This is a genomic window from Cupriavidus sp. SK-4 (genome assembly GCF_000611125.1).
Classification (GTDB): Bacteria; Pseudomonadota; Gammaproteobacteria; order Burkholderiales; family Burkholderiaceae; genus Cupriavidus; species Cupriavidus necator.
Genome location: NZ_JFJW01000107.1, coordinates 1 through 41,858, shown reverse-complemented (window position 1 = coordinate 41,858; position 41,858 = coordinate 1). Strand labels below are relative to the sequence as shown.

Annotated in this window: 35 protein-coding genes and 1 other RNA gene; 13 read left to right on the top strand and 23 right to left on the bottom strand. The window is 69.0% G+C overall.

Going from position 1 to position 41,858, the window contains the following annotated elements; all coding sequences use genetic code 11:
* Positions 1 to 50 precede the first annotated feature (50 nt).
* The 6 genes from CF68_RS23695 to CF68_RS23675 form a co-directional block, all read right to left on the bottom strand.
* Positions 51 to 749 (bottom strand): SIMPL domain-containing protein, encoded by a 699-nt coding sequence (locus tag CF68_RS23695; RefSeq protein ID WP_035823525.1) that lies wholly within the window; start codon positions 747 to 749, stop codon positions 51 to 53.
* Between the two features lie 114 nt (positions 750 to 863).
* Positions 864 to 1,688: a sulfite exporter TauE/SafE family protein gene (locus CF68_RS23690; RefSeq protein ID WP_013957810.1), complete on the bottom strand. Its 825-nt coding sequence runs from the start codon at positions 1,686 to 1,688 to the stop codon at positions 864 to 866.
* Between the two features lie 50 nt (positions 1,689 to 1,738).
* Complete coding sequence (locus CF68_RS23685; protein WP_035823523.1) at positions 1,739 to 2,221, bottom strand: EVE domain-containing protein; 483 nt, start codon at positions 2,219 to 2,221, stop codon at positions 1,739 to 1,741.
* Between the two features lie 110 nt (positions 2,222 to 2,331).
* A non-coding RNA gene (gene ssrS / locus CF68_RS35740) (6S RNA) lies at positions 2,332 to 2,549 on the bottom strand.
* A gap of 266 nt (positions 2,550 to 2,815) precedes the next feature.
* Positions 2,816 to 3,148, bottom strand: coding sequence for a cell division protein ZapA (locus CF68_RS23680; RefSeq protein ID WP_035823521.1), 333 nt, complete (start codon positions 3,146 to 3,148; stop codon positions 2,816 to 2,818).
* Positions 3,145 to 3,465, bottom strand: a complete 321-nt coding sequence (locus CF68_RS23675; protein ID WP_035823519.1) for a hypothetical protein — start codon at positions 3,463 to 3,465, stop codon at positions 3,145 to 3,147. The genes CF68_RS23680 and CF68_RS23675 overlap by 4 nt, the downstream gene beginning before the upstream one ends.
* A gap of 582 nt (positions 3,466 to 4,047) precedes the next feature.
* On the opposite strand from CF68_RS23675, the gene CF68_RS23670 reads away from it, so the two are divergent.
* From CF68_RS23670 to CF68_RS23640, 7 genes are read left to right on the top strand one after another with little or no spacing between them, the layout of a single operon-like run.
* Positions 4,048 to 5,952 (top strand): TonB-dependent receptor domain-containing protein, encoded by a 1,905-nt coding sequence (locus CF68_RS23670; RefSeq protein WP_035823517.1) that lies wholly within the window; start codon positions 4,048 to 4,050, stop codon positions 5,950 to 5,952.
* A gap of 15 nt (positions 5,953 to 5,967) precedes the next feature.
* The gene (locus CF68_RS23665; RefSeq protein WP_035823515.1) at positions 5,968 to 6,975 is read left to right on the top strand and encodes an iron ABC transporter permease; all 1,008 of its coding nucleotides are present in this window, start codon (positions 5,968 to 5,970) and stop codon (positions 6,973 to 6,975) included.
* A complete protein-coding gene (locus tag CF68_RS23660; RefSeq protein WP_035823513.1) occupies positions 6,972 to 7,814 on the top strand; it encodes an ABC transporter ATP-binding protein in 843 nt (280 codons plus the stop codon). The genes CF68_RS23665 and CF68_RS23660 overlap by 4 nt, the downstream gene beginning before the upstream one ends.
* On the top strand, positions 7,807 to 8,439 hold the full coding sequence (gene cobO, locus CF68_RS23655; RefSeq protein WP_035823511.1) for a cob(I)yrinic acid a,c-diamide adenosyltransferase: 633 nt from the start codon (positions 7,807 to 7,809) through the stop codon (positions 8,437 to 8,439). Before CF68_RS23660 ends, cobO begins: the two co-directional genes overlap by 8 nt.
* A gap of 33 nt (positions 8,440 to 8,472) precedes the next feature.
* Positions 8,473 to 9,513 carry a nicotinate-nucleotide--dimethylbenzimidazole phosphoribosyltransferase gene (gene cobT / locus CF68_RS23650; RefSeq protein WP_035823509.1) on the top strand — a complete coding sequence of 347 codons (1,041 nt, stop codon included), beginning with the start codon at positions 8,473 to 8,475 and terminating at the stop codon, positions 9,511 to 9,513.
* Complete coding sequence (locus tag CF68_RS23645) at positions 9,510 to 10,334, top strand: adenosylcobinamide-GDP ribazoletransferase (protein ID WP_051591649.1); 825 nt, start codon at positions 9,510 to 9,512, stop codon at positions 10,332 to 10,334. Before cobT ends, CF68_RS23645 begins: the two co-directional genes overlap by 4 nt.
* Complete coding sequence (locus CF68_RS23640; RefSeq protein WP_035823507.1) at positions 10,319 to 10,900, top strand: histidine phosphatase family protein; 582 nt, start codon at positions 10,319 to 10,321, stop codon at positions 10,898 to 10,900. The genes CF68_RS23645 and CF68_RS23640 overlap by 16 nt, the downstream gene beginning before the upstream one ends.
* Here the strand turns inward: CF68_RS23640 and CF68_RS23635 are convergent, their stop codons facing one another.
* The 4 genes from CF68_RS23635 to cobU are packed head-to-tail and all read right to left on the bottom strand — an operon-like array spanning position 10,901 to position 14,504.
* Complete coding sequence (locus CF68_RS23635) at positions 10,901 to 11,806, bottom strand: cobalamin-binding protein (RefSeq protein ID WP_035823505.1); 906 nt, start codon at positions 11,804 to 11,806, stop codon at positions 10,901 to 10,903. It abuts the gene before it with no gap.
* Between the two features lie 18 nt (positions 11,807 to 11,824).
* On the bottom strand, positions 11,825 to 12,844 hold the full coding sequence (gene cobD, locus CF68_RS23630; RefSeq protein ID WP_035823503.1) for a threonine-phosphate decarboxylase CobD: 1,020 nt from the start codon (positions 12,842 to 12,844) through the stop codon (positions 11,825 to 11,827).
* Positions 12,841 to 13,815: an adenosylcobinamide-phosphate synthase CbiB gene (gene cbiB / locus CF68_RS23625; RefSeq protein WP_035823501.1), complete on the bottom strand. Its 975-nt coding sequence runs from the start codon at positions 13,813 to 13,815 to the stop codon at positions 12,841 to 12,843. The genes cobD and cbiB overlap by 4 nt, the downstream gene beginning before the upstream one ends.
* Positions 13,809 to 14,504 carry a bifunctional adenosylcobinamide kinase/adenosylcobinamide-phosphate guanylyltransferase gene (gene cobU, locus CF68_RS23620; protein WP_035823499.1) on the bottom strand — a complete coding sequence of 232 codons (696 nt, stop codon included), beginning with the start codon at positions 14,502 to 14,504 and terminating at the stop codon, positions 13,809 to 13,811. The genes cbiB and cobU overlap by 7 nt, the downstream gene beginning before the upstream one ends.
* Positions 14,505 to 14,546: 42 nt before the next feature.
* On the opposite strand from cobU, the gene CF68_RS23615 reads away from it, so the two are divergent.
* The gene (locus CF68_RS23615; RefSeq protein ID WP_035823497.1) at positions 14,547 to 16,076 is read left to right on the top strand and encodes a cobyric acid synthase; all 1,530 of its coding nucleotides are present in this window, start codon (positions 14,547 to 14,549) and stop codon (positions 16,074 to 16,076) included.
* 133 nt (positions 16,077 to 16,209) lie between these two features.
* A complete protein-coding gene (locus CF68_RS23610; RefSeq protein ID WP_035823495.1) occupies positions 16,210 to 17,403 on the top strand; it encodes a PepSY domain-containing protein in 1,194 nt (397 codons plus the stop codon).
* Between the two features lie 49 nt (positions 17,404 to 17,452).
* On the opposite strand, the gene panC is transcribed toward CF68_RS23610, so the two are convergent.
* The 3 genes from panC to CF68_RS23595 all read right to left on the bottom strand — a co-directional run bounded on the left by panC (position 17,453) and on the right by CF68_RS23595 (position 19,613).
* The gene (gene panC / locus CF68_RS23605; protein ID WP_035823493.1) at positions 17,453 to 18,301 is read right to left on the bottom strand and encodes a pantoate--beta-alanine ligase; all 849 of its coding nucleotides are present in this window, start codon (positions 18,299 to 18,301) and stop codon (positions 17,453 to 17,455) included.
* Positions 18,302 to 18,505: 204 nt separating this feature from the next.
* Entirely contained in the window at positions 18,506 to 19,390 is an 885-nt protein-coding gene (locus tag CF68_RS23600; RefSeq protein WP_035823491.1) for a ScpA family protein, read from the bottom strand.
* Between the two features lie 31 nt (positions 19,391 to 19,421).
* Positions 19,422 to 19,613: a DUF3460 family protein gene (locus tag CF68_RS23595; RefSeq protein WP_035823490.1), complete on the bottom strand. Its 192-nt coding sequence runs from the start codon at positions 19,611 to 19,613 to the stop codon at positions 19,422 to 19,424.
* A gap of 167 nt (positions 19,614 to 19,780) precedes the next feature.
* Between CF68_RS23595 and CF68_RS23590 the strand changes: the two genes are divergently transcribed.
* From CF68_RS23590 to bamE, 3 genes are read left to right on the top strand one after another with little or no spacing between them, the layout of a single operon-like run.
* A complete protein-coding gene (locus CF68_RS23590) occupies positions 19,781 to 21,583 on the top strand; it encodes an autotransporter assembly complex family protein (protein ID WP_035823489.1) in 1,803 nt (600 codons plus the stop codon).
* A 40-nt stretch (positions 21,584 to 21,623) separates the two neighbouring features.
* Entirely contained in the window at positions 21,624 to 25,772 is a 4,149-nt protein-coding gene (locus tag CF68_RS23585) for a translocation/assembly module TamB domain-containing protein (protein WP_035823488.1), read from the top strand.
* A 43-nt stretch (positions 25,773 to 25,815) separates the two neighbouring features.
* Positions 25,816 to 26,364: an outer membrane protein assembly factor BamE gene (gene bamE / locus CF68_RS23580; protein WP_035823487.1), complete on the top strand. Its 549-nt coding sequence runs from the start codon at positions 25,816 to 25,818 to the stop codon at positions 26,362 to 26,364.
* A 15-nt stretch (positions 26,365 to 26,379) separates the two neighbouring features.
* On the opposite strand, the gene CF68_RS23575 is transcribed toward bamE, so the two are convergent.
* The 10 genes from CF68_RS23575 to CF68_RS23530 form a co-directional block, all read right to left on the bottom strand.
* On the bottom strand, positions 26,380 to 27,345 hold the full coding sequence (locus tag CF68_RS23575; RefSeq protein ID WP_035823485.1) for an ABC transporter ATP-binding protein: 966 nt from the start codon (positions 27,343 to 27,345) through the stop codon (positions 26,380 to 26,382).
* A 17-nt stretch (positions 27,346 to 27,362) separates the two neighbouring features.
* Complete coding sequence (locus tag CF68_RS23570; RefSeq protein ID WP_013957788.1) at positions 27,363 to 28,409, bottom strand: ABC transporter ATP-binding protein; 1,047 nt, start codon at positions 28,407 to 28,409, stop codon at positions 27,363 to 27,365.
* Entirely contained in the window at positions 28,406 to 29,299 is an 894-nt protein-coding gene (locus CF68_RS23565) for an ABC transporter permease (RefSeq protein ID WP_035823481.1), read from the bottom strand. Before CF68_RS23565 ends, CF68_RS23570 begins: the two co-directional genes overlap by 4 nt.
* Complete coding sequence (locus CF68_RS23560; RefSeq protein ID WP_013957786.1) at positions 29,292 to 30,203, bottom strand: ABC transporter permease; 912 nt, start codon at positions 30,201 to 30,203, stop codon at positions 29,292 to 29,294. Before CF68_RS23560 ends, CF68_RS23565 begins: the two co-directional genes overlap by 8 nt.
* 69 nt (positions 30,204 to 30,272) lie before the next feature.
* Positions 30,273 to 31,877, bottom strand: coding sequence for an ABC transporter substrate-binding protein (locus CF68_RS23555; protein WP_035823479.1), 1,605 nt, complete (start codon positions 31,875 to 31,877; stop codon positions 30,273 to 30,275).
* Positions 31,878 to 31,936: 59 nt separating this feature from the next.
* Complete coding sequence (locus tag CF68_RS23550) at positions 31,937 to 32,728, bottom strand: IclR family transcriptional regulator (RefSeq protein WP_013957784.1); 792 nt, start codon at positions 32,726 to 32,728, stop codon at positions 31,937 to 31,939.
* A 90-nt stretch (positions 32,729 to 32,818) separates the two neighbouring features.
* Complete coding sequence (locus CF68_RS23545; protein ID WP_035823477.1) at positions 32,819 to 34,552, bottom strand: AMP-binding protein; 1,734 nt, start codon at positions 34,550 to 34,552, stop codon at positions 32,819 to 32,821.
* A 46-nt stretch (positions 34,553 to 34,598) separates the two neighbouring features.
* Positions 34,599 to 37,925, bottom strand: coding sequence for a carboxyl transferase domain-containing protein (locus CF68_RS23540; protein ID WP_035823475.1), 3,327 nt, complete (start codon positions 37,923 to 37,925; stop codon positions 34,599 to 34,601).
* A 355-nt stretch (positions 37,926 to 38,280) separates the two neighbouring features.
* Positions 38,281 to 40,341 carry a methionine--tRNA ligase gene (gene metG / locus CF68_RS23535; RefSeq protein ID WP_035823473.1) on the bottom strand — a complete coding sequence of 687 codons (2,061 nt, stop codon included), beginning with the start codon at positions 40,339 to 40,341 and terminating at the stop codon, positions 38,281 to 38,283.
* Between the two features lie 289 nt (positions 40,342 to 40,630).
* On the bottom strand, positions 40,631 to 41,269 hold the full coding sequence (locus CF68_RS23530; RefSeq protein ID WP_035823471.1) for an OmpA family protein: 639 nt from the start codon (positions 41,267 to 41,269) through the stop codon (positions 40,631 to 40,633).
* A gap of 339 nt (positions 41,270 to 41,608) precedes the next feature.
* Between CF68_RS23530 and CF68_RS23525 the strand changes: the two genes are divergently transcribed.
* Positions 41,609 to 41,858, top strand: a 250-nt coding sequence (locus CF68_RS23525; RefSeq protein ID WP_035823469.1) for an iron-sulfur cluster assembly protein, incomplete at its 3' end; no start/stop codon positions are given.

The following is a 41,858-nucleotide window of genomic DNA, read 5'->3' as shown; positions in this document are numbered from 1 at the left end:
GGGGGGGGGGGGGGAGAGGGAGCGCGCCGTCTGGCGGTCAAGCTCCCTTCTTACTTCAGCATCTGCACGGAGCCGTTGACCGACACCGTCACCTGCGTCTTGCCGCCCTCAACCGGCACCGCCACCGCGGCGTCGGCCATCATGGCCTTGGCAGCGCCGTACATGCGCGGCATCGGCGGCACCACGCCGGTTTCATTCAGGCTGACTTCGCGGATGGTGTAGCTGTTGTAGCCGAACAGCTTGGTGGTCGACTGCGCCTTGCTGCGGAACGAGGCGATGGCCTGCTCGGCCAGCTTGGCTTCGGCGGCCTCGCGCGCTTCGCGCGACAGCGAGAAGGCGATGTTCTGCACCTGCATCTGGCTGGCCAGCTCGCCAGCAAGCTTGGACACGGCCGAGAAATCGCGCGACTTCAGGATGACTTCGGAGCGCCCGCGCCAGGTGCTGATGCGGCCGTTGCGGTCGGTGTTGGGGTGGATGGTGAAGCCGCCCGACTCGGCGGTCACGCCCTGGACGCGGCGCGCCTGCGTGATGACGGCCTGCGTCCGGGTCGACAGGCCCGAGGAAATCGCGGCCGGTTCAGCGCCTTCCTGCTCCGCGGTAAGCGTCAGGTGCACGATATCGGTCGGCACTTCGGTGACGGCCTGCGCGCTCAGCGACAGCACGCCCGACGGCGTTTCAGTAGGGCCACCGTGCGCCGAGGCGACGATGGCGGTGGTGCCCAGCAGGGTGGCGGCAAGCCATTGTTTCATGTTGTTCTTCCGTTCAAACGTGATGGGTATCAGACGTGCCCGGGTGCCCGATCGTTCCGCGACATTGCAAACGATTGTTGCGAAGCCGGCGCGGGCGCGCCTGCCCCGTCCGGGTCAGAATGCCTGCCAGGCCTTCCACAACATATAGCTTGCCAGGCACAGCAGCAGCACGGCAAAGACCTTGCGCAACTGGCCCACATCCATCCGGTGCGCGGTGCGCGCGCCCAGCGGCGCGGTCATCACGCTGGCCGCGGCGATCACCAGCAGGGCCGGCAGGTAGAGATAGCCGAGCGATCCCGCCGGCAGCCCCGGCATCTGCCAGCCGCTCCAGACATAGCCGGCCACGCTGGCCGCGGCGATCGGGAAGCCGAGCGCGGCCGAGGTGGCCACCGCGTTGTGGATCGGCACGTTGCACCAGGTCATGAACGGCACCGAGACAAAGGCGCCGCCCGCGCCCACCAGGCTGGACAGGAAGCCGATCACGCCGCCCGCGCCCGCCATGCCGGCAAAGCCCGGCAGCTGCCGGCCGGGCTTGGGACGACGGTTGCGCAGCATCTGCAGCGCGGAAAACCCGACGAAGCCGGCAAAGGCCAGCGACAGCCAGCTGGTCTTGAGCGCCGCGAACACCTTGCCGCCGCCGATCATGCCGCCGAGCACGATGCCCGGCGCCAGCGCCAGCACGATCGGCCAGCGCACCGCGCCGCGCTGGTGGTGCGCGCGCACGGACGACAATGAGGTGAACAGGATGGTGCCCATCGAGGTGGCGATCGCCATATGGACGATGGCCTCGTCGGCAAAGCCCAGGCTGGTGAACAGCAGCGTCAGGAAGGGCACCATCATCATGCCGCCGCCCACGCCGAGCAGCCCGGCGCAGAAGCCGGTGAAAGCGCCCAGGGCAAGCAGGGCAGGAACCAGCACCGGCAGGTTGTCGAACTGCATCGTGTCTTCAGGGTTGTTGTTATCAGCTTGCCCGGCCGGCCGGGCAGGGTTCAGCGCATCAGCTTGCCGGTGATGAAGCGCCATTCTGCCGGCGTCACCGGCGTGATCGACAGCCGGTTGCCGCGACGTAGCACCACCATGTCGGCCAGTTCCTCATGCTCGCGCAATGCGGCCAGCGGGATCAGCGCGCTCTTGCGCTCGAAGCGCACGTCGACCAGCAGCCAGCGCGGCGCCTCGGCCTTTGAGGCGGCATCGTAGTACGGGCTCTTGCGGTCGAACTGGGTGGGGTCGGGGTAGGGCACGGAGCAGACCTCGGCCAGGCCGGCAATGCCGGGCTCCGGGCACGACGAGTGGTAGAACAGCACGCCATCGCCGATCTGCATGGTGTCGCGCATGAAGTTGCGCGCCTGGTAGTTGCGCACGCCGGTCCAGGGCAGCGTGCCTTCCCGGGCCAGGTCGTCGATGCTGGCTTCATCCGGTTCTGATTTCATCAGCCAGTACTGGCGGGCGCGTTGGTTCTGGTTCGGGCTCACGGCGCAGCTCAGGAATGGAAGGCAGATCAGGGCGCCGCGTGCACAGGGTGTGCACGCGGACGCGCAGGCAAGAAAAAAGGCGATGGTTCAGAAAACCACCGCCTTTTTAAGGGGTCCCCGCCTTGGCCGCTGGGTCGGCATCCTGAACCCAAGTGAGGTTCAGAGTGGCTGCGGAAGTCGCATTTCGGGTACATCATCCACTCAGGGAGTCTAGGCCAGGCCCAGACTATGAATGCGACGACGCGCTCGCCCACGCGACATGATCCCGCACCATGCAATGCATATCGGTTCAAGGAGTTTATGACCCTCACGAACCAGGCAGGGAAACTGTCAAACGTCTGACTTTCCAGGCGCATCATCGTGCCCGGAAAACCGGATCCGCGTGCGGGATGTCAGACGTTTGCCGTTTCTGACTAGGATGGGATGAGAACGGCGGCCGGGCGCGATAACCTAGCCTGTAGCTGCACATCTATGGTGCCTCGTGCAGTCTGGCTACACTATACACCGCGTTGCAGGGCATACCAAGTCCACTCGCGCGTATCGTTACATTTTGCGCGGCAGCGCGGCATCCGCAGCACATCCCACTTTCATTGCTCAGCCGCGCGTACCGGTGCCCACGTGCGCGTATTGGCGCAGGGCCTCATCGGCGCGGTCGTTGAGTTCGCGGATGCGCGCGCGGATGGCATCGACCGGGATCGCGCCCTCGGCCTGCTGCTTGCGCTGCATCGACAGCAGGTCCGAGGCGATGCTGATGGCGGCCATGACCGCCACGCGCTCCACGCCCTTGGCCGCGGTGCCATTGCGCAGCTTGTTCATTTGCGTGTCGACCAGGGCCACGGCTTCGAGCAACGCGGCCTCGTTCTCGGGCGCGATGGCAAAGCGGTAGGGCTGGCCGGCGATATTGACTTCGACTTGCTTGTTGCTCATGCGTGTTCTCCGGGAGCCTTGTGCGGCTCGGCGTCCTGCGCCGCAGCCTCTCCGCCGAGCAGGTCGAGCTGGCGCGTGTCGCTGGCGGTCGGCAGCTTGTCAAGGATGGACTGGATGCGCAGTTGCGCTTCCTCGATCTTGATATTGAGCAGTTCGCGGTCGGCTGCCATGGCCTCGCGCTCGCCGCGCAACTGCGCGGCTTCGCCCTCCAGCCGGGCGATCTCGTCGCGCAGCCGCTGGTTCTCCGCCGCCAGGGTGTCCGCATGGTGCAGCACGCGCCCGATCTTGGCGGCCAGTTGTTCGAGTTCGGTGAGCATAGGGCCTGTCATGATGGGAGTAGTGTCAGGTATCGCGATTCTAGCCGATGCGCCGGCTTGCACAATGCGGAGGAAAGGGTTTGTGACCGGCGACCCGCGTGGAAGTTGCAGGCTTCTGCACCTAAAACACCACCAGAGTTGTGACAAAACACTACTGGCAGCCGCGTTGACGCGGGGGGCGAAACGCCCTAGACTCGCGCACGTTCCAGGTGCTCGCCCTTTTCGTCCCTGGCGAAAGGGCAGTTCAACGGGAAACAGGGAGCCGGGCCGGCTGCGCGCCGGACAGGCCAACCTGTGCTGCCCCCGCAACGGTAAGCGACCGCGGTGCGCATCTGCCAGACCCCGACATAGCCGACAGCCAGCCTGCCGGCAACGCCGCTGGCAAGGCCGGATCCCATTCCCGGCCACATGCACCGCAGGACCGGCCACACGCCACTGAACCGCAGGTTCGGGAAGGCGCCGGCCCAGTGTCGCCAGCCCGGATACCGGCCTGAACGCGGGCTGCCGCCCGTGCGCGGCACGCCTCATCGCCATATGGTCCGCGGGGGAACGGGCCCGGCCGTTCCTATCCAGTCCTGCATCATGCGTTCATCGCTCCACAGGTCGACCCGCCCGGCAACCCCGGCGGTGCGTCCGTCCGTGCCCGCCATCCTGGCGGCCATCGCCTCGTTCACCCTGGTTCCGGCCACTTCGTTCGCGCAAGCGGCCGACAGCGGCCCCGACAGCCGCACCACGCAGCTCGCGCCGGTGGTGGTCACCTCCACCCGTACCGCGCAAGCCATTACCGAGGCGCTGCCTCACACCACGGTGGTGACGCAGCAGGACATCGTCAACTCGCAGGCGCCCGACCTGCGCACGCTGCTGCGCAACCAGGCCGGCGTGGAGTTCTCGGCCAACGGCGGCATGGGCAGCAACACCACGCTGTTCATGCGCGGCGCCAACTCCAACCAGACCCTGATCCTGATCGACGGCGTGCGGGTATCGTCCGCGAGCAGCGGCACCGCGCAGCTGGCCAATATCCTGCCCGACCAGATCGAGCGCATCGAGGTGGTGCGCGGCAATGTGTCGGCGCTGTACGGCTCGGACGCCATCGGCGGCGTGGTGCAGATCTTCACCAAGAGCGGCGCGGGCCAGGCGCCGGCGGCGAATGCGCAGGTGGAATACGGCAGCAACAACACGCGCCAGGGCACGGTCGGCTATGGCGGCCAGGTCGGCGATACCTCGTTCAACCTGACCGGTTCGGCATTCAAGACCGACGGCTTCTCGTCGATCAACACGAAGCAGGCGCCGCGCGCCAATCCCAACGACAACCCGTACGAGAACCAGAGCGTGTCGGGCCAGGTAAAGCATCGCTTCACCCCGAACTGGGATGCGGGCGTTACTGGCTACTACTCGAAGAGCAAGCTGTCGTTCGACAGCGCCTTCGGCCGCCCGACCGACGACAACCGCACCAACAGCGAGCTGTACACGCTGTCGGCCTTCGTCAACGGCAAGGTGGGGGCGGACTGGGCCACCCATTTCAAGCTGTCGCAGAGCGAGGACCGCAGCGATACCTTCCTCAACGGCAGGCCCAACGGCACCTTCAATACCCGCAACCGCCAGTTCAACTGGCAGAACGAGTATGCACTGGCCGCCAACCACACGCTGCTGTTCGGCACCGACTACCTGCAGCAGGAGCTGGACTCCAGCGCCTACGGCGCGCCCGCGCGCAATGTGTTCTCGGTGTTCGGCGGCTATGACGGGCGCATCGGCAAGCACCAGCTGCAGCTCAACGCGCGCAACGACCATTATTCCGACTTTGGCAACCAGGGCAGCTTCCGCGCCGGCTACGGCTACTATGTGACCGATGCGCTCAAGCTGATCGCCAGCGTCAGCAATGCCTTCCGCGCGCCGACCTTCAACGAGCTGTACTTCCCCAACTTCGGCCAGCCGAACCTGCAGCCGGAGCGTGCCAAGTCGGTCGAGGCCGGCGTGCAGTACGCCACCGCCAGCGCCGGCCTGCTGCGCGTGACCGCGTTCGAGACGCGCTACGACGACCTGATCGTGTCGGCGCAGCAGCCCAACGGCATGTTCCTGGCGCAGAACGTCAACAAGGCCAAGGTGCAGGGCGTCGAGGCTTCGTGGCGCGCCAGCGTGTATGGCACCGACCTCGGTGCCAGCGTGACCTTCCAGAACCCGGTCGACGAGCAGACCAACACCCAGCTGCTGCGCCGCGCGCGCCGCCATGCCGCGCTCGATGTTGGCCGTGATTTCGGCAACTGGCGTTTCGGCGGCGAATGGCTGGTGTCGTCGTCGCGCATGGATGCCGGCTCGCGCCGGCTGGGCGGATACGGTATCGTCAACCTGAACGCCCGCTACAACATCGACAAGCAATGGTTCATCGCCGCCCGCGTCGAAAACCTGTTCGACAAGGATTACCAGCTCGCCTACCCCTACAACACGCAGGGGCGCGCGGGCTTCATCACGCTGGGCTGGCGCCAGCGATGAGCGCCCGGGCGCGCCATGTCTGAGTTCCGGCGCGCCCTGGCGCTCTGGCTGGTGCTGGCGCTCGCGGCGCTGCTGGCGTTCGCGTTGTCGCTGGCGCTGGGCAGCGTGCCGCTCGATGCGCGCGAGCTCTGGCTTGCGCTCAGCGGTACCGACACCGGCACCGCCGGTGCGATCGTGCGCGAACTGCGGCTGCCGCGCGCGGCAGCGGCGTTTGCCTGCGGCGGGCTGCTGGCCCTGTCCGGCGCGCTGATGCAGGTGCTGCTGCGCAACCCGCTGGCCGAGCCCTATGTGCTGGGCGTGTCGGGCGGCGCCTCCACCGCCGCGCTGCTGGCCATGCTGCTGCTGGCGCCGTGGTGGGGCGTGCAGGCCGCCGCCGCCGCCGGTGCACTGGGGGCGATGGTGCTGGTGGCGTCGCTGGCGCGGCGCGACCTGCTCCATCCGCAGGTGCAGGGCGGCCACCGCGAGGCGGGCGCCCGGCTGTTGCTGACCGGCGTGATCCTGGCCGCGGGCTGGGGCGCGGTCATTACCCTGATCCTTTCCATTGCGCCGGAGTCGCGCCTGCGCGGCATGCTGTTCTGGCTGACCGGCGACCTGAGCGGCACCGCCGCCTACGGCGGCGCGCTGGCCATGCTGGTGGTGGCGCTGCTGCTGGCCATGCCGATGGCGCGCGCGCTCAACGTGATGCTGCTGGGCGAGACCGTGGCGCAGTCGCTGGGCGTGCGCGTGGGCCGCGTGCGGCTGGCGACCTTCCTGCTGGCGTCGCTGTGCATTGCCGCTGCCATCACCACGGCCGGCTCGATCGGCTTTGTCGGGCTGGTGGTGCCGCACCTGGTGCGCCTCGCGTGGGGCAACGACCAGCGCCTGCTGCTGCCGGCCGCCACGCTGCTGGGCGGCGCCCTGCTGATGGCCGCCGACCTGATCGCACGCACCGTGGTCGCGCCCGCGCAGCTGCCGGTAGGCGTGATCACCGGGCTGCTGGGCGTGCCGACCTTCCTCTACCTGCTGCTGCGGAGGCCGCGATGAGCCAAGGCCCGCACTGGTCCCATCCGCTCACCGCCTGTCCGCAGCTTGCGCTGCGCGATGTGCGGCTGCGCACCGGCCAGCGCGTGCTGGTGGATCACCTGACAATGACCATCGGCCCGGGGCAGCTGTGGTGCATTGCCGGGCCCAACGGTGCCGGCAAGTCCACGCTGATGACGGTGCTGGCCGGCCTGCGCCACGCCGACGGCGGCAGCGCGGAAATCGACGGCACCGCGGCGGCGCAGATCGCGCCGGCGGTGCTGGCGCGCCAGCGCGCCTACCTGCCGCAGGCCGTGCATGACACCTTCTCGATGTCGGTGCAGGATGCCGTGCGCGTGGGGCGGCATCCGCACCTGTCCGGCTGGGGCTGGAGCGGGCGCGAGGACGACCGCATCGTGCACGAAGTGATTCGCGCGATGGATATTGAGGCGCTGGCCGCGCGCGATGTGCTGACCCTGTCCGGCGGCGAGCGCCAGCGCGCCTCGCTGGCCGCGGCGCTGGCGCAGCAGGCGCCGCTGCTGCTGCTGGACGAACCGGTCTCGCACCTGGACCTGCGCCACCAGATCCTGGTGCTGGAACAGCTGGCCGCGCTGGCCCGGGCCGGGCGCCACGCCATCGTGGTGATCCTGCACGACCTGACGCTGGCGCTGCGCTATGCCAGCCACGCCCTGCTGATGGCCGAAGACGGTACTACGCTGCATGGCACTGCCGCCCAGGTGCTGACCCCTGAACACTGCTCGCGCGCGCTGCGCACCGCCATCGTCAGCGTCACCGACGGCGCGCATACTGCGCTGATTCCCGACGGCGCCGCCCCACCCACACCCGACACACGCCATGACTGATACCCAGAACCCGCCTGCAGAAGACCCGGACCGCGATGCCCGCCACAAGGCGCGCATGGAGCGCAAGAAAGAAATCGTCGACGCCAAGATTGCCGCCGCGCAGGATGAGCGCGGCGTGATCGTCATCACCACCGGCAACGGCAAGGGCAAGTCCAGCTCGGGCTTCGGCATGGTGGTGCGCGCGCTTGGCCACGGCATGCGCACCGGCGTGGTCCAGTTCATCAAGGGCGCGCAGCCCACCGGCGAGGAGATGTTCCTGCGCCGCTTCCCGGACGAGTGCGCCTTCCACGTGATGGGCGAGGGCTATACCTGGGAAACGCAGGACCGCGCCCGCGACGTGGCCAAGGCCGAGGCTGCCTGGGAAGTGGCGCGCGGCATGCTGCGCGACCCCGGCATCGGCCTGGTGCTGTTCGACGAACTGAACATCGCGCTCAAGCTGCACTATCTTGATGTGGAGCAGGTCATTGCCGACCTGCGCGCGCGCCCGCCGATGCAGCACGTGGTCATCACCGGCCGCGGCGCGCCGCCGGCGCTGGTGGAGGCGGCCGACACAGTCACCGACATGACGCCGGTCAAGCATGCCTTCCAGCAGGGCATCAAGGCGCAGCGCGGCGTTGAAATGTAGCCGCATCCTTTTGGAATACAAGGTCAAAGCATCATGCAGTTTCCGGAAATCACTCCCCTGGACGATGCCCTGCGCCCCGTGCTGCAGGCCGCCATCGACGACAAGACCAAGCCGCTCGGCGCACTGGGCCGGCTGGAATCGCTGGCCCTGCAGCTGGGCCTGACCCTCGGCACGGCGCGGCCGGTGCTGCAGCGCCCGACCGTGATCGTGTTTGCCGCCGACCATGGCGTGGCCGATGCCGGCGTAAGCGCTTATCCGGCCGAGGTCACCGCGCAGATGGTGCAGAACTTCCTGGCCGGCGGCGCGGCGATCAATGTGTTCTCGCGCCAGCACGGCATTGCGCTGGAGATCGTCGACGCGGGCGTGCGCGTGCCGCTGCCGGCGGCACCGGGCCTGGTCAACTGCCGCATTGCCGACGGTACCCGCAACTTCACGGTCGAGCCGGCGATGACACCGGAGCAGGCCGCCGCGGCGATGACCGCCGGCATGGCGCGCGTGCTGCGCCATGCGCAGCAGGGCTGCAACGTGATCGGCTTCGGCGAGATGGGCATTGCCAATACCTCGGCGGCTGCCTGCCTGATGCAGCGGCTGACCGGCCTGCCGCTGGCAGACTGCATCGGGCGCGGCACCGGGCTGGACGATGCCGGCCTGGCGCGCAAGCGCGAGGTGCTGGAGCGCGCGCTGGCGCTGCATGCCGAGGTGCAGGCACCGCTGGACGTGCTGGCCACCTTCGGCGGCTTCGAGATCGCGATGATGGCAGGCGCCTTCCTGGCCGCCGCCGCGAGCCGCATGGTGATCCTGGTCGATGGCTTTATCGCCACGGCCGCGCTGCTGGTGGCGCAGCGCCTGGACCCCAACGTGCTGCAGTACTGCGTGTTCACGCACTGCTCGCATGAGCGCGGCCACCGTGCGCTGCTGGACCAGTTCGGCGCCGCGCCGCTGCTGGCGCTGGACCTGCGCCTGGGCGAGGGCACGGGCGCCGCGCTGGCGTGGCCGTTGCTGGCCTCGGCGGCGGCGTTCCTGAATGAAATGGCGACCTTCAGCGGCGCCGGCGTCAGCACCGCCTCGCCATGAGCGTGCCGTCCGACCCGGTGCCTGCACAAGGCAGCGCCGCCGGCGTGGCCGGCGAGCTGCGCTATTTCCTGACGGCGCTGGGTTACTTCACGCGCGTGCCGCTGCCGGGCTGGCTGGCGCGCTGGGCCGGATTCGAACCGCATTACCTGCACGCCGCCGCGCGCTACTTCCCGCTGGTCGGGCTGCTGGTGGGCGGCGTGGGCGCGCTGGTCACCTGGGGCGCGATGCTGTGGTGGCCGCCCGGCGTGGCCGTGCTGCTGGGCATGGCCGCCACGCTGCTGCTGACCGGCGCCTTCCATGAAGACGGCCTGGCCGATTGCGTCGATGCCTTCGGCGGCGCGTGGCAGCGCGAGGACGTGCTGCGCATCATGCATGACTCGCGCATCGGCGCATTCGGTGCGATCGCGCTGGTGGTGGCATTGCTGCTCAAGTGGCAGTTGCTGGTGGCGATCGCGGGGCGCGGCGGGTTGATGGTGCTGCTGGCGGTGATCGTCGCCGCGCACGCCGCCAGCCGCGCGATGGCGGTCAGCTATCTGGCCACGCTGACCTATGTGCGCGCGCAAGGCAAGGCCAAGCCGGTGGCGCAGAAGCTGGCCGGCGCGGGGTTGGCGTTCGCGCTGCTGTGCGGGCTGGTGCCGCTGTGGCTGGTGTCGCCGTGGTTCTGCGCCGCGGCAGTGGTCGCGCTGCTGGGTCTGCGCCTGCTGCTCGGCCGCTACTTCGTGCGCCGCATCGGCGGCTATACCGGCGACTGCCTCGGCATGGCCCAGCAGTGCGCCGAGATCCTGCTCTACCTGGTGGCCGCGGCATGGATGTGGTCCTGATCCGCCACGCGCAGCCGCAGGTGCCGGCGGGCACCTGCTATGGCTGCCTCGACCTGCCGCTGGCGGCACCACTGGCGCCTGCGGCGGCACGGATCGCCGCGGGCCTGCCCACGCCGGATCGCATTGTCGCCAGCCCGCTGGCGCGCGCGCTCGGCACCGCGCAGGCGCTGGTGCAGGCGCTGCCGGGCGGCGCGCCGGCCATCGACACCGAACCCCGGCTGCGCGAGATCGACTTCGGCAGCTGGGAGGGCGTGGCCTGGGATGCGATCGACCGCGCCGCGCTCGACCAGTGGGCGGCCGACCTGCTGCACGCGCGCCCGCATGGCGGCGAAGCGCCGGCGCAGGCGATGGCGCGGGTTGCCGGCTGGGCGGGAACGCTTGCCACGGATCGCGCCGAATGTCTCTGGGTGGTCGGCCATGCCGGCCCGATGCGCATGCTGGCCGCGCACTGGCTGGGCGTGCCGCTGGCGACGACGGTCAACTGGGCGCTGGGCTTCGGCGCCAGTTGTGGCTTCACGCTGGGGCCGGGCGGGGTCCGGCTCGGCTGGTGGAACCGCGCCGCCTGATCAGCGTGCGGGCCGGCGCTTGCGCGCCGTGTCGAGGTCCTTGCAGATCAGCTCGGCACCTTGCACCACGCGCGGACCGGCGCGGTTGACCAGGTCTCCGTCGATCACGAACAGGTTGTTGCGCGCCACCGCCGTGACCTGCTTCCAGCGCCGCCACATCTCGAAATCCGGCAGCGGCTGGTCCGAGCGCGTGGCGCCCATGCCTGCTGTCAGCATCGCTTCCGGGTTGCCCGCGATCACCGCTTCGACCGACACCGTCGGCACCAGCGGCGTCTCGGCCGCGAACAGGTTGCGCCCGCCGCACAGCGCCAGCATGTCGCTGACCAGGTGCTGGCCGTTGAGCGTCATCAGCGGCTGCTGCCAGACCTGGTAGAACACCGTCACCGGCGGGCGTGCCGCGTAGGTCTTGCGCAGCGTCTCCACCTGCTGGCGGAAGCCGTCGGCAGCGCGCCGCGCGGTGGCTTCGGTGCCTAGCAGCGTGCCGAGCTTCTCCATGTTCTCCGGGATCGCGGCCAGCCTGCGCGGCTCGCTGTAGAACAGCGGGATGCCGAGCGCGCGCAGGCGGTCGGTCTGCTTCTGCGCATTGCCGTGGCGCCAGACCACGATCAGGTCCGGCTTGAGCGCGGCGATGCGCTCCAGGTCCAGCGCCTTGTTGTCGCCCACGCGCGCGATCTCGCGCGCCTGCGGCGGGTAGTCGCTGTAGCTGACCGTGCCGACGATGCGGTCGCCGCCGCCGGCCGCGAAGATCATCTCGGTGACGTGCGGCGCCAGCGAGATCACGCGGCGCGCGGGCTGCGGCAGTGTCACCGTCTGGCCAGCGTCGTCGACGGCAGACACCGCGGCGGCGGCAGGCAGGGCTGCCAGCAGCAGCGTGGAAGCGATAACGGGCGTCAGGCGGTTCAGCATGGAATCGGGGAAAGGGGTTCAGCCAATGACTGCGGCCAGTGCCGCGTCCAGCCGCTGCCAGGCGTGCGGCTGGTCCGGCGGCAGGCCCAGGCGCAGGCTCGGCGGGCAGCCTCCGGCGGCGTCGAAGTAGCGGGTCCAGATACCTTGTTGCGCGAGCGCGTGCTGCAGCCGTGCGGCGTCGCCATGCGGCACCCAGCAGAACAGCGGATGCATCACCGGCGCCAGGCCATGGCGGTCCAGCAGCGCGGCCAGCTTTGCCCCGCATGCTTGCAGGCGTGCGCGGGTGGCATCGTGCCAGCCGTGGTCGGCCAGCGCATGCCGCGCGACTTCGCGTGCCGGGCCCGATACGGTCCAGTGGCCCAGGCGCTCGCGCAGCGCGTCCAGCAGTGCCGGCTGCGCCAGCACGAAGCCGCAGCGGATGCCGGCCAGGCCATAGAACTTGCCGATCGAGCGCAGCACCACCAGGCCGGCCTTGCCGCTGTGCGCGGCCACCGAGCCATCGGGCAGGCAGTCGATAAAGGCTTCATCGACCAGCAGCGTGCCGCCGCGCGCCGCCAGCTTCGCGTGCCAGCGCAGCAGCGTGGCGGCGGGCAGCACGCGGCCAGTCGGGTTGTTCGGGTTCACGACGACGAGATGGTCGAGGTCGTCGGCCAGCGCCGCCTGCGCGAAAGCCGCTTCATCCAGCGGCGCCACCGCATGGCCCGCGGCAGCGAAGGCCGGCGCGTATTCGCTGTAGCCGAGCGCGGCGATGCCCACGCGGCCCGGGCACAGCAGACCCGGCAGCGTGCGGATGGCGGCCTGTGAGCCGGCGACGGGCAAGGCCCGCGGCGCGGCGCAGGCCTGTGCGGCCAGTTCGGCCAGTCCGTCGTCATCCTGCGGCAGCCGTTGCCATGCTTGCGCAGGCAGCGCCGGCACCGGATAGCCGTCGGGATTGATGCCAGTGGACAGGTCGAGCCAGTCGCCGGCGGGGCGGCCGTAGCGGCGCACCGCGGCAAGCAGGTCGCCGCCATGGCGGATCGGGGGCAGGGCGGTGCTCATGTCGGCGTGGCAACAGCAAGGACGGCCAGGGCGCTGGCGCCTGCCAGCGCCAGCCACAGCCACAAGGTGCGCTCGACCAGCCGCAGGCAGGCCATCACGTGCGCGGCTTGCGGCGCGGGGCCGGCGCCCAGCGGCGGGCGTTGCTCGATCTCACCGTGATAGCGCGCCGGGCCGCCGAGTTGCACGCCTACCGCACCGGCGCCCGCGGCCATCACGGGACCGGCATTGGGACTCGACCATGCCGGGGCCTGCGTGCGCCAGCAATGCAGCGCCTGCGCGGTGGCGCCGAGCAGCGCATAGGACAGTGCGGTCAGGCGCGCGGGCACGAGGTTGAGCCCGTCGTCGATGCGCGCCGCGGCCCAGCCGAAATACAGCAGCCGCGGCGTGCGGTAGCCCCACATCGCATCGAGTGTATTGGCCAGCCGGAACACGATCACGGCGGGCGCGCCGCCGACCAGGAACCAGAACAGCGCCCCGAAGATCGCGTCGTTGCCGTTTTCCAGTGCCGACTCGCAGGCGGCACGGGCCAGGGCTTCAGCATCGGCATCGCTGGTGTCGCGCGAGACGATGCGCGCGGTCAGCGCGCGCGCGGCGGGCAGGTCTGCCGCGGCAAGGGCGGCGGCGATCGGGGCGATATGCTGGTGCAGGCTGCGCGCGCCGAGTGCCGCGTACAGCGCCACCGCATGCAGCGCCAGGGCGGCAACAGGGTGCAGGCTGGCCGCAGCGTCGACCAGCCACCATGCGAGCGTTGCCGGCACCAGCACCAGCACACACCAGCCGGCGAGACCGGCAAGGCGCTGACGCCAGGGCGCACCGCGGTGCTGCGCAGGGTTGAGCCGCCGCTCAAGTGCGGCAGCGATGCGGCCGAAGCCCACCAGCGGATGCCAGCGGCGCGGCTCGCCCAGCCAGCGGTCCAGCAGGACGCCCGTCAGTGCCGCTGCCACGCATGCCGGCCAGGCCAGCATCAGCATGTGGGATCGGCGCCCTTCACCGCAACCGGAATGCCTGCCACCATCAGCCGCACGCAGTCGGCGGCGGCGGCCAGCTTCTGGTTCAGGCGGCCCAGTTCATCGACATAGAAGCGGGTGATGGCGCCCATCGGGATCACGCCGAAGCCGATCTCGTTCGAGACCAGGATCACATGGCCCGGCAGCGTCGGCAACGCGGTGAGCAGCGCTTCGATTTCTTCGGTGAAGGCATCCGGTGGCGTAATCACGCCATGCTCAGGGTAGGTGCGACTGTCGGGGAAGATCAGGTTGTTCATCCACAGCGTCATGCAATCCACCAGGATGCAGCCGTCGTGGCGCGCGTTGGCGTAGAGCGCATCGGCCAGGTGCACCGGTTCTTCCACCAGGCGCCAGTCGGTGGGGCGGCGGGCGCGGTGCAGGGCGATGCGGACCTCCAGTTCCTGGTCGGCGTGCGCCGGGTCCTGGTGCGCGGTGGCGATGTAGGTGACCGGGCCGCCGGTGATGGTGGCATGGTCGGTGGCGAGCTGTTCGGCGTAATGGCTCTTGCCGGAACGCGCGCCGCCCAGCACCAGGGTCAGCTGGCGGTTACCGTGTCCGCCGGCGGCACGCGGCTGGGTGGCGGTGTCGGGGGCGGAGGCGGGTGCGATGGCCGGGGTTTCCATCCGCGTATTGTAGCCGCCGCATCCGGGCATCGCACGGGGGGTTGTTGCAGGCACCGGTGCGATAATCCGCCAATGCAGACCGACTCCTCGCAATCCCTGCCGCTGGGTGCCCTGCGCGGCACGCTGATGGTCCAGGGCACGACTTCCAATGCCGGCAAGAGCACCATCGTGGCCGGCCTGTGCCGGGTGCTGGCGCGTGCCGGCACGCACGTGGTGCCATTCAAGCCGCAGAACATGGCGCTGAACAGCGCGGTCACCGCCGACGGCGGCGAGATCGGCCGCGCGCAGGCGCTGCAGGCACAGGCCGCGCGGCTGGCACCGCATACCGACATGAACCCGGTGCTGCTCAAGCCCAGCAGCGACACCGGCGCGCAGGTGATCATCCACGGCCGCGCGCGGCTGGACCTGGATGCGCGCGCCTACCACGCCTACAAGCCCGAGGCGATGAAGGCCGTGCTGGCATCGCACACGCGCCTGGCGCAGGCCTATGAGGTGGTGCTGGTGGAGGGCGCCGGCAGCCCGGCCGAGATCAACCTGCGCGAGCGCGACATCGCCAACATGGGCTTTGCCGAGCGCGTCGACTGCCCGGTGGTGCTGGTGGCGGACATCGACCGCGGCGGCGTGTTTGCGCACCTGGTCGGCACGCTCGACTGCCTGTCCGACAGCGAACGCGCGCGCGTGACCGGCTTCATCATCAACCGCTTCCGCGGCGATATCGGCCTGCTGGAGCCGGGACTGGACTGGCTGGTGGCGCGCACCGGCAAGCCGGTGTTCGGCGTGCTGCCCTACCTGCATGGCCTGCATCTGGATGCCGAGGACGCCATCATCGGCACGCAAGCGGATAGCGGTGATGGGGCCGGCACGCCGGCGCAGCGCCTGCGCGTGATCGTGCCGGTGCTGCCGCGCATCGCCAACCATACCGATTTCGACGCGCTGCGCGCGCACCCGCAGGTGGACCTGCAGTTTGTCGGGCCCGGCATGCCGATCCCGCCCGCGGACCTGGTGGTGCTGCCCGGCAGCAAGAACGTGCGCGGCGACCTGGACTTCATCCGGGCCAATGGCTGGGACGCGGCGCTGGCCCGGCACCTGCGCTACGGCGGCAAGCTGATCGGGATCTGCGGCGGCATGCAGATGCTGGGGCGGCAGGTGCACGATCCCGATGGCCGCGAAGGCCCGGCCGGCAGCAGCGCGGGCCTGGGCTGGCTGGATTTCGAGACCACGCTGGCGGCAGAGAAGCAACTGCGCCAGGTCGGCGGCCGGCTGGCGCTGGATCAGGCCGATGCGCCGGTGCGCGGCTACGAGATCCACCTTGGCGTCACCACGGGTGCGGGGCTTGAGCAGCCGGCCCTGTGGCTCGACCGCGGCGACGGCACGGTGCGGCCCGACGGCGCGCGCTCGGCCGATGGCCAGGTGCTGGCCACCTATCTCCACGGCCTGTTCGACGAGCCCGCCGGCTGCCAGGCGCTGCTGCGCTGGGCGGGGCTGGACGGCGCCCAGGCGGTGGACCTCGATGCACTGCGCGAAGCATCGATCGAGCGGCTTGCCGACACCATGACCGTGCACCTGGACCTGGATGCGATGCTGGCGCCGCTGCGGCGCTGACGCAAGCGGCACGGCCGCCTGGCAAAGCCCCTGCTAGAATCGCGAATCTTTCGCATTTGCATTCTGCCTGGAGGTGGCCTGTGCGCCATATTCAACGCATGGCAGCGTCCGCTCAACGTACTTCAGCCCCCACATGGTCACCGGCCGCCTGCGCGTCGTCCTCGTCAAACTGCACCTGTATATCGGCCTGAGCCTTGGCCTGCTGTTCGTCCTTTTTGGGCTGACCGGCATGACCATTGCCTGGCGCGAAGAACTGGATGCCTGGCTCAACCCTGACCTGCTGGTGGCGTCCGCGCCGATGACGGAGCCGGTGTCGCCGGCCACGGTCCAGGCAGTGACCGAGCGGCTGGCTGCGCCCTCCTACGGCAAGCCCAACCTGCTGATGCTGCCGGTCCATGCCGACGGCGTCTTTATCGCCTGGTATCCGGTCAAGGGGCCCGACGGCGTGGTGCCGGGCCGCTCGCGCCAGGTGATGGTCGATCCGGTCACGCTTGCGGTGAAGGGCGAGCGCGTCTGGGGCGAGGCGGGCCTGTCGCGCCGGCTGTTGCTGCCGACGCTGTTCCACCTGCATCGCTACCTGCTGTCGGGCGATACCGGCAAGACCATCACCGGCATCGCCGGCATGCTGCTGTTGCTGACCACGCTGGTGGGCGTGGCGGTATGGTGGCCCAAGATGAAGCTGCGCTCGGTGGTGCAGGCGTTCCGCATCACCCATGGCGGCTCATGGTCGCGCTTCAACTATTCGCTGCATCGCGCAGGCGGCATCGTGGCCGCGCCGGTGCTGGCCACCATCGCCTTTTCGGGCTGGTACCTGAACCTGCCGAAGTGGGTGACACCGATGGTGGCCGGCGTGATGACCGTGACGCCGCCGGTGAAGCACGTCTCGGCACCGGCGCCGGCCGGGGCCCGGTCGCTGGGCGCGGGCGAGATCATGGCGGCGGCGCAGGCCCACTACCCGCAAGCGCAGGTGACCCGCATCAGCTTCCCGCGCAAGCCGGGCGACGCGTTCGAGATTCGGCTGCGCCAGCCCGGCGAGGTGCGCAAGGACACCGGTGCCACGCGGCTGTGGCTCGATGCGTGGAGCGGCAAGCCGCTGGGCGTGCGCGATCCGCAGCAGGCGCCGGCGGGCGACACACTGCTGAACTGGTTGTTCCCGCTGCATACCGGCGAGGCCTTCGGGCTGCCGGGGCGCGTCTTTATCACGCTGTTCGGGCTGGCACCGCTGGCGTTTGCCGTGACCGGCGTGCTGATCTGGTGGAAGCGGCGGCGGGGCCATCAGCGGCATATGGTGAAGGCCGCACAACGCTCCGGCATGCGCCGGGCATGAAAAAAGCAGGCCGCCGGCCTGCTTTTTTTGTCTGGCGCGGCGGCGCCGCTCAGATTTCCAGGTTGTCGATCAGCCGGGTCGCGCCCAGCTTGGCGGCGGTCAGGATCACCAGCGGCTCGCCGGCGAGGAATTCCTCGCGCGTCGGCGCCTGCAGGTCGACGCGCTTGCGGATCGACACGTAATCCGGCTTCCAGCCGCGCCTGGCCAGCGATTCCTTCGCATTCGCCTCGACCGCAAGCAGGTCGGCCGCGGCGCGGTCGCTGCCCAGCACAGTGTCGCGCACGTCATGCAGCGTGCGGTACAGCACCGGCGCCTCGGCGCGCTCGTCGGGGCCCAGGTAGCGGTTGCGCGACGACAGCGCCAGGCCGTCTTCGGCACGGATGGTCTCGGCGGGGATGATGTCGATCGGCAGGGCAAACTGCTGCACCATGCGGCGCACGATCATCAGCTGCTGGTAGTCCTTCTTGCCGAACACCGCCACGCGCGGCTGCGCGCACGAGAACAGCTTCATCACCACCGTGCACACGCCCTTGAAGAAGCCGGGGCGGAACTCGCCTTCCAGGATGTCGCCCAGGTCATGCGGCGGCTCGACGCGGTATTCCTGCGGTTCGGGGTACATGTCGCGCTCGGACGGCGCGAACAGCACGTAGACGCCTTCCCTCTGCAGTTTCTCGATATCGTCCTGCAGCGTGCGCGGGTACTTGTCGAAATCCTCGTTCGGGCCGAACTGCAGGCGGTTCACGAAGATCGATGCCACCACCGGGTCGCCGTGCTGGCGCGCCAGGCGCATCAGCGACAGGTGGCCTTCGTGCAGGTTGCCCATGGTGGGGACGAAGGCAGCGCGGTTCTGGCCGCGCAGTTGGTCGCGCAGCTCTTGGATGGAGGAAATGACTTTCATCTGCCTTGGTGTGCTGGTCGTGGTAGGTGTGACCCGGGCGCCGGTCCGTCGAGGGGCGGCACATGGACTACCGGTCTCGGCCTTCTGTCGGGCGCGGGGCCTTCGGGCACTTGCCTTCGGGGTCTGCACCGTGGGCCATTGGGCCGGCTGTCGGCGGATTGTAGAACATGTTGGGACGGGGCCGGACCCCGCAGCGCGGGTGGGTCAGGTCGGGCTGTACGCCAATCGCACATAAATTGGTGCGAACGGTTCGGCCTGGGTGATCTCCACCAGCGCTTCGCGCGACAGCTCCAGCATGGCGATAAAGTTCACTACCACCACCGGCACGCCCTTGCCGGAGCGCACCGCGTCCTCGAACAGCTCGGAGAATTCCATGAAGCGCGAGTGCTGCAAGCGGCGCAGGATCTGGCTCATGTGCTCGCGCACCGACAGTTCCTCGCGCGAGATCTTGTGGTGCTGGTTGAGCTTGGCGCGCTTGAGCACATCGGCCCAGGCGGCCTGCAGGTCGATCGTCTCCACTTCGGGGAAGCGCGGCGCCAGGCTCTGCTCGATATAGACCTGCGAGCGCAGGAAGTCGCGGCCCAGCTGCGGCACCGTATCCAGGCGCTGCGCGGCCAGCTTCATCTGCTCGTATTCCAGCAGGCGGCGCACCAGCTCGGCGCGCGGGTCTTCGGCCTCATCGTCGCTGTCGGCCTTCTTGACCGGCAGCAGCATGCGCGACTTGATCTCGATCAGCATGGCCGCCATCAGCAGGTATTCGGCGGCCAGCTCAAGATTGGTCTTGCGGATCTGCTCGATGTAGGACAGGTACTGCCGGGTGACCTGCGACATCGGGATGTCGAGGACATTGAAGTTCTGCTTGCGGATCAGGTACAGCAGCAGGTCTAGCGGGCCCTCGAAGGCTTCCAGGAAGATCTCGAGCGCGTCCGGCGGGATGTACAGGTCCTGCGGCAGCTTGAACAGCGGCTCGCCGTACAGGCGCGCGAAGGCCATCCCGTCGACCATGTCGGCAGGGCCGGCCGCAACCGCCGGGGCCACGGCCGGCAGTTCGACGGGCAGCGGCAGCTTGTCCTGGTCGCCTGCGCTCATGGGCGGCGTGCGCTCGCGGGGGCGGCGGGAATCAGTTGTCCTGTGCGTAGACGTATGGCTTCTGCGCCACGCGCGAAGCCTCGGCGCGGGCGCGCTCTTCCAGGTCGATCGGCGACTTGTCCCACAGCAGGGCACGGCCGTCGCGCTGTTCGGCCTCCAGCGTCGGGCGCTCTTGCTTGAGCTGCTTCAGGAACTGGGTGATTTCGGATTCGTAGATGGCCATGTTCAACCGTGATGCGCCCGCGCGGGCGCCAGATAGGTGCAGTGGGCCACGATTTTACAGTATCGGCCCCCCGGAATGCATTCTGGCCGGGTGCAACGCGCCGGAAAGTTCCGGGCATAAGGCCGGGTGTGGTCAAATACCGACTTTGTATGTGTGGACAATCGGCGATGCCGCAAGACACCGCTATTACCGCTAACTCCGCTGGCCGCGCGCGCGTGGCCGTTCGCGTACTGGCCGCGCTGGGCGTGGTGCTGGCGCTGGCGGCCGCTCCGGCCCGCGCCGCCTACAAGGTCGAAGTCGAGGCACCCAAGCCGATCCGCGAGATGCTGGAAGAGCATCTGGACCTGGCACGCTACCAGGACCGCGCGGACCTCTCGCCGGACCAGCTCGACTATATGGTCGAGACCGTCGGCGAGCAGGTGCGGGCGCTCACCTCCACCGAGGGCTACTTCGACCCGACCACCACCACCCGCGTGGAAGGCGAGGGCGACAAGCGCGTGGTCCACGTGATGGTCGACCCCGGCGCGCGCACGCTGATCCGCAATGTCGAGGTCCAGGTGACGGGCCCGGCGGCCACGCGCTCGCCCGAGCAGGTGGCGGAGATGCAGGCCAAGTGGGGACTGCCGGTGGGTGAGCCGTTCCGGCAGGGCGACTGGGACAAGGCCAAGGAAGACGCGCTGGTCACGCTGCAGAGCCACAACTACTACGGCGCGCGCCTGGCCGCGTCGCAGGCGCGCGTGGAGCCGGACGACCAGCGCGCGGACCTGTCTGCGCATTACACCAGCGGCCCGGCCTACCTGCTGGGGCCGCTCAAGGTGACCGGCACGCGCCGCTATCCGGAACAGATCATCTACAACGTCAACCCGCTGAACGAGGGCGAGCCGTACCGCGTGGAGCGGCTGCTGGAACTGCAGCGCGCGATCCAGAACCAGCCGTACTTCTCCAACGTGCAGGTCGACCTGGAACCGCCGCCGGACGCCGACAAGGCGGCTGACGGCGTGGTGAGCTCGCCGGTCCTGGTGCGCGTGCGCGAATATCCGGCGCACCGGCTCAACAGCGGCGTGGGCTTTACCACCGACACCGGCGCGCAGATCGAAGGCCGCTATTCGTACTACAACCTGTTCAACCGCGCCTGGACCTTCGACTCGCAGGCGCGGCTGGAGCAGAAGCGCTCCTATCTGTTCGCCGAGACCGCGATGCCGCCGGACAGGGGCAACTACCGCAACAGCGTGTACAGCAGCTACGAGCGCACCATTGACATCGAGAACACCGACACCACCAGCCTGCGCGCGGGCCTGAAGCGCTCGCGCTCGCGCGAGAAGTACGATGTGACGACGTCGCTGGATTTTTACTACGACAAGCTGCTGCCGGAGGGCCAGGCCGCCCAGATCAGCAAGGCGCTGGTGCCGGCCTTTGCCTGGACCCGGCGTGATGTCGACAACCCGGTGTTCCCGCGCCGCGGCAATGTGATCAGCACCCAGATCGGGGTGGCCGCCAAGGGTTTCCTCAGCGATGCCACCTTCCTGCGGCTGTACGGCCGTATCCGCCAGTACATACCGGTGGGCAAGCGCGACCTGGTGGTGGCACGGCTGGAACTCGGTGCCGACCTGACCGGCGACAGCGCCAGCCAGATCCCGGCCACGCTGCGCTTCCGCGCCGGCGGCACCGATTCGATTCGCGGCTACACCTACCAGTCGATCGGCACGCCCAGCGGCTCCAGCATCTTGCCGGCCAAGTACCTGGGCACCGGCAGCCTGGAGTACCAGTACTGGTTCAAGCCAGACTGGGGCGTGGCGGTGTTCTGGGATCTCGGCACTGCCGCCGACAACCTGCGCGGCGTGACCATCTACAACGGCGTGGGCGTCGGCGTGCGCTGGCGCACGCCGGTGGGTCCGCTGCAGCTGGACGTGGGCTACGGCATCCAGGAGCAGCAGTTCCGCCCGCATATCTCGCTGGGGGTGGCGTTCTGATGCGGCACCCTTGTCTTTCCCGCCTGACCCGGATGCCGGCATGAGCGCCCACGATCTGCCTTCGGTGCCCGGCGGCGATTCGGCCCGGACTCCGACCCCGCCCGCGCCGCGCAAGCGGCGGCGGCTGTGGCGCGTGCTGGCCTGGCTGGCCGGCATCCTGCTGCTGTTGATGGTGGCGCTGGCGGCGGCGGGCGTGGCGGCGCTGCGCACCGAGACCGGCACCCGCCACCTGTGGACGCTGGCCACGCGGCTCTCGGCCGGCATGCTCAGCGGCCGCCTGGAAGGCGGCACCGTGGCGCACGGCCTGCGCCTGCGCGACGTGGTGTTCGCCAGCGGCCAGACGCGCGTGGCGGTGGACCGCGTGGATGGCAACTGGGTGCTCGGCTGGCAGGCGCGGCGCCTGCACGTGCAGTGGCTGCGCATCGGCAAGGCCGAGGTGAAGCTCGGCCCGTCCGAGCCGAGCACCGAGCCGATGCAGAAGCCCACCTCGCTCGAACTGCCGCTGGCCATCGATGTCGATTCGCTGACGCTTGAGCGGCTGTCGCTGCTGCAGGGCACGGCGCCCACGGCCGAGCCGATGGTGTTCAGCAACCTGGCCGGCGCGCTGCACAGCGACGGCCAGCGCCACCGCGTCAGCGTGGACAAGCTGGAAACACCGTACGGCAAGCTGGCGGCCAACGCCCAGGTGGGCGCACGCGCCCCGTTTGCGCTCAGCGCCGAAGCCTTGCTGGAAAGCAGCTGGCAGGATGAGTCCTTTGCCGTCAATGCCACCGCCAAGGGCAACCTGGACGCGCTGCGTGCCGAGCTGCAGGCCAGCGGCGACCGCATCCACCTGCGCGCCGGCGTCGACCTGACGCCGTTCGGCAAGGTGCCGTTCACGCACCTGCTGGTCGATGGCGATCGCATCAACCCGCGCCTGTTCAGCCCATCGGCGCCACAGGCCAACCTGACCGTGCATGCCGAGCTGCGGCCGGTGGCCGGCGTGGCGGCGGCTGCCGGCGCGCAGGCGGCCAGCGCCGTGGCGGCATCGGCACCCCCGGCGGCATCGGGAGCCTCCGCATCCGCCCCTGCGGCCGTGCCTGCGCCCGCACCGCTGGCTGTCGCCGGCGACATCGAGATCAGCAACCTGGAAGCCGGTCCGCTGGACAAGGAGCGGCTGCCGGTGCAGTCGGTGCGCGCCCATGTCGAGCTGAGCGAGATGGCACAGGCGGTCTCGGAGCTGCGCGTGGCGCTGGCCGGCAAGGCCGAGATCTCCGGCGGCGGTTCGCTGCGCGGCGGCCGTGGCGGCTTCGACCTGGACGTGCGCAGGCTGGACCCGGCCGCGCTGCATGGCTCGCTGACCAGCGCCAGCCTGTCCGGCCCGGTGGTGGTGCGGATGGAGCCGGGCCGGCAAAGCGTGGCGCTGGACCTGTCGGGCGGGCCGCTCAAGCTTTTCGCTGATGCCAGCATCGATGCCGAGGCGGTCACGCTGGCCACGCTGCGCGCCGCGGTGGGCCCGGGTTTGCTGACCGCGGAAGGCAGGCTCGGCCTGAAGGACAAGCAGCCGTTCAGCTTCAGGGGCAAGCTGGCCTCGTTCGATCCCTCGCGCCTGGCCAAGGTTGCCGCCGGCCGCATCAATGCGGATTTCACCGCGACCGGCGAGATCACGCCGGAGCTTGGCGTGGCGCTGGATTTCGCCGTGCATGAGAGCGAATACGCGGGCCTGCCGATGACCGGCGGCGGCAAGGTGCGCCTGGCGGGCGAGCGGCTCTTGCCGAGCGAGGCCTCGCTGAGCATGGCCGGCAACCAGGCCAACCTGCGCGGCAGCTTCGGCGCGCGCGGCGATGCGCTCAAGCTGGCGGTCGATGCACCGCAGCTGGAGCGGCTCAAGTTCGGCGTGGCCGGCAAGCTCAAGCTCGACGCCACCATCACCGGCACGCTGAAGAAACCCGAAGTGGTGGCCGACTACAACGCGCAGGCGCTGGAAGTGGGCCCGCACAAGGTGGCCAGCGCCAGCGGCCGCGCCGAGGTGCGCGGCGGCCTGGACGGCCCGCTCTCGGTGCAGCTGGCCGCGCGCGACTACCGCGGCCCGCAGGCCAGCCTGAGCTCGCTCGATGCCACGCTCAACGGCACCCAGGCCAACCATACCTTCGACGTCAAGGCGGCCGGCAGCCTGAACCAGCGGCCATTGCAGCTGGCACTGGCGGGGCAGGGCGCGTGGAAGGGCAAGGAGGGCTGGAACGGCACCATCCGCACGCTGGAAGAGCGCGGCACCGTCAACCTGCGCCTGGCCGCGCCGACGCAGTTGCTGGTGGCCGACCAGCGCGTGCGCCTGGGCGCGGCGCGCCTGCTGCTGGACCGCGCCACGCTGACGATCGAAAGCCTGGACTGGGACCACGGCCGCATCCGCAGCGCGGGCAGCCTGGACGGCCTGCAGGTGGGCCATGTGCTGGAGCTGATGGAAACCATCACCGGCGAGAAGCCGCCGGTGCGCTCCGACCTGGTCATCGACGGCCGCTGGAACCTGGCGCTGGCCGAGACCGCGACCGGCTTTGCCGAACTGCGCCGGCGCAGTGGCGACCTCTCGGTCAATGCCGGCCGGGGCTTCACCACGCTCGGCCTGGGCGAGACCAGCCTGCGCGCCGAGGCCGGCGGCAACCGCATCGCGCTGCGCGGCGGCATGGTATCGGGCCGCATCGGCAAGGTGGTGGTGGACGCCTCAGCCGGACTGGTGCAGGAGCAGGGGCTGCAGACCGTAGGCCCGGCCTCGACCCTGGGCGGCACGGTCACCGTCGACGTGCCGCGGCTGAAATCGCTGGAAGCGCTGACCGGCCCGCAGTACGCCTTCGACGGCAAATTGGCCGCGGCGATGCGCCTGGCCGGCACGATCGGCGCGCCGCTGCTGACCGGCACCGTCGACGGCGACAACCTCGCCGTCACGCTGTACGACCTGGGCCTGCGCCTGACCGACGGCACCGTGCGCGTGGTGCTGGACCAGAACACGGTCGAGCTCAAGCACGTGGAATTCCACGGCGGCGACGGCAAGATCACGGCCACCGGCAACGTCAAGCTGGGCGAGGCCGATCCCAACCTGACCGGCAAGATCGTCGCCGACAAGCTGCAGCTGTTCGCCAGCCCCGAGCGCACGCTGGTGGTCTCGGGCGATGCCACCATCGCCAACGAGAACAAGCAGGTCGTGATCCGCGGCAAGATCCGCGTCGACCGCGGCCTGTTCGACCTGCCCAAGGCCGGCGCGCCGGTGCTGGGCGACGATGTGGTGGTGATCCGGCGCAAGGACCAGCGCGCCGTGAAGACTGCCGCCACGCAGGCGCCGGAGACCAAGCCGGCAAGCAAGTTCAGCCCGGTGATCGACCTGACCGTGGACCTGGGCAACAACTTCCGCTTCCGGGGCGCGGGCGCGGACCTGTTGCTGGCCGGCCAGATGGGTGTCAAGAGCGAACCCCTGGCACCGATGAAGGCCACCGGCACGGTGCGCGTGACCGACGGCACTTATGAAGCCTTCGGACGCAAGCTGGACATCGAGCGTGGCATCATCAATTTCAACGGCCCGATCGACAACCCGAACATGAACATCCGCGCCATGCGCCGCAACCAGGAAGTGGAGGCGGGCGTGGAGGTGACCGGAACGGTGCGGCTGCCGCGCGTGCGGCTGGTGTCGGAGCCCAACGTGCCGGAAGAGGATAAGCTCTCGTGGCTGATGTTCGGCTACGGCGCGGAAAGCGCCGGTGCCGGCCAGCAGCGCCAGCTGGGTGGCGCCGCGCTGGGCGGCGCGGCGCTGGGCATGATCGGCGGCAAGGCCGGCAAGGGCATCGTGCAGCATTTCGGCATCGACGAATTCTCGATCGGGCCCAGCACCGCGGGTCTCAATGACCAGCAGGTGGTCAGCATGGGCAAGGCCATTACCGAGCGTATGTCGGTCGGCTATGAGCAGAGCCTGACATCGGCCTCGAACGTGGTGAAGCTCACCTGGCAGTTCTCACGGCGCTGGTCGCTGATTGCCAAGGGCGGGTCCATCAACGGTTTGTCGGTCTTGTTCAACCGCCGCTTCGACAGCTGGGCGAACCTGTTCAGCGGGACCTCGGGTCGCAGCGACACCAGAAGGAGCCAGCAGGATGAGAGCCAGCCAACCAGTCCCGACAGCGCGGCACAGGCAGCCTCGGCAGCCATCGCCGAGCCCGTGCGCCGCTGACGGGCGCCCCGCAACTTTCGCGTCGCCGCGACGCCTTGCCGCCATGGGACTCTTTGCCGCTTTGCTTGCGCTGTTCGGCTGCGACCAGCAGAAGGTCGATGAAGCCATGAAGAAGGCGGGCGACACCGCCCGCAACACCTGGAACGCGATCAAGCCCGACAGCGAGTTGTTCAAGGGCATCGTCCCCGGCCAGTCCACTGAGGAAGACCTGCGGCGCCAGGCCGGCAAGCCGGAGATCGTATGGGAGGAAGCCGACGGCGGGCGCCGGCTGGAGTACCCGCGTGGCCCCGAGGGCACCACCACCTGGATGGTCACCATCGGCGCCGATGGCAAGGTCGCGAAGATCGAGCAGGTGCTGTCAGCCGAGAACTTCGCACGCGTGCGCGCCGGCATGAGCAAGGATGAAATCCGCCGCCTGCTCGGCAAGCCCACCAAGGTGGAGGCATTTGCGCTGAAGAAGGAAGAGGTGTGGGGCTACCGCTGGATGGAAACCTCCACCGACAAGGCCTTTTTCAATGTGCATTTCAACAGCGACGGCACCGTCACCACGACCTCGCGCAGCGACGATCCGTCGAAGATGCAGGGCGGCTGACCCGTGCCCAGGCCCTCAGTGGAGCAGGTGGCAGGCGGCCACGTGCACCGGCGCGGTTGAGCCGGCGGCCGGGTCCAGCCGCAGCATGCGGGGGATCTCGGTGGCGCAGGCCGGCACCGCCCGCGGGCAGCGCGGATGGAACTTGCAGCCCGCCGGCGGGTTCAGCGCCGAGCCGATATCGCCCAGGATCAGCCCTTCGGCCGGCTGGTGGTCAGGGTCGGGACGCGGCGCCGAGCCCAGCAGTGCCTGCGTGTAGGGGTGGCGCGGGGCGCTGAACACCGCGGCGCTGGGCCCGCTTTCGGCCATATTGCCCAGGTACATCACGCCCACGGCCGAGCTGAAGTGTTCCACCAGCGCCAGGTCATGGGCGATCACCACATAGGCCAGGCCGAAGCTGCGCTGGATATCCGACAGCAGGTTGACGATCTGCGCCCGGATCGAGACATCCAGCGCCGAGGTGGGCTCGTCCAGCACGATCAGCCGCGGCTGCAGCGCCAGCGCGCGCGCCACGGCAATGCGCTGGCGCTGGCCGCCGCTGAACTCGTGCGGATAGAGGTCAAGCGCGCCGGGCGGCAGGCCGACGATCTCCAGCAGCTCCAGCAGCCGCCGGCGCAGCGCGGCGCGGTCGCCGCCCTGGCCGTGCGCAAGCAGCGGCTCGGCCAGCAGCATGCTGACCTTCAGGCGCGGATTGAGTGACGAGGACGGATCCTGGAACACCGCCTGCACGTGGCGCCGGTAGCCCAGCACGCCCTTGCGGTCCAGCGCCAGCACGTCCTGGCCGTCGAAGCGGATGGTGCCCGCGCTGGGGCGCTCAAGCAGCAGCAGCTGCCTGGCGATGGTGGTCTTGCCGCAGCCGGACTCGCCCACCAGCGCATAGGTCTGCCCGGCATCCACGGCAAAACTGACGCCGTCGACGGCGCGCACCGTGCCGCCGCCGCGCGCGGGGAAATGCTTCTTTAGGTTTTCGACTTCGAGCAGCATGGCTGCCTCCTGGGTTCTTAGCCGGCCGACGCCAGCCAGCAACTGACCTTGTGGCCGGATTCAAGTTCGATCTCGGGGGGATAGGCGTCATCGCACAGCGGCTTGCGGTGTGGGCAGCGCGCCGCGAAGCGGCAGCCGTGCGGCGGGTCGATCAGGCTGGGCGGGCTGCCCTGGATGGCGTACAGGCGCTCGCGTTTTTCGCCGAAGTGGGGGATGGCCTGGAGCAGGGCCTGCGTGTAGGGATGGGCGGGGCGCTGGTACAGCGTGCGCACGTCGCCGGTCTCGACAATGCGTCCGGCGTACATCACCGCCACCCGGTGGCAGATGCTGGCCGCCACGCCCAGGTCGTGCGTGATCAGGATGATGCCGACACCGGTCTGCGCCTGGATCTTGCGGAACAGCGCCATGATCTGCACCTGGATGGTCACGTCCAGTGCCGAGGTGGGCTCGTCCGCCACCAGCAGGCGCGGCGCGCTGGCAATGGCCATGCCGGCTACCACGCGCTGGCGCATGCCGCCGCTGAACTGGTGCGGATAGTCGTCCAGCCGCGTCTCGGGCGAGGGGATGCGCACGCTGTCCAGCACCTGCACCACCTGGCGGCGTCGCGCCTCGCGGCTGTCGGCGCGGCCGTGGTAGCGCAGCGGCGCGCCGACCTGGTCGCCCACCGTGAAGACCGGGTTCAGCGAGGTCAGCGGATCCTGCGAGATCATCGCGATCTTGCGGCCGCGGTACTGCGTGCTCATGGTCTTTTCGGGCAGCTGCAGCAGGTCCACGCCATCGAGCAACACCTTGCCGCCGAGTTGCACGCCGCCCTGGCGCGGCAGCAGGCGCAGGATCGACAGGATAGTCATGGACTTGCCGGAACCGGATTCGCCCACCACGCCCAGGGTCTCGCCCTCATGCACGTGCAGGTCGACGCCGTCCACGGCGCGCACCGTGCCACGGCGCAGTTCGAGGTGCGTGGTCAGGCCCTGTACCGACAGCATGGGCGCGCCGCGTAGGGAATTCTGGGCAGCTGGCGTTGGCGACGGGCGTTGCGTCACGTGCGGGTCGGGGCCGGTCATAGCTGCCTCCTTTTCGGGTCGAAGTGGTCGCGCAGCCAGTCGCCCAGCAGGTTGGACGCCAGGCAGGTGGCCATGATGGCCAGTCCGGGCATGGTGATGGCCCACCACGCGTTGGTGATGTAGTTGCGCGCATCGGCTAGCATCAGCCCCCACGACACATCGGGTTGCTGGATGCCCAGGCCGAGAAAGCTTAGCGAGGCCTCGAAGATGATCACCTGGCCCACCTGCAGCGTGGCCAGCACCAGCAGGGTGTTGAGCAGGTTGGGCAGCAGGTGGCGGCGGAAGATGGTGAGCGTGCCGCAGCCGGCCACGCGCGCCAGCGCCACGTAGTCGCGCTGCTTGAGCGACATCACCTCGCCGCGCACGATGCGCGCGTACCAGGTCCAGTAGGTCACCACGATCACCAGCACCACGGTGTTGAAGCCCGGGCCCAGCACCGCGGCCAGCACCAGCGCCAGCGCCAGCGCGGGGATCGACATCTGGATATCGACCAGCCGCATGATGAGCGCGTCCAGGCGCCCGCCGAAGTAGCCGGCCAGCATGCCGGCGGCGGTGCCGATGCCGCCCGAGATCAGGATGGCGTACAGCGCGACCACCAGCGAGATGCGCGTGCCGGCCATGATGCGCGAGAGCAGGTCGCGCCCCATGTTGTCGGTGCCCAGCGGATAGGCCCAGCTGCCGCCCGCCAGCCAGGCCGGTGGCTGGAAGGCCAGGCCGAGGTCGAGGCCATTGGGGTCGTGCGGCAGCAGCGCCTCGCCGCCGACGGCGCCGACCAGCAGCACCGGGAAGATTACCAGCGCAAACCAGGGCAGGCCACTCAGGTCACGCCGCTGGCGCTTGCGGGCCGGCGCCGCCGGGGCGCTGGCAGGAGGAACGGCGATCTCAGGCATGGCGGATCCTCGGGTCGATCAGGCCGTAGCTCAGGTCGACCATCAGGTTGGACAGCACGAACAGCACGGAGGTGAGCATTACGCCCGCCTGCACCACGGGAAAGTCGCGCGCGAACACGGCCTCGACCACGGTGCGGCCGACGCCTGGCCAGGCGAAGATGACTTCGACCACGAAGGCGCCGCCCAGCATCGCCGCGAAGTACACGCCGAGGATGGTCACCAGCGGAATGGCCGCGTTGCGCAGCGCGTACTTCCAGATCAGCACGCGCTCGGGCAGGCCCATGGCGCGGCCCATGCGGATGTAGTCGCTGTCGAGCACATCCAGCATGGCCGAGCGCACCACGCGGGTCTGCGCCGCCACCGGATACCAGCCCAGCGCAATCGCGGGCAGCACCAGGCTGTTCCACGAATCGCGCCCGAACGCCGGCAGCCAGTTCAGCTGCACCGCGAAGAACAGGATCAGCAGCAGCCCGACCCAGAAGTTGGGCATGGCCTGTCCAAGCATGGCGAAGACCTTGGCAAAGCGGTCGAACCAGGAGCCGCGGTAGACCGCCGACAGCACGCCGAACGGCACCGCCATCGCAATCGAGAAGCCCAGCGCGGCCAGCGCCAGTTCCACCGTGGCCGGCAGCCGCTCCAGGATCAGCCCCAGTGCCGGTTCCTGCCAGCGGTAGGAGTTGCCGAAGTCGCCGGTGACGGCATGGCCGAGGAAGACCAGGTACTGCGCCACCAGGGGCTGGTCCAGGCCGAGATGGCGGCGCGTTGCCTCGATCACCTGCGGCGGCGCGTCGGCTGGCAACAACAGGGCAAGCGGGTCGCCGGACAGGCGCGAGATCAGGAAGATGATCACGCTCGCGCCAAGGATGCTGATCAGGCCGTGCAGCAGGCGTTTTGCAATAGGCATGACAGGCTCCGTCGGAGAATTGTCAGCGGGAATGCCGCGCCCGGCTCGGGCGCCGGGCGCGGCGGCGGATCACTGCTTCCAGCTGACTTCCTGGAATGAGCGCCAGTAGTCGCGGATGGGCCAGGGCACGTAGTTGATCTTGTTGTCGCGCCAGGCAAAGGTCACCAGCGGCCGGTAGGTCGGCAGGCCGCCCAGCACGCGCTCCTGCTTGAGCCGCGCGATCTGGCGCAGCAGCGCGGTGCGCGCCGCGGGGTCCATGGTCTGGCGCTGCTTCTCCAGCAGCGCGTCGACCTCGGGGTCGCTGGTGTAGGAATAGGTGCCCCAGCCGCCGCCGCCCTGGTAGCTGTGCAAATGGCCGGACCAGGCCAGTCCCGGGTCGCCGGGCAGCCCCTGCGACCACATCCAGCTCAGCACGCCGTCCATCTCCGGCGGGCCCGAGCGGCCGCGCTTGCCCAGGCTGATCCAGGCCCCGTACTCCAGGTTGCGCACCTGGCAGCGGATGCCCACGGAACTCAGGTAGGCATACATGGCTTCGCCCACTTCCTTCACGCCCGGTTCGCGCGGCGTGGTGAGGTTGTAGCAGGGGGTCTCGAAGCCATTGGGATAGCCCGCCTGCCTGAGCAGCTCGCGCGCACGCTTCTGGTCGAAGGCGTAGGGCTTGAGCTCGGGGTCGTAGCCATTCGACTCCTTGCCCACCTGCGCATAGCGCTCGCCCTGGCCGAACAGCACGCGCTTGATGATGGCGTCGACATCGATGGCGTGCGCGGCCGCCTGCCGCACGCGCACATCGTTGAACGGCGACTTCGGCATCTGCGTGTTGAAATTGAGGAAGAGGTTGTTGCCGCTCACCAGCGTGACGGTCTTCACCCCCGGCATCTTCTTGAATTCCTCGACCATCGACGGCGGCACGTTGTCGATGAAATCGACCTTGCCGGTCTTGAAGGCCGCCACCCGGGTCAGGTCCTCCGGGATCACCTTGATGGTCAGGTCCTTGATGCCCGGGCGCTTTTCCTTGTTCCAGTAGCCGTCGAAGGCTTCCAGCTTCAGCTCGTCCTTGACCGTGCGCGAGACAAACTTCCACGGCCCGGTGCCGACCGGCTTGCGGGCGAACTCTTCTTCGCCGACCTTCTGGATGTACTTCTTGGGCATGGCCCACAGCTGCATGTTGCCGACGATGAACTGCGCATCCGGCTCCTTGAAATGCAGCTTGAAGCGGTGCGCATCCACGATCTCGAAACGCTCGATTGACGAGACATAGTGCGAGAAGAAGCTGCTCTTGGGGTCGCGCTGGCGTTGCCAGGAGAACTCGAGGTCCTCGGACGTCAGCGGGTCGCCGTTGTGGAAGCGCACGCCCTTGCGCAGCAGCACGTCGAGCACGGGCTTGCCGTCCTTGCCGTTTTCCAGCTTCCAGTTCTCCGCCAGCCAGTTCTCGTCCTTGAGCGCGGCATTGCGGCGCACCAGCATCTCGAAGATCTGGCCGACAAAGTAGTGGTCGACGCCGGCCGAGATCTTGACCGGGTCGAGCGTGGTCGATTCCGCGCCGAAGGCGACGGTGAGGCTGCCGGTGGCCGGCGCGGCCGGTGCGGCCGGTGCGGCGTGAGCCGCGGGGATGGCGGCGGCCAGTATGCCGGCCAGCAGGCGGCGCCGGGCGGCGCCGGTCAACTTCACTTGCATGGTGCTCCTCCTGTTGCGCCGTCTCGTGGCGGCGCTGTTGGTGTGAACAACGGATGCGCTCAGCGCGGGAAGCTGCCTTCCAGCTGGCGTACCACCTCCAGCAGGCGCGGGCGCACCTCGTCGAGCAGGAATGACGGGGACAGCCGGAACGACGGTCCGCCCACGTTGATGGCCATGGGCGGCATGCCATGGCCGGGCTCGAAGCCGCGCGCAATGCCGTTGACGTCCGGCTGCCAGTCGCCCATCGAGCAGGTCACGCCCAGGGTGAGGTGGTCCGCCAGGCCCTGCTCGATGCCCTGGCGCAGGCGCGGCCACGCCATGTCGTCGACGTCGCGCACCTGTTCCATGAAGGCCTGGCGCTCCTGGTCCGGCACCACCGCCAGCCAGGCGCGGCCGATGGCCGAGGTGGCGACGGGAATGCGCGAGCCGGTATCGAGCGTCAGCGCAATCGCTGCGCAGCTGCGGCAGTGCTCGACATAGATCATCGAGAAGCGGTCGCGCGTGCCCAGCGACACCGTGCCGCCGGAAAAGTCCGCCAGCTCCTGCATCAGCGGGCGCGCCACCTTGCGGATGTCCAGCCGCGACAGCATGGCGCTGCCCAGCCGCAGGCAGGCCGTGCCCAGGCTGTACTTGTGGCTGCCTTCGGCCTGCGCCAGGTAGCCCAGCCGGGTTAGGGTGGAGGTCAGGCGCGATACGGTCGACTTGGGCAGCCCGCAGCGCCGGGCGATTTCCTGGTTGCCCAGCACGCGGTCGCTGGTGCGGAAGCAGGCCAGCACTTCCAGCCCGCGCGCCAGCGCGGTGACGAAGTGGCGGTCTTCCTTGAAGGCATTGCCGGTGGATCGATCCTGCATGGCCGTTGGCTCCTTCGGGGCGCAGGCGTCCGGGACGCGCGCGCGGCGTCCTGGTCCGGTACTGCGGTACTGCCTGACAGCGGTTCCGGTTCAGCCGCCGGCTTCGGTGTCCAGCAAGGCCTGCAGTTCCACCTTGCGCACCTTGCCGGTGGCGGTCAGCGGGAACTCGGGCAGGATGCGGATCTCGGGCACCTTGTAGACCGCCATCTGCTCGCGGCACCAGGCATGCAGGGTGTCGGCGGTGGTGCCGTCGACATGCTCGGGGCGCAGGCGGATAAAGGCCACCGGCACCTGGCCCTTGTCCGGGTCCGGGCGGCCCACCACGGCCGAGCCCAGCACCGCCGGATGGCGCGACAGCAGCACCTCCAGCTCCGACGGGAACACGCTCATGCCGCGCACCTTCAGCATCTCCTTGCGCCGTCCCAGGAAGTGCAGGTAGCCCGCTTCGTCATAGGCGCCGATATCGCCGGTGCGGAACCAGCCGTCGCGGAACACCTCGGTGTCCACGTCGGGGCGGCCCCAGTAGCCCTTGAACAGCGACGGCGTGCTGACCACGATCTCGCCTTCCTCGCCGACCGGCAGCACCGCGCCGGTGTCGAAATCGCAGATCTTGATGCGCGTGCCCGGCACCGGCAGCCCGACAAAGACCGGGCGGCCGCGCAGGTCCATGTCGTCGTCCTGCATGCCGGTGGTGAAGGTGTCGCTGGTATGGGTTTCGGTCATGCCCCAGGCGCCCTCGGCAATGATGCTGCCGGTCAGCGCGTGCCAGCGCTCGCGGATGTCGGGGGTGATCTTGCGGATGAACGAGGCGGCGCGCGTGTGCTCCAGCGAACGCAGGTCGTAGCGGCCGCATTCGGGGTGGTTCATCAGCTCGACCGCGTTGTCTACCACCACGAAGGTGCGGTTGACGCGATAGCGCTCGATCGCGGCCATCACCGCGACCGGGTCCCAGCGCGCCAGCAGCACCACGGTCGCACCGCTGAAGATCGGATAGATCAGCCCGAGGTTCTCGCCCGCGATCCAGAACATCGGCAGGAAGTTCAGCATCACGTCGCCGGAGCCTTCTGCCAGCCGTTCCGCATCGACACCGCCGGTGAGCGCGTAGGAAGCCGCCGCGGTGTAGACCATGTCGCGCTGCGTGTGCATGCAGCCCTTGGGCAGGCCGGTGGTGCCGCCGGTGTAGTTCAGTGCGGCCAGCGCGTCCATGTCGACCGGGGGCAGTGCGACCGGCGCAGTTTCGCGCAGCGCCTGCAGCAGGTCGATGGCGCCTTCCACGGCCAGCGGGGGCGCGTCGAGGCCCGCTGGCAGCGGCAGCTCGGGCTGCGCCGGCAGCATCGCGCCGGCACTGGTGGTGTAGACGGTGTGCAGCCGCGTCTGCGCGCGCACCGACATCAGCAGCGGCGCAAGCTGGTCCTGCACGATGACGGTGGTGGCGCCGGCATCGTTCAGCTCATAGACCAGCTCCTGTTCCTTGAAGAGCGGGTTGACCGGCACATACACCGCGCCCAGCTTGAGGATGCCGTAGAAGACCACGTGGAACTGCGGGCAGTTGCCCATCATCACCGCCACCCGGTCGCCCGCGCCCACGCCGCGGCCCTTGAGCAGCGCGGCGCAGCGCTCGGACAGGTCGTCGAGCTCGGCATAGGTCACGGTGGTGCCGTACCAGACCAGCGCGGCGTGGTCCGGGCGCTTGCGCGCCCACGCGCGTAGGTAATCGCCCAGCGGGGCCTCGCCATGGGGATAGACCGGTGCATCGGGCAGGCCGGCGGGCCAGATCTTGCGATGCCGGGCTTCCAGGTCCTCGAAGAACGCCTGTTCGTTCATCTGCTGTCTCCTCTTGCTTTCGCTCTGGTTCTGTCCGCCGCCGTGCCTACCAGGCGTCGACGAAGCTGCGCATCGGACGGTGGGGATTGGCGGCACCCGCCTCGAGCCCGCTGGCCACCCACTGGCGGGTGGCGGCGGGGTCGATCACGGCGTCGAGTTCCAGTGCCGCAGCGGCGTTGATGGCATGGCCGCGCTCGTACATCTGCGCCACCAGCTGCTGGTACAGCGCATCGCGCTGCGGACCGGCCGGCAGCGCTTCCAGCTCCTTGCGGAAGCCCAGCCGCACCGCGCCCTCCAGGCCCATGCCACCGAATTCGCCGGTTGGCCACGAGACCGTGAAGGTTGGCGCGCGGAAGCCGCCCGCGGCCATCGCCATCGCGCCCAGGCCGTAGCCCTTGCGCAGCACCACCGCCAGGAACGGCACGCGCAGCTTGGCGCCCGCAACGAACATGCGCGACACATGGCGCACCTGGGCGCGGGCCTCGACCTCCGGGCCCACCATGAAGCCCGGGGTGTCGATCAGCGATACGATCGGCAGCCCGTGCGCATTGCACACCTGCATGAAGCGCGCGGCCTTGTCGGCGGCATCGGCATCGATGGCGCCGCCGAGGTGGCGCGGGTTGTTGGCGAGAATGCCGACGGGCCGGCCTTCGATGCGCGCCAGCGCGGTGTGGATGCCGGTGCCGAAGCCGGCGCGCAGTTCCAGCACGCTGCCCGCGTCGGCCAGGCCGGCGATGGCGGCGCGCGTGTCGTAGACGCGCAGGCGGTTCTCTGGCACCACCTGGCGCAGCGCCAGCGCGTCAGGCGCCTGCCAGTCGTCGACGCGGCCCTGGAACATCGACAGGTAATGCCTGGCCGCGGCCACGGCGTCGGCCTCATCGTCGACCAGCAGGTCAACCACGCCGTTGTGGTACTGCACCGTGGCCGGGCCGATATCCTCGGGGCGGAACACGCCCAGGCCGCCGCCCTCGATCATGGCCGGGCCGGCCATGCCGATATTGGCGTTGCGTGTGGCGATGATCAGGTCGCAACAGCCCAGCAGCGCGGCATTGCCGGCAAAGCAGCGCCCGGAGGCAATGCCCACCACCGGCACTTCGCCGCTCAGCTCGGCGAAGGCGGCGAACGAAGGCTGGTACAGGCCGGCCACGGTGGGGAAGTCGATGTCGCCCGGGCGGCCGCCGCCGCCTTCGGCAAAGATCACCGTTGGCAGGCGGTTCCGCAGGGCCACCTCCAGGATGCGGTCGGTCTTGATATGGTTGCGCTTGCCCTGGGTGCCGGCCAGCACGGTGGCGTCATAGGCCAGCACCGCGCAGCGCGCGCGCTCCGGTGCGAACAGGCTGCCGTTGACGGCGCCGGTGCCGGTGATCAGGCCGTCGGCAGGGGTGTTGGCGATCAGGTCGGCCTCGCTGCGCCGGCTGGCCTGCGCCGCCAGCGCCAGGCCGCCGTACTCGCGGAAGCTGCCGGCATCGCACAGGTCGTCGACGTTCTCGCGCGCGGTGCGCTGGCCGCGCGCATGGCGGCGCGCCACCGCCTCGGGGCGGGCCGCGTCGTACAGGAAGGCGTGGCGGTCGAGCACGCGCTGCAGGTCGGCGCGGATCACCGCCGGGTCGGCGCATTCGGCCTCGCCGTCGGCATGGGCGCCGGCATCGGCAGGCTCCAGCACCAGCATGACCTGGCCCTCGGCCACCTGCTCGCCTGAGGTGGTGCGCAGGTCGATCACGCGGCCGGCGCGCTCGGCCACGATGGCGTGCTCCATCTTCATTGCATCGAGCACGGCCACGGTCTGGCCGGCCTTGACCAGGTCGTTCTCGCGCGCCAGTTCGATCACGCGTCCGTTCATGGGCGCGCGCACAGCGCTCAGGCCTTCGCCCAGTTGCTCCTCGAAGCTTGCCGTGCTGGAAGGTGCCGCCACCCTGGGGGCGCTGCCTTCTGCCAGGGCCTGCCGCGCCGCGTCCTGCGCCGCAATCTGCGCGGCGCGTTCCAGCAGGGCGGGCAGCGCGGCTTCCATATAGCGCGTATGCACGTGCTGGCTGGCAAAGTCGTCGCGCTCGGCCAGCGCCCGCAGCAGGTCGAGGTTGGTGGCGATGCCGCCGATGTTGAATTCCCCGAGCGCGCGCTGCAGGCGCCGCACTGCGTCAGCGAAGTTGTCGCTGGCGGAAGTGACGATCAGCTTGGCCAGCAGCGTGTCGTAATGCGCGGACGGTGCATAGCCGGTATAGCCGTGGGTGTCGACGCGCACGTCCGGCCCGGTGGGCGGATCGAAACGCTCCAGCCGCCCCTGTGCCGGCCGTGCCAGCCCTTGCGCGTCGGTGGCCTCGGCATTCACGCGCACCTGGATGGCATAGCCGCGCACGCGCGGCGGGTGCTGCGGGTCCAGCCCCAGTTCCGCCAGACGCCTGCCTTTGGCCAGCCCCAGCTGCACGGCCACCAGGTCCACGCCGGTGACCTGCTCGGTGACGGTGTGTTCGACCTGCAGGCGCGGGTTGGCTTCGATAAAGACAAAGGGCAGGGCCGCGCCATCGCGGCGCGCGCCGTCCTCGGGCACTTCGACCAGGAATTCAAACGTGCCCAGGCTGCGGTAGCGCGCTTCGCGCGCGAGCGTGCAGGCGGCATCGACAATGCGCTGACGCAGCGCCGGATCGAGCGCCGGGCTGGGCGCGATCTCGACCACTTTCTGGAAACGGCGTTGCAGCGTGCAGTCACGCTCGCCCAGTGCGATCACGTGGTGGCCGTCGCCGGCGATCTGCACTTCGATATGGCGCGCGCGGGCCACCAGCCGCTCGGCGTAGATGGCATCGATGCCGAAGGCCGAGCGTGCCTCGGAGCGGCAGCGCGCATAGGCTTCCGCCAGGGCGTCGCGCTCGCGCACCACGCGCATGCCGCGCCCGCCGCCGCCGCCCACCGCCTTGAGCACCACGCCGGCGCCGTCCTGTTCGTCGAAGAAGGCGGTCACCGCATCGAGCGTGGCGCCGCCCGCGGTGGCGGGCATCACCGGTACGCCGCAGCGTGCGGCCAGCGCCAGCGCGCGGCCCTTGTCGCCGAACAGGGCCAGCTGCTCGGGCTCGGGGCCGACAAAGACGATCTCCGCGGCTGCGCAAGCGCTGGCAAAGTCGGCGCGCTCGCTGAGAAAGCCATAGCCAGGGTGGATGGCGTCGCAGCCGGTGGCGCGCGCTGCGGCGATGATGGCGGGAATGTCGAGATAGGCGGCGGCCCCCTGGCCCTGCAGCGCGACAGCTTCGTCGGCCAGCAGGCGGTGCCGGCTGGCATCGTCGTCGGCGGCATAGACGGCTACGGTGGCGATGCCAAGGTCTCGTGCGGCGCGCTGCACGCGCAACGCGATCTCGCCACGATTGGCGATCAGGAGCTTCTTCACAAATGTCCCCTTCCATGCGAAGCGGCATCGCGCAAGCAGCGTTGCGTGGCCGGCTTCTGTTTTTTGGTTTGTGATTCTGCGAGGTGGAATCTACGCGGCTCGTCCAGGGGTCACAAGCGCGATGCGCCGGAACCATGTATGACATGCCGCGCGTGCATAACGCGCGAGCGAGGGGGAGGGAGGAGTGTTGCCCGTTCTGTTCTGCATTGCAGAATCTCGGGCGGTGTGGCGGGTCGATCCAGAGGCCTGGCTGGCCTTGGATCGCTACCGATGGGACGCACGGAACATGGCGTTGCCGCGGGTTTGCCGCCCTCCCCCGCGAGCGGGAGAGGGGAACGGCGATGAGTGCTCTGCGTCAGCCGATGCGCATGCCCGGCACCGCGCCCTCGTGCGGTTCCAGGATATACAGGCCCGGCGCGGCCTTCTCATCCGCGGCCGATGCCGCCAGCACCATGCCTTCGGACACGCCGAACTTCATCTTGCGCGGTGCCAGGTTGGCCACCACCACCGTGAGCTTGCCTACCAGCTGCTCCGGCGTGTAGGCCGACTGGATGCCGGAGAACACATTGCGGGTGCGGCCTTCGCCCAGGTCCAGCGTCAGCTGCAGCAGCTTGTTCGAACCTTCCACCTTCTGGCATTCGACAATCTTCGCGACGCGCAGGTCAACCTTGGCGAAGTCGTCGATGGTGATGGTGTCGGCGATCGGCTCGATCGCCGAGCCCGCGGCGGCCGGCGCCGCGGTCGCCTGCAGCGATTCGCGGTTGGCAGCCAGCAGCGCGTCGACCTGCTTGGCATCGACACGCGTCATCAGGTGCTGATAGGCCTGCACCGGGCTGGCGGCCGACAGCTGCTTGTCGATGGCACGCCAGTCCAGCGGCTCTACGTTCAGGAAGCGCTCCACGCCAGCAGCCACGTTCGGCACCACCGGCTTCAGGTACACCGTCAGCAGGCGGAAGGCTTCCAGCGAGACCGAGCACGCCGCATGCAGCGCCGCGCGCTTGTTTTCGTCCTTGGCCAGTTCCCACGGCTTCTCGGTGTCGACGAAGGCGTTGACCGCGTCGGTCAGCTCCATCACCAGGCGCAACGCCTTGCTGTACTCGCGGGCTTCATAGAGGTGGGCGACCTGCGGGGCGGCCTGGCGCAGCTGCTCGAGCAGCGGGTGGGCCAGCGCGGCCTCGTCGACCTTGCCGTCGAAGCGCTTGACCAGGAAGCCCGCGGCGCGGCTGGCGATATTGACGTACTTGCCGATCAGGTCGCTGTTCACGCGCGCGATGAAGTCATCGAGGTTCAGGTCGAGGTCTTCCATGCTCGCGTTGAGCTTGGCGGCGAAGTAGTAGCGCAGCCATTCCGGGTTCATGCCGGTATCGACATAGCTCTGCGCGGTGATGAAGGTGCCGCGCGACTTGCTCATCTTGGCGCCGTCCACGGTCAGGAAGCCGTGGGCGAACACATTGGTCGGGGTGCGGTAGCCCGAGAAGCGCAGCATCGCCGGCCAGAACAGCGTGTGGAAGTACAGGATGTCCTTGCCGATGAAGTGGTACTGCTCGGCGGTGGAATGCGGGCCGACCCAGGCGTCGAAGTCGATGCCCTTCTTGGCGGCCAGGTTCTGGAAGCTGGCGTAGTAGCCGATCGGGGCGTCCAGCCACACATAGAAATACTTGCCGGGGGCGCCGGGGATCTCGAAGCCGAAGTAGGGCGCATCGCGCGAGATGTCCCAGTCGGACAGGGTCGAGGCCTCGCCCTCGGCGCCCAGCCATTCCTGCATCTTGTTGGCGGCTTCGGGCTGGGCCAGGTCGGCCACCCATTCGCGCAGGAAGGTCTCGCAGCGCGGATCGGACAGCTTGAAGAAGTAATGGGCCGACGACTTGCGCACCGGCGTGGCGCCAGACACTACCGAGTACGGGTTCTTCAGGTCGGTCGGCACGTAGGTGGTGCCGCAGACCTCGCAGGAGTCGCCGTACTGGTCCTTGGCGCCGCACTTGGGGCACTCGCCCTTGATGAAGCGGTCCGGCAGGAACATGTTCTTGACCGGGTCGAAGAACTGCTCGACTTCGCGCTCGGCGATCAGGTCCTCGGCCTTCAGGGCCAGGTAGATCTTCTCGCACAGCTCGCGGTTTTCTTCCGCGTCGGTGCTGTAGTAGTTGTCGAACGACACCAGGAAGCTGTCGAAGTCGCGCTTGTGCTCGGTCCAGACGCGGTCGATCAGTTCCTTGGGCGTGATGCCTTCCTTCTCGGCGCGCAGCATGACCGGCGTGCCGTGGGTGTCGTCGGCGCCGACGTAGTAGACCTCGTTGCCCATCATGCGCTGGAAACGCACCCAGATATCGGTCTGGATGTATTCCACCAGGTGGCCGATATGGATCTGGCCGTTGGCATAAGGCAGGGCGGATGTGACGAGGATGCGACGTGCGGTCATAAACAGGAGCCGGTCAGGAGCGGGGAATATCAGGGGGACGGCGCCAGCCAGGAGGGGAGGGCGCGTGCCGGGAAGGGGCTATTTTAGCAACTGGCCAGCGCCTGCGCGCCGGTTCCGCATGGCGGAATGGCGAAACCCACGGTTCCGTTCGGCCAAAAAAAAAGCGCCGGTCAGAGCCGGCGCAGCTTTCCACAACGGAAAAGGAGGAGAAATCAGGTACCGCCCGGGAGGTCAGCCACCCATCGCGAGCCAGCAACGGTGGCAAGCGGCACCTGTTTCTATGACTAGGTCATCCTTGAATTGGTTTCAAAAAAATTTCGACGCGGCGATTTTGTGCCCGTCCGGCCTCACTGCCGTTGTCCGCAACCGGCTGGGATTGCCCGCGCCCTTCGGCGGTCAGGCGGTTGCGTGCGACGCCGCGATCACCCAGGTAGCCGGCCACGCTTTGGGCGCGGCGCTGCGACAGTTGCATGTTGTAGTTGGGGTTGCCGGTGCTGTCGGTATGGCCGACCACGTTGGCGCTCACGTCCTGGTGCTGGCCCAGGGTCTGCGCGACCTGGTCGAGCACCGAGCGGAACGACGGCTTGATGGTGGCGCTGTCGGTATCGAAGGTAACCTGGCTGGGGATGTTGACCTTGAGCGTGCCATCCGGCTGCTCGGTGATCTGGGTGCCCGTACCCGCAGTGTCCTTGTTCAGCTTGCCGCGGATGGCGTTCCAGTTGTAGCCGGTTGCGCCGCCGATGGCACCGCCCACTGCCGCGCCCACCAGCGTGCCGGTGGTATTGCCGCCGATCAGGTTGCCAAGCCCGGCGCCGACCGCGGCGCCCACGCCGGTGCCGACTGCCGTATGGGTCTGCTGTTCAGTGGCGCAACCCGCGGCCAGCAGCGTGGCAGCGGCGAGCGAGACAGTAACGAGCTTGATCTTCATGCATTCTCCTTCTGATGTTCCCGTAAATGTTCTTGGTACCGCATCGCGATGGTAACGCCAAGGCTAGCGGCAGGTAACCCTTTGTGCGCGTCGGGCCCGGCCGGTCGGGGCACCGCCTGCGGTGCCGGCGTACTGGGCCGTCCAACCGCACTACAATATGGATATGGCGGCGCGCGCACAAGTGCAAGCTTGTGAGATTTGTAAATGTCTGTAATCCCACACCCCATGCAGGGTATTGCGCGCGGATTTTCCGGCCTTCATGGCCGGTGCTGCATACTTTGATACATTAGGCGCAGGCCATCATGCGCCAGTCCCCCAATCATCGAAGCGGAGTTTGTCTTGAGCGTCAGCACTGAGCAGGTCACCGAAGCCCTGCGCACCGTCATCGACCCCAATACGGGCAAGGACCTGGTGTCCACCCGCTCGGCCAGGAATATCCGCGTCGACGGCGGCGATGTATCGCTGGAAGTCGAACTCGGCTACCCCGCGAAGAGCCAGTTCGATCCGATCCGCAAGCTGGTGGTTGCTGCCGTGCGGCAAGTGCCGGGCGTGAGCAACGTCAGCGTGGCCGTGACCATGAAGATCGTCG

Excerpts from the sequence above, each read along its gene's own strand:
- cobO (WP_035823511.1), top strand. The coding sequence starts at position 7,807 with ATGACTGATACCCAGAACCCGCCTGCAGAAGACCCGGACCGCGATGCC.
- cbiB (WP_035823501.1), bottom strand. The coding sequence starts at position 13,815 with ATGCTGATGCTGGCCTGGCCGGCATGCGTGGCAGCGGCACTGACGGGC.
- CF68_RS23640 (WP_035823507.1), top strand. The coding sequence starts at position 10,319 with ATGGATGTGGTCCTGATCCGCCACGCGCAGCCGCAGGTGCCGGCGGGC.
- CF68_RS23665 (WP_035823515.1), top strand. The coding sequence starts at position 5,968 with ATGTCTGAGTTCCGGCGCGCCCTGGCGCTCTGGCTGGTGCTGGCGCTC.
- cobT (WP_035823509.1), top strand. The coding sequence starts at position 8,473 with ATGCAGTTTCCGGAAATCACTCCCCTGGACGATGCCCTGCGCCCCGTG.
- bamE (WP_035823487.1), top strand. The coding sequence starts at position 25,816 with ATGGGACTCTTTGCCGCTTTGCTTGCGCTGTTCGGCTGCGACCAGCAG.
- CF68_RS23560 (WP_013957786.1), bottom strand. The coding sequence starts at position 30,203 with ATGCCTATTGCAAAACGCCTGCTGCACGGCCTGATCAGCATCCTTGGC.
- CF68_RS23695 (WP_035823525.1), bottom strand. The coding sequence starts at position 749 with ATGAAACAATGGCTTGCCGCCACCCTGCTGGGCACCACCGCCATCGTC.
- CF68_RS23635 (WP_035823505.1), bottom strand. The coding sequence starts at position 11,806 with ATGCTGAACCGCCTGACGCCCGTTATCGCTTCCACGCTGCTGCTGGCA.
- CF68_RS23565 (WP_035823481.1), bottom strand. The coding sequence starts at position 29,299 with ATGCCTGAGATCGCCGTTCCTCCTGCCAGCGCCCCGGCGGCGCCGGCC.
- CF68_RS23645 (WP_051591649.1), top strand. The coding sequence starts at position 9,510 with ATGAGCGTGCCGTCCGACCCGGTGCCTGCACAAGGCAGCGCCGCCGGC.
- metG (WP_035823473.1), bottom strand. The coding sequence starts at position 40,341 with ATGACCGCACGTCGCATCCTCGTCACATCCGCCCTGCCTTATGCCAAC.
- CF68_RS23570 (WP_013957788.1), bottom strand. The coding sequence starts at position 28,409 with ATGACCGGCCCCGACCCGCACGTGACGCAACGCCCGTCGCCAACGCCA.
- CF68_RS23585 (WP_035823488.1), top strand. The coding sequence starts at position 21,624 with ATGAGCGCCCACGATCTGCCTTCGGTGCCCGGCGGCGATTCGGCCCGG.
- cobD (WP_035823503.1), bottom strand. The coding sequence starts at position 12,844 with ATGAGCACCGCCCTGCCCCCGATCCGCCATGGCGGCGACCTGCTTGCC.
- CF68_RS23555 (WP_035823479.1), bottom strand. The coding sequence starts at position 31,877 with ATGCAAGTGAAGTTGACCGGCGCCGCCCGGCGCCGCCTGCTGGCCGGC.
- CF68_RS23660 (WP_035823513.1), top strand. The coding sequence starts at position 6,972 with ATGAGCCAAGGCCCGCACTGGTCCCATCCGCTCACCGCCTGTCCGCAG.
- CF68_RS23545 (WP_035823477.1), bottom strand. The coding sequence starts at position 34,552 with ATGAACGAACAGGCGTTCTTCGAGGACCTGGAAGCCCGGCATCGCAAG.
- CF68_RS23670 (WP_035823517.1), top strand. The coding sequence starts at position 4,048 with ATGCGTTCATCGCTCCACAGGTCGACCCGCCCGGCAACCCCGGCGGTG.
- panC (WP_035823493.1), bottom strand. The coding sequence starts at position 18,301 with ATGAAAGTCATTTCCTCCATCCAAGAGCTGCGCGACCAACTGCGCGGC.
- CF68_RS23530 (WP_035823471.1), bottom strand. The coding sequence starts at position 41,269 with ATGAAGATCAAGCTCGTTACTGTCTCGCTCGCCGCTGCCACGCTGCTG.
- CF68_RS23595 (WP_035823490.1), bottom strand. The coding sequence starts at position 19,613 with ATGGCCATCTACGAATCCGAAATCACCCAGTTCCTGAAGCAGCTCAAG.
- CF68_RS23680 (WP_035823521.1), bottom strand. The coding sequence starts at position 3,148 with ATGAGCAACAAGCAAGTCGAAGTCAATATCGCCGGCCAGCCCTACCGC.
- CF68_RS23690 (WP_013957810.1), bottom strand. The coding sequence starts at position 1,688 with ATGCAGTTCGACAACCTGCCGGTGCTGGTTCCTGCCCTGCTTGCCCTG.
- CF68_RS23590 (WP_035823489.1), top strand. The coding sequence starts at position 19,781 with ATGCCGCAAGACACCGCTATTACCGCTAACTCCGCTGGCCGCGCGCGC.
- cobU (WP_035823499.1), bottom strand. The coding sequence starts at position 14,504 with ATGCCCGGATGCGGCGGCTACAATACGCGGATGGAAACCCCGGCCATC.
- CF68_RS23615 (WP_035823497.1), top strand. The coding sequence starts at position 14,547 with ATGCAGACCGACTCCTCGCAATCCCTGCCGCTGGGTGCCCTGCGCGGC.
- CF68_RS23550 (WP_013957784.1), bottom strand. The coding sequence starts at position 32,728 with ATGCAGGATCGATCCACCGGCAATGCCTTCAAGGAAGACCGCCACTTC.
- CF68_RS23675 (WP_035823519.1), bottom strand. The coding sequence starts at position 3,465 with ATGCTCACCGAACTCGAACAACTGGCCGCCAAGATCGGGCGCGTGCTG.
- CF68_RS23600 (WP_035823491.1), bottom strand. The coding sequence starts at position 19,390 with ATGAGCGCAGGCGACCAGGACAAGCTGCCGCTGCCCGTCGAACTGCCG.
- CF68_RS23610 (WP_035823495.1), top strand. The coding sequence starts at position 16,210 with ATGGTCACCGGCCGCCTGCGCGTCGTCCTCGTCAAACTGCACCTGTAT.
- CF68_RS23575 (WP_035823485.1), bottom strand. The coding sequence starts at position 27,345 with ATGCTGCTCGAAGTCGAAAACCTAAAGAAGCATTTCCCCGCGCGCGGC.